42 protein-coding genes, 1 tRNA gene and 3 pseudogenes are annotated in these 41,002 nt (G+C 67.5%); 24 read left to right on the top strand and 22 right to left on the bottom strand.

Annotated features, from left to right (window positions below; genetic code table 11):
- Both UK23_RS52965 and UK23_RS26895 read left to right on the top strand, forming a co-directional pair.
- Positions 1-221: hypothetical protein (locus UK23_RS52965; protein WP_045314436.1), on the top strand; the 221-nt coding region annotated here is incomplete at its 5' end.
- 64 nt (positions 222-285) lie between these two features.
- The gene (locus tag UK23_RS26895; protein WP_052685084.1) at positions 286-2,511 is read left to right on the top strand and encodes an ATP-binding protein; all 2,226 of its coding nucleotides are present in this window, start codon (positions 286-288) and stop codon (positions 2,509-2,511) included.
- Between the two features lie 27 nt (positions 2,512-2,538).
- Here the strand turns inward: UK23_RS26895 and UK23_RS26900 are convergent, their stop codons facing one another.
- The 5 genes from UK23_RS26900 to UK23_RS26920 all read right to left on the bottom strand — a co-directional run bounded on the left by UK23_RS26900 (position 2,539) and on the right by UK23_RS26920 (position 8,293).
- Complete coding sequence (locus UK23_RS26900; protein WP_045314437.1) at positions 2,539-3,153, bottom strand: LysE family translocator; 615 nt, start codon at positions 3,151-3,153, stop codon at positions 2,539-2,541.
- A gap of 158 nt (positions 3,154-3,311) precedes the next feature.
- Positions 3,312-3,920: a LysE family translocator gene (locus UK23_RS26905; protein WP_045314438.1), complete on the bottom strand. Its 609-nt coding sequence runs from the start codon at positions 3,918-3,920 to the stop codon at positions 3,312-3,314.
- A gap of 147 nt (positions 3,921-4,067) precedes the next feature.
- A complete protein-coding gene (locus UK23_RS26910; RefSeq protein WP_196777909.1) occupies positions 4,068-4,604 on the bottom strand; it encodes a DUF4232 domain-containing protein in 537 nt (178 codons plus the stop codon).
- A 90-nt stretch (positions 4,605-4,694) separates the two neighbouring features.
- Positions 4,695-5,840, bottom strand: a complete 1,146-nt coding sequence (locus UK23_RS26915; RefSeq protein WP_045314440.1) for an acyl-CoA dehydrogenase family protein — start codon at positions 5,838-5,840, stop codon at positions 4,695-4,697.
- Between the two features lie 98 nt (positions 5,841-5,938).
- Entirely contained in the window at positions 5,939-8,293 is a 2,355-nt protein-coding gene (locus tag UK23_RS26920; RefSeq protein ID WP_045314441.1) for a chitinase C-terminal domain-containing protein, read from the bottom strand.
- 130 nt (positions 8,294-8,423) lie between these two features.
- Here UK23_RS26920 and UK23_RS26925 point away from each other — a divergent pair, with 130 nt between their 5' ends.
- Together UK23_RS26925 and UK23_RS26930 are read left to right on the top strand one after the other, a co-directional pair.
- Positions 8,424-9,014, top strand: coding sequence for a PadR family transcriptional regulator (locus tag UK23_RS26925; protein ID WP_231114688.1), 591 nt, complete (start codon positions 8,424-8,426; stop codon positions 9,012-9,014).
- Entirely contained in the window at positions 9,011-10,129 is a 1,119-nt protein-coding gene (locus UK23_RS26930) for an FAD-dependent oxidoreductase (RefSeq protein WP_052685086.1), read from the top strand. The genes UK23_RS26925 and UK23_RS26930 overlap by 4 nt, the downstream gene beginning before the upstream one ends.
- Here UK23_RS26930 and UK23_RS26935 read toward each other — a convergent pair.
- Complete coding sequence (locus UK23_RS26935; protein ID WP_045314470.1) at positions 10,122-10,574, bottom strand: Lrp/AsnC family transcriptional regulator; 453 nt, start codon at positions 10,572-10,574, stop codon at positions 10,122-10,124. The genes UK23_RS26930 and UK23_RS26935 overlap by 8 nt on opposite strands.
- Positions 10,575-10,693: 119 nt before the next feature.
- On the opposite strand from UK23_RS26935, the gene UK23_RS26940 reads away from it, so the two are divergent.
- Positions 10,694-11,452, top strand: coding sequence for a hypothetical protein (locus tag UK23_RS26940; RefSeq protein WP_156213402.1), 759 nt, complete (start codon positions 10,694-10,696; stop codon positions 11,450-11,452).
- Here the strand turns inward: UK23_RS26940 and UK23_RS26945 are convergent.
- Entirely contained in the window at positions 11,437-12,105 is a 669-nt protein-coding gene (locus UK23_RS26945; protein WP_045314443.1) for a response regulator, read from the bottom strand. The genes UK23_RS26940 and UK23_RS26945 overlap by 16 nt on opposite strands.
- The gene (locus tag UK23_RS26950) at positions 12,102-13,670 is read right to left on the bottom strand and encodes an ATP-binding protein (protein WP_045314444.1); all 1,569 of its coding nucleotides are present in this window, start codon (positions 13,668-13,670) and stop codon (positions 12,102-12,104) included. Before UK23_RS26950 ends, UK23_RS26945 begins: the two co-directional genes overlap by 4 nt.
- Before the next feature lie 133 nt (positions 13,671-13,803).
- Here UK23_RS26950 and UK23_RS26955 point away from each other — a divergent pair, with 133 nt between their 5' ends.
- Genes UK23_RS26955 through UK23_RS26970 form a run of 4 tightly spaced genes read left to right on the top strand, consistent with a single transcriptional unit; the run spans position 13,804 to position 19,777 of the window.
- Positions 13,804-14,787 (top strand): Bug family tripartite tricarboxylate transporter substrate binding protein, encoded by a 984-nt coding sequence (locus UK23_RS26955; protein ID WP_052685088.1) that lies wholly within the window; start codon positions 13,804-13,806, stop codon positions 14,785-14,787.
- Positions 14,784-15,275, top strand: a complete 492-nt coding sequence (locus UK23_RS26960; RefSeq protein WP_045314445.1) for a tripartite tricarboxylate transporter TctB family protein — start codon at positions 14,784-14,786, stop codon at positions 15,273-15,275. The genes UK23_RS26955 and UK23_RS26960 overlap by 4 nt, the downstream gene beginning before the upstream one ends.
- On the top strand, positions 15,268-16,764 hold the full coding sequence (locus UK23_RS26965; protein ID WP_045314446.1) for a tripartite tricarboxylate transporter permease: 1,497 nt from the start codon (positions 15,268-15,270) through the stop codon (positions 16,762-16,764). The genes UK23_RS26960 and UK23_RS26965 overlap by 8 nt, the downstream gene beginning before the upstream one ends.
- 43 nt (positions 16,765-16,807) lie before the next feature.
- Positions 16,808-19,777 carry a BTAD domain-containing putative transcriptional regulator gene (locus UK23_RS26970; RefSeq protein ID WP_045314447.1) on the top strand — a complete coding sequence of 990 codons (2,970 nt, stop codon included), beginning with the start codon at positions 16,808-16,810 and terminating at the stop codon, positions 19,775-19,777.
- Here the strand turns inward: UK23_RS26970 and UK23_RS26975 are convergent.
- Together UK23_RS26975 and UK23_RS26980 are read right to left on the bottom strand one after the other, a co-directional pair.
- Positions 19,749-20,507 carry a hypothetical protein gene (locus UK23_RS26975; protein WP_156213403.1) on the bottom strand — a complete coding sequence of 253 codons (759 nt, stop codon included), beginning with the start codon at positions 20,505-20,507 and terminating at the stop codon, positions 19,749-19,751. The genes UK23_RS26970 and UK23_RS26975 overlap by 29 nt on opposite strands.
- A 39-nt stretch (positions 20,508-20,546) precedes the next feature.
- The gene (locus UK23_RS26980; protein WP_156213404.1) at positions 20,547-21,350 is read right to left on the bottom strand and encodes a calcium-binding protein; all 804 of its coding nucleotides are present in this window, start codon (positions 21,348-21,350) and stop codon (positions 20,547-20,549) included.
- Positions 21,351-21,498: 148 nt separating this feature from the next.
- Here UK23_RS26980 and UK23_RS26985 point away from each other — a divergent pair, with 148 nt between their 5' ends.
- A complete protein-coding gene (locus tag UK23_RS26985) occupies positions 21,499-21,852 on the top strand; it encodes a helix-turn-helix domain-containing protein (protein ID WP_045314450.1) in 354 nt (117 codons plus the stop codon).
- Here the strand turns inward: UK23_RS26985 and UK23_RS26990 are convergent.
- From UK23_RS26990 to UK23_RS27020, 7 genes are all read right to left on the bottom strand, one after another.
- On the bottom strand, positions 21,849-22,436 hold the full coding sequence (locus UK23_RS26990) for a ClpP family protease (protein WP_045314451.1): 588 nt from the start codon (positions 22,434-22,436) through the stop codon (positions 21,849-21,851). The two genes, UK23_RS26985 and UK23_RS26990, sit on opposite strands and share 4 nt — an antisense overlap.
- On the bottom strand, positions 22,433-23,047 hold the full coding sequence (locus UK23_RS26995; protein ID WP_045314452.1) for a ClpP family protease: 615 nt from the start codon (positions 23,045-23,047) through the stop codon (positions 22,433-22,435). Before UK23_RS26995 ends, UK23_RS26990 begins: the two co-directional genes overlap by 4 nt.
- A gap of 57 nt (positions 23,048-23,104) precedes the next feature.
- Positions 23,105-23,929 carry an SMP-30/gluconolactonase/LRE family protein gene (locus tag UK23_RS27000; RefSeq protein WP_045314453.1) on the bottom strand — a complete coding sequence of 275 codons (825 nt, stop codon included), beginning with the start codon at positions 23,927-23,929 and terminating at the stop codon, positions 23,105-23,107.
- Positions 23,926-24,828, bottom strand: coding sequence for a sugar kinase (locus tag UK23_RS27005; RefSeq protein WP_045314454.1), 903 nt, complete (start codon positions 24,826-24,828; stop codon positions 23,926-23,928). The genes UK23_RS27000 and UK23_RS27005 overlap by 4 nt, the downstream gene beginning before the upstream one ends.
- Positions 24,825-25,589 carry a hypothetical protein gene (locus UK23_RS27010; RefSeq protein ID WP_196777910.1) on the bottom strand — a complete coding sequence of 255 codons (765 nt, stop codon included), beginning with the start codon at positions 25,587-25,589 and terminating at the stop codon, positions 24,825-24,827. The genes UK23_RS27005 and UK23_RS27010 overlap by 4 nt, the downstream gene beginning before the upstream one ends.
- A gap of 77 nt (positions 25,590-25,666) precedes the next feature.
- Complete coding sequence (locus UK23_RS27015) at positions 25,667-26,500, bottom strand: cellulose-binding domain-containing protein (protein WP_045314455.1); 834 nt, start codon at positions 26,498-26,500, stop codon at positions 25,667-25,669.
- Positions 26,501-26,936: 436 nt separating this feature from the next.
- The gene (locus UK23_RS27020) at positions 26,937-28,196 is read right to left on the bottom strand and encodes a tetratricopeptide repeat protein (protein WP_052685087.1); all 1,260 of its coding nucleotides are present in this window, start codon (positions 28,194-28,196) and stop codon (positions 26,937-26,939) included.
- Between the two features lie 266 nt (positions 28,197-28,462).
- Here UK23_RS27020 and UK23_RS53980 point away from each other — a divergent pair.
- The 9 genes and pseudogenes from UK23_RS53980 to UK23_RS27050 form a co-directional block, all read left to right on the top strand.
- Positions 28,463-28,726 (top strand): annotated as a pseudogene (locus tag UK23_RS53980) (hypothetical protein); the annotation flags it as partial.
- Positions 28,624-28,914: pseudogene (locus UK23_RS55075) on the top strand (Scr1 family TA system antitoxin-like transcriptional regulator); the annotation flags it as partial. The pseudogenes UK23_RS53980 and UK23_RS55075, both read left to right, overlap by 103 nt.
- A 19-nt stretch (positions 28,915-28,933) precedes the next feature.
- Positions 28,934-29,146, top strand: a complete 213-nt coding sequence (locus UK23_RS54655; protein ID WP_269112314.1) for a Scr1 family TA system antitoxin-like transcriptional regulator — start codon at positions 28,934-28,936, stop codon at positions 29,144-29,146.
- Positions 29,147-29,375: 229 nt separating this feature from the next.
- The gene (locus UK23_RS27030; protein WP_045314456.1) at positions 29,376-29,738 is read left to right on the top strand and encodes a hypothetical protein; all 363 of its coding nucleotides are present in this window, start codon (positions 29,376-29,378) and stop codon (positions 29,736-29,738) included.
- On the top strand, positions 29,735-30,367 hold the full coding sequence (locus tag UK23_RS27035; RefSeq protein ID WP_156213406.1) for a hypothetical protein: 633 nt from the start codon (positions 29,735-29,737) through the stop codon (positions 30,365-30,367). The genes UK23_RS27030 and UK23_RS27035 overlap by 4 nt, the downstream gene beginning before the upstream one ends.
- 154 nt (positions 30,368-30,521) lie before the next feature.
- Positions 30,522-30,833: a hypothetical protein gene (locus UK23_RS27040; protein ID WP_156213407.1), complete on the top strand. Its 312-nt coding sequence runs from the start codon at positions 30,522-30,524 to the stop codon at positions 30,831-30,833.
- Positions 30,834-30,966: 133 nt separating this feature from the next.
- Positions 30,967-31,116, top strand: a pseudogene (locus UK23_RS55080) (DUF6346 domain-containing protein); the annotation flags it as partial.
- A 69-nt stretch (positions 31,117-31,185) separates the two neighbouring features.
- A complete protein-coding gene (locus UK23_RS27045) occupies positions 31,186-31,746 on the top strand; it encodes a hypothetical protein (protein WP_156213408.1) in 561 nt (186 codons plus the stop codon).
- A 319-nt stretch (positions 31,747-32,065) separates the two neighbouring features.
- Positions 32,066-32,266, top strand: a complete 201-nt coding sequence (locus tag UK23_RS27050; protein ID WP_045314460.1) for a hypothetical protein — start codon at positions 32,066-32,068, stop codon at positions 32,264-32,266.
- A 92-nt stretch (positions 32,267-32,358) separates the two neighbouring features.
- On the opposite strand, the gene UK23_RS27055 is transcribed toward UK23_RS27050, so the two are convergent.
- Together UK23_RS27055 and UK23_RS27060 are read right to left on the bottom strand one after the other, a co-directional pair.
- A tRNA-Leu gene (locus UK23_RS27055) sits at positions 32,359-32,432 on the bottom strand.
- Between the two features lie 51 nt (positions 32,433-32,483).
- Complete coding sequence (locus UK23_RS27060; protein WP_045314461.1) at positions 32,484-32,765, bottom strand: metal-sensitive transcriptional regulator; 282 nt, start codon at positions 32,763-32,765, stop codon at positions 32,484-32,486.
- A gap of 324 nt (positions 32,766-33,089) precedes the next feature.
- Between UK23_RS27060 and UK23_RS27065 the strand changes: the two genes are divergently transcribed.
- Positions 33,090-33,431 (top strand): histone-like nucleoid-structuring protein Lsr2, encoded by a 342-nt coding sequence (locus UK23_RS27065; protein ID WP_030476951.1) that lies wholly within the window; start codon positions 33,090-33,092, stop codon positions 33,429-33,431.
- A gap of 110 nt (positions 33,432-33,541) precedes the next feature.
- Here UK23_RS27065 and pabB read toward each other — a convergent pair whose 3' ends face one another.
- The 3 genes from pabB to UK23_RS27080 form a co-directional block, all read right to left on the bottom strand.
- A complete protein-coding gene (gene pabB / locus UK23_RS27070; protein ID WP_045314462.1) occupies positions 33,542-35,527 on the bottom strand; it encodes an aminodeoxychorismate synthase component I in 1,986 nt (661 codons plus the stop codon).
- 92 nt (positions 35,528-35,619) lie between these two features.
- Entirely contained in the window at positions 35,620-36,483 is an 864-nt protein-coding gene (locus tag UK23_RS27075; protein ID WP_045314463.1) for a hypothetical protein, read from the bottom strand.
- A complete protein-coding gene (locus UK23_RS27080) occupies positions 36,480-36,977 on the bottom strand; it encodes a SigE family RNA polymerase sigma factor (protein WP_045314464.1) in 498 nt (165 codons plus the stop codon). Before UK23_RS27080 ends, UK23_RS27075 begins: the two co-directional genes overlap by 4 nt.
- Positions 36,978-37,167: 190 nt before the next feature.
- Between UK23_RS27080 and UK23_RS27085 the strand changes: the two genes are divergently transcribed.
- From UK23_RS27085 to UK23_RS27100, 4 genes are all read left to right on the top strand, one after another.
- Positions 37,168-38,352 carry a metallophosphoesterase gene (locus UK23_RS27085; protein WP_330770306.1) on the top strand — a complete coding sequence of 395 codons (1,185 nt, stop codon included), beginning with the start codon at positions 37,168-37,170 and terminating at the stop codon, positions 38,350-38,352.
- Positions 38,353-38,460: 108 nt separating this feature from the next.
- Positions 38,461-39,627, top strand: coding sequence for a type III PLP-dependent enzyme (locus UK23_RS27090; RefSeq protein WP_045314465.1), 1,167 nt, complete (start codon positions 38,461-38,463; stop codon positions 39,625-39,627).
- A 34-nt stretch (positions 39,628-39,661) separates the two neighbouring features.
- Entirely contained in the window at positions 39,662-40,057 is a 396-nt protein-coding gene (gene speD / locus UK23_RS27095; protein WP_045314466.1) for an adenosylmethionine decarboxylase, read from the top strand.
- Positions 40,058-40,086: 29 nt separating this feature from the next.
- Positions 40,087-40,902, top strand: a complete 816-nt coding sequence (locus UK23_RS27100) for a spermidine synthase (RefSeq protein WP_045314475.1) — start codon at positions 40,087-40,089, stop codon at positions 40,900-40,902.
- Positions 40,903-41,002: the final 100 nt, after the last annotated feature.

A 41,002-nucleotide genomic window follows, 5' to 3' on the forward strand; every position in this document is an offset into this window, starting at 1 on the left:
TGTACGGGTTCCGCTCGCTGTTCGCGTTCAAGGCGAAGTTCCAGCCCTCCTACCGCCCGATGTTCATGGCGTACCCGGACTCGGCCGCACTGCCTCGCATCGCGAACGCGGTGAGCCGCGCCTACCTGCCGCACCTCAACGCGCGTCAGGGAATCCGGCTCGCCAGCAAGATGATCGTCCGCACTCGTGAGCGCGTGACCACGCATGGTCGAACCCTCTAGGCCGAAAGGGTGGTGAGGTGATCCTCGTGGTCACCTCCGACCGTCGCTGAGCGAAGATGCGCCGATGACCGTGCGGGGCGATCTGCCTGCCCAGACCACGACGTTCATCGGCCGCCGGGCGGTGCTCGCCGAAACCGGGGCGCTCCTCGGCAAAGCCAGGCTGGTCACGTTGGTGGGGGCCGGCGGTGTCGGCAAGACGCGCATCGCCGTGGAGACCGGGCGGGCCGTGGCGCGGGCGGGGGCGTTCCAGCACGGGGTGTGGGTGGTGCCGCTCGCGGATCTCAAGGATCCGGCGTTGCTGGCGCGGACGGTCGCGGCGGAGTTGCGGATCGTCGACAACTCGCCGGATGCTGGGCTCGGGCGGCTCGTGGAGTCGTTGTACGACAAGCATTTGATGCTCGTGCTGGACAACTGCGAGCATCTGCTGGAGCCGGTGCGGCGCCTGGTGCACCACCTGTTGCGGGACTGCGAGGGGCTGACGATCCTCACGACGTCGCGGGAGCAGCTCGGCGTCTACGGCGAGCACCTGCTGTGGGTGCCGCCGTTGGGCGAGGACGCGGTGCAGCTGTTCGTGGAGCGTGCGGAGGCGGCCGGGGCGGCGTTGAGCGAGGTCGATCTGTCTGAGGTCGGTGCGTTGTGCCGGGCGTTGGGCGGGGTGCCGCTCGCGATCGAACTGGCGGCGGCGCGGCTGGCCGAGATGTCGTTGAAGGATGTGCTGGAGCAGCTCGGCCTGCCGGCCGGGGACGCGCACGGGGCAGCGCGCCACGTCACGCTGGAGCGGGCGTTCGAGTGGTCGGCGCGGCACTGCACGGACGAGGAGCGGCTGCTGTGGGCGGCGCTGTCGGTGTTCCCGGCGGACTTCGACCGCGCCGCGGCCGAGGCGGTGGCGGGCGGGGACGTGCTGGCGTCGTTGTCGGCGCTGGTGCGGAAGTCGATCGTGGTGGCGTCGACGAGTCAGGTCACGCAGCGGACGCGCTACCGGCTGTTGGACACCGTGTCGCAGTTCGGTGCGCGTCTGCTCGCGGACGAGTACGAACCGTTGCGGCGACACGTGTTGCACTACAGCGAGTTCGCGGACGAGGTGGCGCGCTCGTGGTTCTCGCCTGACGAGGCGCTGTGGATGGCGCGGCTGTGGGAGGAGTGGCCGAACATCCGCGCCGCGGTCGGGTACGCGCTCGGCACTTCCGACCTCGCCGAGGCCGGCGCGGTGATGGCGATGAACGTGCAGCGGAGCCGTTTCACGTCGTTCGCGGGCATGCTCGGGCAGGCGCGCGACCTGCTCGCGGTGGCGCGCAAGGTGATCACCGAGCCGCCGTTGCGGACGTCGTTGCTGGCGCATTGCGCACATCTGGCGCAGACGCAGGGCGACATGTCGGCGGCGGTTCCGTTGATGAACGAGGCGCGCGAGTTGCCGCGCATGCCGATGACCGACGTGGATCTGGTGTTCGTCGAGGCCACGAACCTCTTCTACGTGGATGGCTCACCGGACTGTGTGCCGCTGTACGCGCACGTCGTCGAACTTTCCCGTGAGTACGCGTCGCCGGGTGACACGTACATCGCCGAGCTGATGCACGCGATGGCGGCGTGTTTCCTGCTGGACGCGGAAGCCGCGGACAAGGCCACGACCGGGTTGATCAGGCTGGCGGAAAGCAACGGCGTCGGCTGGTCGCACGCGTGGGGGCTGTGGCATCAGGCGCTTTACGAGCTGTTGCACGGCGATCCGGCGCTGGTGCACCCGCTGGCGGTCGAGGCGTTGCGTATCCAGCTGGTGCTCGGCGACACCTGGGGTCCCGCGTACAGCCTGTGGTTGCTCGCCTGCACGTGCGCCGAGCTGGGCGCGCACGACCGCGCGGCACGGTTGCTGGGCGCGTTGCGGTCGCAGGAACGGGTTTCGCGGATCTCGTTCGGGAACATGAAGCCGTTCCAGAGGATGCTGGAACGAGCGGACCGCACGGTGCGCCGCGCGTTGGGCGACGACTACCAGGTGATCATGACGCTGGGCGCGGACCTGCGGCAGGAGCAGGCGATGGAGTTCGCGCTCGAGCCGGTGCCGGACTCCGAGCGCAAGCCGGTCAAGCCCACGTTGCCCGGCGGGCTGACCAAGCAGGAGTTCACCATCGCCGGACTGGTCGCGGAGGGGTTCACGTCGGCGCAGATAGGAGCGCGGCTCTTCATCTCGCCGCGGACGGCGGACCGGCACGTGGTCGACATCCGCGCGAAGCTGGGGCTGCCGAACCGGGTCGCGCTGGCCGCCTGGCACAGGTCGGCCACTGACACGGACACCCGGTGAGCTCGACGCCGCTCGACTCGGCCAGCTTCACCCGGCCGAGCTGTCGAATGCCAGCTTCAGTCCCAGCGCCACGAACACGGACGCGGTCAGGCGGTCGAGCAGAACCCGTTGACGCACCAGGAAGGCACGGGCTCGGCCGGCCACCGCGATCAGGATCGGCAGCCACACCAGGCCGAGGCCGAGGTGGATGGCGACGAGCACCGCGCCCCACGCGGGTTGTCCGGCGGGCATGAACTGGGGCAGCAGCGACAGGTAGAAGACGCCGACCTTCGGGTTGAGCAGGTTGGTCAACAGGCCGACGCGCAACGACGCCCCGGCGGTCGGGACCGGGCGGGAGTCCTGCGCCTCGACGGCCCTGCGGGACTGCCACAACGCCTTGGCGCCGAGGTAGATCAGGTAGGCGGCACCGAGCCAGCGGACGACGTCGTAGGCGAGTTCGGACGCCTGGAGCAGCGCGGTCAGGCCGGCGAGCCCGGCGACGGCCCAGACCAGGCAGCCGAGCGTGATGCCGAGGACCACTCCCAGCGCCGCGCGTTTGCCGGTGAACAGCGCCGTGCGCAGGACCAGCACCGTGTCAAGGCCCGGGGTGACGACGGTCAGCAGCGCGATCAGCGAGAAACTGAGGAGTGCGGCGGTCGACATGGGCTCATCCCATCACATCATCCCGGCCAGCCCGAGCATGCTCATCACCCGTGCGGAGAATCTCGTTCTCCTTCTCCAGCTCCGCCAGCCGCTGGCGCATCACCTTGAGGTGTCCGGCATTCGGGGACAACTCCACGGGTGGGTCTGACAGTTTTCGGCTAGCGGGCGTCCACTGCCGTTTTGAGGCCGAACGCGATCAGGGTGCTGGCCGAGAGGCGGTCGAGCAGGGTTCGCTGGCGGACCAGGAAGGCTCGAGCACGGCCGGCCGCGGTGATGAGGATCGGGAACCACAGCAGGCCGATGCCCAGGTGGATCGCCACCAGGACGGCACCCCAGGCCGGTTGGCCCACCGGGAGGAACTGCGGGAGCAGCGAGATGTAGAAGATGCCCGGCTTCGGGTTCAGCAGGTTGGTGAAGAGTCCTACCCGGATCGCCGCGCGTGCGGACGGGACGGGCGCGGGCTCGTCGACCGGAGCAGGGTGGCGGGAGGTCCACAACGCCTTGGCGCCCAAGTAGATCAGGTAGGCGGCGCCGAGCCAGCGGACGATGTTGTAGGCCAGTTCGGAGGCCTGCAGCAGGGCGGTGAGGCCGACCAGGCCCGCGGTTGCCCAGACCAGGCAGCCCAGGGTGCTGCCGACGACCACGGCCATCGCGGCCCGGCGGCCCACCAGGACGGCCGTTCGCAGCACCAGCAGGGTTTCCAGGCCCGGCGTGATGACGGTGAGCAGCGCGACGAGCGTGAAGCTCAGGAGTGCGGCGGTCGACATGTCGTCATCAGAACACGGAAACGCTGGGCCGCCGGAAGAATTAACACGGCCGACACAGCTTGGTGCAGCGGTGGTCGGCGGAGACGGGGACCTGCTCGACCTCGTCTCCGCTGACCATCACGAACCGTGCGCGCCGCTGCTCGACCGCTACCGGTACCAGGCGCGAACCCCCAAGCGGCCGGTGCTGCCGAGGTCGATGTAGAGGTCCCTGCCGTCCGAGGTCAGCAGCGGCTGGAACGTGCCACCTGGCGCGGCCGCGAGGTCGGCGTGCCTGGCGAGCTGCGGCGGCTCGATGGAGGTGTTGGTGTTCTTCCACATGAACTCGCTCTTCGCGCTCTCACCCGGCTGCACCACGATCGGTTGCGGCGGGTCGTCGAAACCGTCGACCCTGGAGATGCCGCCGGAGCCGTCGAGGATCTGCACGTCCAGCTGCTGCCGGTCCCCGTCGAACAGCTTCACCTGCGGGTATCCGTTGAGCTCCAGCGGTTCCGTGCCGCAGTTGAGCACCTCGATGCCACGGATGCGCAGACCCATCGCCGAGTCGCCGGTGGTCATCCGGAACTGCAGCCCGGTGTCGCACGACGGTTCGCCCGTCGTCGGCGTGCTCAGCGCGATCGGCTGCGGCACGGGTACCGCCTCAGGATGTGCTCCACAGCCCACCAGGCCCGCAAGCGCAGCAACCACAACGAAAATCCTGCCCCCAATTCTCATGCGACTGATCATGGCATGGCGACAACGAGGTGCGGGAAAACCTTCACAACTGGCCGAAAACCTTCACAAGAGGGGCGTGATGTTCGGTTCCACGCCCAGCAACGCGCGGCCGCACGCCTCCAGGTTCCACGACGGGTTGATCATCGCGTGCTTCAGGCCCGTCTGCATGTCGCGCAGCAGAACGCTGAGAGGACTGGACTCCGCCACGGCCGCCGCGCCGTGTGCGGCGACCAGCATCTCCAGCGCCTCACCGCACTGCCGCACCGCATGGGTGACGTGCAGACGGTGCCGCGCACGCGTCGCGTAGTCCGGGAAGGTGTCGGCCAACGCGTGGTCGTCGATCACCGAGGCGCACGAGTGAGCGAGCAACCGGGCGACGTCGATCTTGGCGGACGCCTCGGCGATCGCGATCTGGAACGCCGGCGAGTCGCTCTGCCGCTGGTAGGTCGTGAACGAGACGGGACGCTTGTCCGCCTTGGACATCACGTGCCCGAGCGCGGCCTCGGCCATCCCGAGGTACGGGCCGATCATGTACGTGAGCACGGTCGGAAGCAGTGCGGACCGGAACCGGGCACCCGAACCCAAAGGCCCGGCGATCGCGTCGCGCAACCTCAGGACGCGATGGTCCGGCACGAAAACGTCCCGTCCCACAACGAGATTGCTGCCGGTGGCACGCATGCCGACCGTGTGCCAGGTGTCCTTGATCCGCAGCTCGCTGAACGGAATCGCGGCAACCCCGGCATCCCCTTCCTCGATGGGGAACCCGAACACACCCCACGACGAGTGCAGGCAACCGGAAGCAGGGAACCACTCACCGGACATCCGCCAACCGCCGTCGACGCGCTCGGCTGTCGCATGTGGAGTGAGGACGACGCAGACGTGCGTGTCCGGACCGTCTGCGTAGATCTCCTGCTGAGCCTCGAAAGCCATCTGGGCGACCACGAGATCGGCCGCGCCCAGGATCATCACGACCCAGCTGGCCGACGGATCGCCGTACGCCAGCTCCGCCAGTGCGTCCACGGAGGTCCGCAGCCCCAGCTCCGAGCCGCCCAGCGATTCGGGCACGAACATGCGGAACATCCCGGCGTCCCGCATCGCCGCCATCGCCTCGCCGGTCAGCCGCCGATCGCGGTCACCCGCCGCCTGCTCCCGTGCCAGCACCGGCTTCAACGCGGCCGCTGCCTCGACGAACTCCGTTGATTCGCGCATGAGACGCCCCCTCACCCGCCGAAGCTAGCAAGGGGGCGCTCCCAGCGCCGGGCTACCTGATGCAGCGGGCCCGGAGAACGGAACAAGTGCTCAGCCGGTCAGACTCGTTCCCACAGCGCCGGGACGTTCGGCGGTTCCCAGCCTGTCAGCGACGTGTGCGCCTGACGACAGCGATAAGTCGCACCGCCATACGTCACCTGGGCTCCGGTGGCGTAGTAGGTGTTGGGAGCCCACGCGCTGCCGCCTGGGTTCGTCGTCGTAGTAGTTGTGGTTGTCGTAGTTGTGGTTGTCGTGGTTGTAGTTGTCGACGTGGTGGTGGAGGTCGGCGGGGTGCCACTGCCACGCGGCTGGTCACCCGAGATGACGTAGCTGTTGCCACCGAAGGTGAACGTGAAGTTCGACGGCGACGCGATCGGCATGTAGTAGTTCAGCCGGACGTCCACCGCGGCACCAGGCGCGATCGTCTGCCACGACGGCAGCGTCACGACGACGTGCTGGAAGTCGCCGCGCAACCCGCCCACGTTCGGCCCGCTGTGGCCACGCGCGGAAACCGCCAGCCCGAACCCGGACTGGTCGGTCATGCTGCCCGGCGCACTCGTGCCGTAGTCGAACTCGATCCGCGTGCCACCGGGGATCGTCACCGTCGAACTGTTCGTGATCCGCATCGTCGGATTGATCGGATAGTTGTTGTCGCCCAACGCGAACCCGCTCAAGCTGACACTCGCGTTCAACACGGACGACGGCATCGCGCGACCGGCCTTCGACGCACCATAAGGCGCCGCACCGCGCAGACCGTCATTGATCTTCGAGACCAGCGTGTCACCGATGTAGTACTGCGACTTGGTGCTGTCGTAGGCGTAGTCGCCCGCCAGCTCCCAGATCATGACGCCGCCGATGCCCTTGCCGGCCACGTAACTGGCCTTGGCGGCGATCGACACGTCGTCCTCGGTGGACAGATATACGCCCTTGGTGCTGTTCCACAACCAGGGTGAGACGAGAGTGCTGTTGTAGTTGCGGGCGTAGGTGCCGGTGAGCCGGTCGTCGGGGTCGTTGACCGGGTCGAGTCCGTACTTGGTGAGGTAGTCCGGCGTGATGCCGTTCTGCAGGTTCATCGCGTGCCACATGGGGTTCACGCCCGACGGCACCTCCATGCCGTTGAGCTCGTCGTGCCACAGGTTGTCGATACCGACCGCGCCGTTGCCGCAGGGGACGGTCGACCCGACGGTTCCGCCGGTACCGGGCGGGCACTGCGCCTGGTTGGGCAAGGCCGCGGTACCCCACAACCCGTTCGTGCCACCGGTCACGCCTCTCCAGCCACGCGTGTAGAAGCCGACGCCGATGTTGATCCGCCCGGCCTGCATCGCGCCGCGGAAGTAGTGGTAGGCCCAATCCGTGTTGAGATAGCCCTGCCCGTCGTACTGCGGCGTCGTGTACACCTGCCAGTGCGCGAGCTCGGCGTCCTGACCGTTGTCGTACAACGCGGCGTTCGGGCCCACGAAGTGGTTCCACGCGCCGTGCAGGTCGTAGCTCATGATGTTGACGTAGTCGAGGTAACGGGTGACGCCGTAGACCTCCTGGCCGCGCAACAACCAGCCGGACGCCGGAACCGCCGCCGTCAGCAGATAGTGCTTGCCGTCCGCCGCACCCGCGCGGTCGAGCTTGTCGCGCAACGTCTTCATCAGGTTCTCGTAGCCGGTCCACAACGTGCCGCGGTTCGCGTTGGAGATCCAGAAGTCGTCCGGGTTTCCGGCGTAGTTGTTCGACGTCGCGTACTCGTAGTCGATGTCCGCGCCGTTGAACCCGTACTGCCGCAGGAAAGCCACGACCGAGTCGGCGAACGTGTTGATCGACGCCTGCGACTGCGCGAGCTTGTAGAAGCCACCCGTGGCGTTGCGGGTGCCGTCCGGGTTCAGGATCCCGCCCGTCTCCGCCCAGCCGCCGATCGAGATCAGCGTCTTCACGTTCGGGTACTGCTTCTTGTACTTGGTCAGCAGGTTGAAGTGACCCTTGTAGGACAACGAAGGATCCATCTCGGCACCTGGCACGCCCGGCCACTCCATGCCGGTCGACGCGTTGTTCGCACCCGCCGGCCCGACCGAGATCCTGTTGTCCGTGCCGATGCCCGCGAACGCGTAGTTGAGGTGGGTGACCTTGGTCCACGGGATGTTGCTCGCCAGGTACGCGGGCGCGCCGTTCTTCCCCGTCCGCCAGCTGGTGAAGTACCCGATCACGCGACGGGACTTGTCGCCCATCTTCTCGCGGCCGGCGGTGTCGTAGACCGTGCAGTACGGAGTGTCGACGCCGGGTGTGCGGTAGAGGCCGTCCGGGCGGCAGTCCTCGTGACCCGCGGCGGCCGACGGCGACGGGTTCACGAGCGCGACCACGGCGAGACCGGCGGTGGTCACGAGGGCCGCGAGGAGGGGAAGGATCTTTCTGGAGAGGTGTCTGCGCATGCCGAACCTCCTGTGCAGGGAGGCGGCCTGTTCATCAAGTCTGGAACCGGGAAAGTTCACGGTCAATAGCCAATAGTTGACATCGACTAGTCAGTATCGGATAGTTGAGACTGACCAAGGAGGTCGGAACGTGCGTCGCAAGGTGTCGAACCCGCTGGCCCTGGCCGTGCTGGCGTTTCTCGTGATGGGTCCCATGCACCCCTACGAGCTGGGCAAACAGCTCAAGGACACGGGCAAGGACCGCAACATCAAGTTCAACCGCGGCTCGCTCTACATGGTCGTCGAGCAGCTCAAGAAGGCCGGGTTCGTCGCCGAGCAGGAGACCGTCAAGGACACCCAACGGCCCGAGCGCACGGTCTACGCGCTCACCGACGAGGGCCGTGAGGAGCTCTACGACTGGATGCGCGAGCTCGTCCGCGACCCGGTGCACGAGTACCCGCAGTTCGGCGTGGCGCTGTCGTTGATCTCCGTGCTCGACCCGGCGGAGGCGGTGGAGCTGCTCCGATCCCGCGCCGCCGCACTGAGGAAGGACATCGACGAGACGCACGCGATGGTCGCCGAGGCAACGGGCGAGGGCGTCGAGTGGATCTTCCTCGTTGAGGAGGACTACCGGGTCGCGGTGCTGGAAGCCGAACTGCGGCTGGTCGACAAGCTCACGGGGGAACTGGCGAAAGCCGACTACCAGCACCGGTGGCGGCAATTCTTCGGGAGGGAACAGTGAAGGCGTTAGTCATCGGGGGCGGCATCGCGGGACCGGTCACCGCGCTCGCCCTGCGGAAGGCCGGCATCGAGTCGGTCGTCTTCGAGGCGTACGACACGACCGCGGACGGCGTCGGCGGCATGCTCACCGTGGCACCCAACGGGCTCGCCGCTCTGCAGCTCGCCGGGCTCGAACCGGACTTCGGCGAACCCTTGCGCCACATGGTGATGGCCGACGCCAAGGGCCGCACGCTGGGCAGGATCAGCGGAGACCCGAGTCGGGTCGTCACGCGCGCCGAGCTGTACCAACGACTGCGCGAGCTGACCGTGGCGCAGCAGATCAAGGTCGAGTACGGCAAGCGCCTGGCAGACGTCACGAACGACGAAAACGGTGTCACCGCAACGTTCTCCGACGGAAGCAAAGAGACCGGCGACGTGTTGATCGGCGCCGACGGCATCCGTTCGAGAGTACGCGCGATCATCGATCCCCAAGCGCCACAACCGGAGTACGTGGGCCTGCTCGGTTTCGGTTCGTACGCGGAGAACAGCGGCGTGCACGGCGACCCGGAGACGATGTACTTCGTGTTCGGCAGCTCGTTCCTCGGCTACTGGGAACAACCCGACGGGACCGTGGCCTGGTTCAACAACCTCGCGGTCGAGCATCCGGACCAGGAGTCCGGGAACTGGCTGGAACGACTCCGCGAGGCGTACGGCGACGACCTGCCCGCGAAGCAACTTCTGGCGCACAGCAGTGAAGTCGTCGCAGCCGGCCCGTTGGAGATCATGCCGAGCGTCCCGCACTGGTACCGCGACCGCATGGTCCTCGTCGGTGACTCCGCCCACGCCCCGAGCGCCAGCTCCGGCCAAGGTGCCTCGCTGGCCGCCGAGTCCGCGATCCAGCTCGCCCGCTGCCTGCGCGACATCCCGGACCTGCCAACGGCTTTCGCGACCTATGAACAGCTGCGCAGGCCACGCGTCGAACGGATCGCGGCACGCGCGGCCAAGACCAACAGCGACAAGCGCGGCATGGGCCCGCTCACCCGCCTGCTGATGCCACTCGTCATGAAGACCTTCGGCGCCAAGGCTTTCACGAAGGACCAGAACTACCGCATCGACTGGGACGCGAAGGTCAGCTGAGGTCGAGCAGGTCGCTGGTGTTGATGGCGATGTCCCGCAACACCAGCCGGCTGCGGATCTCCCGCACCCCGTGGTCCTGCCGCAACTGGTTGACCACCGTCTCGAACTCCGCGGGATCCACGCAGGCCATCCGGATCTGGTAGTCGTACTCCCCCGTCATCCTGGCGCCGGACACCACCTGTGGCAGACGCTGGAGCGCCCGCTCGAACCGGCCGCGGTCCGCGTCCTCGCGCAGGCGGATGTCGCTGACCATGTTCAGGCCCCTGCCCAGCGCGGCCGGGTCGATCTCGGCCCGAAAGCCGCTGATCACGCCGGAGGTCCGCAGGCGGCGCACCCGGTCCGCCACGGTGTTGGCGGACAGCCGCACCTCCTTGCTCAGCTCGTTGTAGGACGCACGGGCGTCCCGTTCCAGCAGTCGCACCAGCTCGCGGTCGATGGCGTCCACCACTCCATCGTGAAGAACTCGGTCAAGCGAAGCAAGTGCTGAGGAAAACTCGGCAGATCCCAGCAGATGAGCAGGATTTCCGAGCCATGTTCGCCGGGATCCGTGGAAATGTGCTGACCATGGAGGTTCTGCTGTTTCCGCTGGTCCTGCCCGTGTTCACCATCCCGATGCTGACAGTGGTCCAACGACGGTTCGGTCACCGCCTGGGCGGGCGACTGGCCGGTCTCCCGACGACCACTCTCCCGTTGCTGCTGGCACTGCTCATGCTCGACGGCACAGAAGCCGCAGCACACGCGGCACGAGGAATCGTCGCCGGACAGCTCGTGTTCGTCGCGTTCTGCCTCGGCTACGGGCGGCTCGGCCGGTGGGTGCGCACCCCGACGGCCGCCGTCGTGGTCGCGCTGGTCGTCGCCGCGGCGGCGTTCTCGTTCGCGGCTGACAGTTCCCCGTGGACGGCGGCAGTGGTGGCACTGGCCGCGGTGATCGCCGGACTCGTGACCTGGACAGCGCCAGGACCCGTCGAGCCCTCGCCCGCACCACGCTGGGACGCACCGGTACGCGTGCTGGTCACCGTGTCCGTGCTGGCAGGACTTGCTGTGGTGGCGCGGTTTCTCGGGCCGCAACTGGCCGGCCTGCTGTCGTGCGTCCCGGTGGTGCTGACGATCCTCGCCTCGTCGACCCACCACCGCTCGGGCTTCCCCGCCGCGGAAACCCTGGTGCGCGGCGCCTTGCGGTCCGCGCCGGCGACGTTGACGTTCGCCGTGATCACCGCCTTCGGGCTGCCCCACTTCGGGCCGATCGCACTCGGAGCGGCCCTCGCCGGACTGATCGTCACCGACCAGCTGGTGGGCCGGCTCCTCGCTCAGGTCAGCCGGTAACCGTGCGCGGGCCGGTTCGCCATGCCGTACCGCGGCTGCACCTCCGCCATCCCGATGGTCACCAGGTGCTCCAGGTACCGCCGCGCACTGACCCGCGACAACCCGGCCCTGTCCCCGACCTCCTGCGCCGACAGGTCGGCCTCGCTGTCCTTCAACGCATCCGTCACCAGTCGCAAAGTAACCGCCGACAGTCCCTTGGGCAGCACCACCCGCGGACGGTGGTGCATCAACTGGTCGACGTCCGCCTGGTCCAGCACCTGACCGAGCCGTTGCACCTCGGTCCGCTGGGCCAGGTACTCGCGCATCCGATCCAGGAAAGCCGTGCGCGTGAACGGTTTCACCAGGTAGTTGTCGACACCGCGGGACATCGCCTGGCGCACGGTTTCCCGTTCCCGCGCGGCCGTCACCGCGATGACGTCCACGGGAGGTCCGCTGCGAGCACGCAACCGCGCCAGCACCTCCAGCCCCGACATGTCCGGCAGGTGGATGTCGAGCAGCACGAGGTCCGGCCGCAACGCCTCGACAGCACGCAACGCCTCACCGCCGCGGTGCGCCTCGCCGACCACCTCGAACCCCGGCATCGCCTCCAGGAACCCGCGGTGAATGGCGGCCACGGCGAAGTCGTCGTCCACGACCAGGGTCCGCACGCTCATCGGTTCCCCGTCTCCGGCAGCCACACGTCGAAGGACGCGCCGCCCATCTCCGAGTCGGTGATCGCCACGTGGCCGCTGCGACGGGTGACCACCCTCGACACCAACGCGAGTCCAATCCCCCGGTCGGCGCCCTTGGAACTGACGCCCAGGTCGAAGATCCGGCCGCGTTGCGACTCGGCCACCCCGGATCCGTCGTCGTCCACGACCATCCGCACTCCTTGTGCCGACGAACGAACCAGCACGCGCACCGTGCCACCTGTCTCCGCGGCGTCCACGGCGTTGTCCACGAGGTTGCCCAGCACGGTCAGCGCGTCGTCGCCCGCGCGGATGTCCACCGCGCTGTCCGGGTCCAGCCTCAGCTCCACGCCGCGTTCGTGCGCGGTGGAGGACTTGGCCAGCAGCAACGCCGCCAGCGCGGGATCGGCGTTGGCACCGTCGATGATGTCCGCGGTGATCGAACCCGCGCCCCCGACCCGTTCGATGTAGGCGACCGCGTCGGTGCGGCGGTCCAGCTCCAGCAGACCGCCGATGACGTGCAGGTGGTTGGAGAACTCGTGGGCCTGCGCGCGCAACACCTCGGTAACGGTGCGCTGGCCGTCCAGTTCGCGCAATGCGTCGTGCAACTCGGTTCGGTCACGCAAGGTCAGGACGACACCGACTGCCCGATCGTGCGTCTTGGCCGTCATCCGGTTCGCGACCAGCACCCGTTCCCCGGCCAGCACCAGCCGGTCCGCGAGGTCGTCCTCCGCCCGTGCCAGCTCGAGCAGACCTTCGTCGAGCACGTCCGCGGCAGGCAGCCCGGTCGGGTTCTCCGACAAACCCAGCAGCCGCAACGCCTCGTCGTTGACGAGTGCCAGCCGTTGCCGATCATCAACGGCCACCACGCCTTCGCGGATGCCGTGCAGCATCGCGTCACGCGTTTCCAGCAGCTGTGCGATCTCGGCTGGTTCGAGCCGGAACGTCCGGCGCCGCACCAGTTGCGTGACCAGCGCGGCACCGAGCACACCGACCAGTGCGGCGGCCGCGAGCCACCCGATCAGCTCCGGCAGGTCCTCGGCGAGGTCGTCCGCCAGCTGGCTCTCCAGGATGCCGACCGACGCCATGCCGATGATGTGTCCATCGGCCGCGCGCACCGGAACCTTGGCGCGCAACGACGTGCCGAGCGTGCCGGTCTCAGTCCCGACGAACACCTCGCCGGACAAAGCCGCCGTGGGATCCGTGGACACCCGCTCGCCGATGCGCCGGGGATCGGGATGCGCGTACCGGACGCCGTTGCGATCGGTCACCACCACGTACGTGACCTGCGAAGCCTTGCGGATCAGCTCCGCCAGCGGCTGGATGGTCGCGGCCGGGTCGGGTGAGTCGAACGCCTGCACCACCGTCGGCAACCTGGCCACGCTCTCCGCCACCGACAGCATCCGGTCCTTGTACGCCTCGCGGATCCGATCGCTCTGCAGCTTGGCCGCGAGCAGCCCGGCGGCACAGGTCGTCATCAGCACGATGACCACCTGCAACACCAGCAGCGAGACGCCCAGCGAGACCGACCGGCGGAACATGAGGGGCATTCTTACGCACCACATGTGAACTGGGTCACGAACTTAACGACCAATACGTCCCTTACGACCTATGCACCGGTTTGAGACCCGCAGGTACCTAGCGTTCCCGCCCAACGTTCGCGACGAGGCGGAGGAGTGCTCGATGGGTACGAGCTGGAGACGTGCGGCGGCGGTCGCGGCCGTCGGACTGGTGCTCGCGGGATGCGGTCAGGCGGCGAAGAGCTCCGGCGGCGGCAACGACGGCATCGGCAAGCTGGAGATCATGGCACCGGCCGACCCCGGAGGCGGCTGGGACCAGACTGCGCGGGCCATGCAGACTGCCGTGTCCGGGGCGAAACTCGCCGGATCCGTGCAGGTCAGCAACGTCGGCGGCGCCGGTGGCACGGTCGGCCTGCAGAAGCTCGCCAACGAGCGGTCCGAGTCGTTCCTGATGATCACCGGCCTGGTGATGGTCGGCGCGGTCGAGACGAACAACTCGGCGGCGCGCATGGAGGAGGTCACGCCGATCGCCCGGCTGACCGCCGAGGACGAGGTGCTCGTCGTGCCCGCGGACTCGCCGTACCAGGACGTCGAGGAGCTGCTGGCCGCGATCGCGGAGAAGGGCAAGGGCGTGTCGATCACCGGCGGTTCGGCCGGCGGCACCGACCACATCCTCGCCGGGATGCTGCTCAAGGCGAAGGACATCTCCCCGGACAAGCTCAACTACGTCCCGTACTCGGGCGGTGGCGAGTCGCTGGCCGCGTTGCTCGGCAAGAAGGTCGACGCCGGGATCTCGGGCATCGGCGAGTACCGCGAGCAGATCAAGGCCGGCAAGCTGCGCGCGCTCGGCACGTCCGGCCCCAACCAGGACCCGACGCTGAAGGTGCCGACGTTCAAGGACCTCAACCTGGGCGTCGAGCTGACGAACTGGCGCGGTGTCGTGGCGCCGGGCGGGATCAAGCCGGAGGCCAAGGAGCGGCTCACGAAGCTGGTCACCGACATGCACTCCAGCCCTCAGTGGCAGGAAGAGCTGAAGAAGAAGGGCTGGACCGACACGTTCCTGAGCGGCAGCGAGTTCTCCACGTTCCTGAACAAGGAGATCGGCCGCATCCGCCCCGCGCTGCAGAACATCGGGCTCGTGAAGTGATTGCGGCAAAAGTCGAGGAGTACGCGTTCGGCGGTCTGGTCGCGGCGATCGGGGTCTTCACCCTGGTCGACGCGACCACGATCGTCGCGCGTGACGACAACGCGGTCGGCCCGCGTGCTTTTCCTTACGCCGTAGGGGCTTTGCTCGTCGTCACGGGCATCGCGGCGATCATCGCCACCGCCCGGGGCAAGCTCGGCCAGGCTGAAGAGGGCGAGGACGTCGACGCCGACGTCCGCACCGACTGGGTCACGGTCGCCAAGCTGGCGGCGGTGCTCATCGCGCATCTGGTGCTGATCGGACTGGTCGGCTGGCCGGTCGCGGCGGCGGTGCTGTTCTTCGGCGCGGCCTGGACGCTCGGCGCGGTGTGGTGGCGCGCGTTGCCGATCGCGGTGGTGCTGGCGTTGGTCGTGCAGGTGGTGTTCTCGTACGGGCTGGGCCTGTCGCTGCCCGCCGGGATCTTCGAAGGGGTGCCGTTCCTCGATGGGTGACCTCAACGCTCTCCTGGAGGGGTTCGCGACCGCCGCGCAACCCATGTACCTGCTGTACGCGTTGCTGGGCGTCACGCTCGGCACCGCTGTCGGCGTGCTGCCGGGCATCGGACCGGCGATGACGGTGGCGTTGCTGCTGCCGTTGACCTACACGCTCGACCCGACCGCGGCGCTGATCATCTTCGCGGGCATCTACTACGGCGGCATGTACGGCGGGTCCACGACGTCGATCCTGCTGAACACACCGGGTGAGTCGGCCTCGATCGTGACCGCCTTGGAAGGCAACAGGATGGCCCGCGCCGGACGTGGCGCGGCAGCGTTGGCCACCGCCGCGATCGGGTCGTTCGTGGCGGGCACCATCGCGACCGTGCTGCTGACGTTGCTCGCACCGTCCATTGCGGACATCGCCGTGACTCTCGGGCCTGCTGACTACGTGGCTTTGATGGTGGTGGCGTTCACGACCGTGGCGGCGCTGCTCGGCTCGTCGCCGGTGCGCGGGCTGGCGTCGCTGGGGCTCGGGCTGTTCATCGGCCTGGTCGGCACGGACACGCTGACCGGGCAGCAGCGGTTCACGCTGGGTGTGGCGACGCTGGCCGACGGCATCGACGTGGTCGTGGTGGCGGTCGGGGTGTTCGCGGTGGGCGAGGCGCTGTACGTGGCGTCGCGGTTGCGGCACGGGCCGATCGAGGTCGTGCCGGTGGGCGGCAAGTGGATGACCCGCGAGTTCTGGGCGCGGTCGTGGAAACCGTGGCTGCGCGGTACCGCCATCGGCTTCCCGATCGGAACCGTTCCCGCCGGTGGTGCGGACGTGTCGACGTTCCTGTCGTACGCGGCAGAGAAGAAGCTCTCGAAGCGGCCGGAGGAGTTCGGGCACGGGGCGATCGAGGGCGTGGCGGGTCCGGAGGCGGCCAACAACGCCGCTGCGGCGGGTGTTCTGGTGCCGTTGCTGACGCTCGGGTTGCCGACGACCGCGACCGCCGCGGTGATCGTGGCGGCGTTCCAGAGCTACGGGATCCAGCCGGGGCCGTTGCTGTTCACGAACAACTCGGCGATGGTGTGGGCGTTGATCGCGTCGCTGTACATCGGCAACGTGATGCTGCTCGTGCTGAACCTGCCGCTGGTCAAGATCTGGGTGAAGGTGCTGCAGATCCCGCGGCCGTACCTGTACGCGGGAATCCTGTTGTTCGCCGCTTTGGGCACCTATGCGGTCAACTTCGTGGTGGACGACCTGATCGTGCTGCTGGTGATCGGGGTGGCCGGGTTCTTCATGCGGCGGCACGGTTATCCGGTCGCGCCTCTGGTCGTGGGCATGATCCTCGGGCCGATGGCGGAGGAACAGCTGCGCCGCACGTTGCAGATCAGCGAAGGCTCTCTCATCGCGCTGGTCGCGAGCCCGTTCGCCGCTGTCGCCTACAGCATCCTGGCCGTGATTCTGGTGGTGGCGACTGTGATGCGGTTGCGACGCAAGAAGACAGAGGTGACCGTGTAACGCTTTCGGGTCAGCGACGATCTTGGGGCGTGGGAGGACAAAGGTGATCCGGCGGCCCCGGCTCGAGGGGCTGCTCTGCACGACGAGGCTCACTACTCTCGTCGCACCAGCCGGTTACGGCAAGACGACGCTGCTCACTCAGGCGCACACCGACCGTCCGGTGGTGTGGCACACCTGCCAAGAAGGCCATCGGCTGTTGCAGCCGATGGCTTTGGCGTTGGCGGCCAACCGGACCAGCGTGCCGGCGGTGTCCGGTGAGGACGAGGCAGGCCGGGCGCACGCCATCGCCGGGCTGCTGATCGACGCCTGGCCGCCGGACGTTCTCGTCGTGCTGGACGACATCCAGGTGCTGAGACAAGGGGATTCGGCCGTTGCGCTGCTGGAGGCGCTGTGCCTGCAGCTGCCCGCGAGCGCGCGGCTGGTCCTGTCCGGACGTGTGCTGCCGCCGTTCTCGTTGCGGCGCTTGAAGGTTGACGGGGAGCTGACCGAGATCACCGCGTCTCAACTGGCGTTCAGCGCGGAGGAGACCACTGTGGTCGCCGGCCACGACGTGCACGAGGTGACCGGCGGGTGGCCGATCGCGGTGCGGCTCGTCGCGGAGACGGGCACGGTCGAGGAGCTCGCCGACCTGGTCGACGAAGTCGTCGGCAGAGAACCGGAACAAACCCGGTCTTTGTTGAGGACCGCCGCCGCGTTCGATCGATTCACCACGGATCTTCTTGTGGAGCTGGGACATTCCGGTGCTCCGACGATCTTGCCCGACCTTGCGCGACGCGGGTTGTTCGTCGAGCACGTCCGCGCCGAACCCGGCTGGTTCACGCTGGTGCCGTTGGCGCGCGAGTACGTGGAACCGGCGGTCGGCGTGCACCGGACGGCGGCTCGTTGGTTCACCTCACGTGGTGAGTACGTGCGGGCGGTCGATTCCCTTGCCGCGCTGGAGGATTGGCCTGGTGTCACGGCATTGCTCGGCGATGTGCTGCGGACGGGTGGCGCGGACGCGGTGCTCGCGGCGACCGGACTGGTGCCCGAAGACCAGCGCACGGCCGAGGTGTGGCAGCTCGAAGGCGTCGCGCACCAGTTGCGCGGAGAGTGGCGGCAGGCGGCGGACCGGTTCACGAAAGCCACCGAGGACGGGCTGACCGCGGAGCTGGCCTGGCGGATGGCGTGGATCCAGCACCTGCGCGGCGGGCCAGAGGACGCGTTGAAGATCTGCGACGACTGCGCGGACAGCTCGGACCCGATGCTGCTCAGCACCGCGGCGAGCGCGCACTGGGCGCTGGGCGACCTGGAAGCGGCGCAGGCCAAGGCGAACCAGGCGCTGGAGACGGCCACCACCGACTGCGCGATCGGCACCGCGCACACCGTGCTCGCGATGGTCGCTGCGGCACAAGGGAAGCGCGACGAGCTGACCGAGCACTACGACATCGCGCTGGACCACGCGCAGAAGGCCGGTGACGTGCTCGGCGTCATCCGCATCCGGTCCAACCGGGCGTCGCACCACGTCGAGGCCGGTGAGCACCGGGCGGCGTTGCGGGAGATCGAGGAGATGCTGCCGCTGGCGGACGTCACGGGGTTCGCGACGTACCGGGCGATCGGGCTGCACAACCGCGGCGAGGCGTTGCTCGGGCTCGGCCGGCTGGACGAGGCGGCGGCGGATTTCCTCGCGGCGCAGAAGGTGTTCGACCAGGCGGGGAGCTGGCTCGCGGCGGCACCGCTGGTGTATCTGGGCGAGGTGCACCGCAAGCGGGGCGACCGGGCGTTGGCGGGATACGCGCTGCACGAGGCGTTGCGGCTCGCGTCGGCCAAGAACACCGTGCCGCACATGATTCTGGCGCACGTCGGACTGGCCGAGCTCTTCTCCGACGACGACCCCGAACTGGCACGCGAGCACGCCCGCAAAGCGTTGGAACTGGGCGAAAGCGTGGCGGCACTGCTCGTGCTGGGCTGGCTCGACCACGACAAGGCCCGGTGCCAGGAGGCGGCGGAGATCGCGACCCGGCGTGGCGACCGGGCCGGGTTCGCGCGGGCGTTGCGGCTGCGCGGGGTGCTGGAACGCGACCCGGTGCTGCTGGACCAGGCACTGACGTTGTGGCGCGAGATCGGCAACCCGCTCGGCGAGGTCAGGGTGCGCACGGCGCAGGCGATGCTGATCGGTGGTGCCGCCGGCGAGCAACTCGCCTCCGAAGCGAGGCGGGAAGCTGCGGATCTCGGTGCTCGGGTGCTCGCGGAAGCGGCGGCGAGCGTTGCCGAGAGGTGCCGGAAGGAGAGCAGGCCGGAGCTGTTCATCCAGACGCTGGGCGGGTTCCGGGTGCTGCGCGACGGCGAACCGCTGCCACCCGCCGCGTGGCAGTCGCGCAAGGCCAGGGACCTGGTGAAGATCCTCATCGCGCGGCGCGGACGGCCGATCACCCGTGAGGCGCTCGGAAACCTGCTGTGGCCGGACGAGGAACCGGAGAAGGTCGCGAACCGGCTCGCCGTCGCGTTGTCCACGGCTCGCAGTGTTTTGCGCGCTGGTACGGGAATCGTGGCCGAAGGTGACGCGATCCGGCTCGACCCGGACGTGCTGCCCGTCGACGTGGTGTCGTTCCTGGCTGACGCACGCGCTGGACTCGCTGCGGCACAACGCAATTCATCCGAAGCGCAGCCGCTGCTGGCGGCCGCCGAGTCCGCGTATCACGGTGACTTCCTGGAAGAGGACCCTTACGAGGACTGGGCCGGGCGGCTGCGCGAGGAAGCCCGGTTGATCTACCTGCAGGTCGTGGCGGTGCTCGCCGCACGGGCCGAGTCCGGTGGGGAGTACGCGCTGGCCAGCAGGTATTGCCTGCGCGTACTGGAACGCGACCCGTACGACGAGCCTGCGCACCTGATGCTGGTGCGCGTCCTCGCCGCCGGAGGGAGTCACGGGGAGGCGAGGAGGTGTTACCAGACCTACGTCACGCGAATGCGTGAGATCGAGGTCGACCCTCGGCCATTTCCAGGAATATTCATTGGGAGCACACCGCGTAGGGCGTGATCGACCACCGGATGGCCTGGCCCTGCGCGTCCGCCGCCTCACCCGTGACGGTCGCGACGGGCCCGGCCGGTTCGACGTCCGAGATGATCGCGCCGCCGACCGATCCGCCGGCGCTGATCACCTGCTCGTCGCCCTGACAGGCGATGTTCCTCGTCCCGGTCTTGCTCATCACGACCGACGTGGTGCCGCCGCGCAGGACCAGGCCGGGCCTGGTGCCGCAGATCGCGTACGCCGTCACGTCCGCGTTGCCGGAGGTCTCGATCAGGGCGCCCTTGAGGTTGCTCTTGGGCGCCATCTTCGTGAAATGCACGCCCTCGCCCGCGATCTCCCCGCCGACACCGAGCGTCTTCTGCTGGCTCGGGCACGACGCTTCGGCGTTCTTCGTGCCGCTCTTGGCCACCAGGTTGACCTCACCCGCCGCGCACTTCGCCCGCGCCTTCACCGTCCACGACTGCACGGTCCCCGCACCGTGCTCGACCGCCGTGACTTCAACGCTGCTGAGGTCGTCGCTCGGCCGCACCCGCGTGATCGTCGTGCGCTCGCCGGTCACCGAACCGCCGACGCCGACGACCTTCGTGCCGCTCGGGCAGGTGACCGACACGGTCTTGTCCGCCGACGAGGCCGCACTGGTGTTCTGCACCTGTACGACCTCGTCGGCGGCCGCGTACGCCACGGCCGGGCTCGTCAAGCTCAGCACGACCAGAGCCGTGCTCATCACCTTCGCGTTCATGCCCGAAGGATGCCGAGCCCGCTTAAAGCCGTCTTAAGGTCAGGGGCAGCTGACGAGGACGTCGCCGTCCTCGGCGTCGAGGCAGGTGTCCACGCCGAGGCCACCGTTGAGCGTGTCGTTGCCGGCGAGGCCCCAGATGAGGTCGTTGCCGTTCAGCGCGAGGATGTTGTTGGCGACCGAGCTGCCGACCAGGTGGTCGACGAAGTTGGTGCCGGTCAGGTTCTCCACGTCGCTCGCCACGTAGTCCTTGAGCGCCAACGTGTCGTAGCCGTCGTCGGTGCCGGAGCCGATGGTCACCGAGACACCCGAGTTCGGGTGCAGCGCACTGCCGCTGTTGTAGTCGACGCGGTCCACGCCCGCACCGCCGTAGACACTCACGCCGCCACGCTTCGGACGCAGCGTGTCGACACCGTCGCCGCCGCTGATCGTGCCCTTGGCGCGGGTCTCGATGACGTCGTTGCCCGCTTCGCCGTACACGTAGGCCGGCATCGCGTCGGCGTTCGTGTTGTCGTAGTTGATCGCGATGCGGTCGTTCATGTCGCCCGCGTTGACCCGGACCGACGTGATCAGCTTCGTGGCACCGGACTCGTAGGCGCAGCGCACGATGTCGTTGGTCAGCGTGCACCCGGCGCCGACGGCCAGCAGGTCACCGGAGTCGGTGACGGTGAGGTTGTGGTTCGCGGTGTCCAACGCGACCACGATGTTGTTGGTCTTGCCGGGCTCGCCCTCGACGACCAGCTGGTGGTTGTTCACGTACACCGTGGTGTGCGGCGTGGCGTGCGCGACGGCGGGCAGCGCGATCGCGGCGAGGGTGGCGGCGCCCAGACCGATGAGCATTCTCATGCTGGTTTCTCCCCTTGGTGGTGTCTTGTTGTGCCGGGAAGAGCCTGCTCAGAGGTCTTTCAGCCACCTTTGGGTGGTTTTAGAGCGGTCTTTCTGCTGACAGCAGAACGCCCCTTTGCCGTGGTCGGAGTGCTGTCACCATGAGGAAATGGCGGAGATCCTGGACTTCAAGCGCGCACCCGAGCCGTTGTGGCGTGAGGCCTTGGGCCGCAAGCTGCGTGAGACCAGGGAGGCGCGGGGCGACCGGTTGGTGGATGTGGCGGAACGCGCGGGCATCTCGGTGCAGTACCTGTCCGAGATCGAGCGCGGCCGCAAGGAGCCGTCGAGCGAGATGATCGCCGCCGTCACCGGCGCCCTGGGCATTGACCTGGCCGACCTGCTGATCGGTGTCGCCGGCCAGGTCCGGTCCCAGTACGTGGTGCGCACTCAGCAGTTCCAGACTTCCCGGCCGATCGGACGTCCTTCCGGTCCGGTGGCCATGGTTTCGCTGGTGGCTGCCTAACGCTGCTCGATCACCCTGTCCGCGAGCCCGTACTCGATCGCGCTCGGCGCGTCGAACACGCGGTCCCGGTCGGTGTCGTGGCGCAGTTCGGCCACGGTCCGGCCGGTGTGCCGGGACAGGATGTCCTCCAGCTGCGTGCGCACCCGGACCACCTCGTCCGCCGCGAGGATCAGGTCCGGGATCGCACCACGTCCCTGCGCCGCGGGCTGGTGCAGCACGACCCTGGAATGCGGGAGGACGACCCGGCGGCCTTCCGCACCTGCGGCGAGCAGCACCGCTCCCGCCGCGACCGCCTGCCCGACACACGTGGTCGCCACCGGCGCGTTGATGTAGCGCATGGTGTCGTAGAGCGCGAGCATCGCGGACGGGTCGCCGCCCTCGCAGTTGATGTAGAGGTTGATCTCCAGGTCCGGGTTGTCCGCCTCCAGGTGCAGCAACTGGGCGATCAACGCGTTGGCGACGCCGGAGTCGATCCCGGTGCCGAGGTAGACGATCCGTTCGGAGAGGAGGTGCGAGTAGACGTCCATGACGCGCTCGCCGCGCGAGTCCCGCGTGATGACGTTGGGAATGGTGTAGGTGCTCATGCGACAGCTCCCGCGTGCAGTCCCAGCTGGTGCGTGCGGACGGGGACGACCTGTCCGAGATCGCTGACGACGTGGTCGATGAACCCGTACTCGCTTGCCTGCGCGGTGGTGAACCACCTGTCGTGCAGCGAGTCGGTGAAGATCCGGTCGAACGGCTGCCCGGTGTCCTCCGCGATCAGGCCGAGCACGGTGTCCCTGGTGTGGCGCAGGTCGTCCGCCTGCACCTCGACCTCGACGGCCGAACCGCCGATGCCCGCGCTGCCCTGGTGCATCAGGATCCGCGCGTGCGGCAGGGCGAACCGCTTTCCCTTGGTACCGGCGGAGAGCAGGAACTGCCCCGCACTGCACGCGAGCCCCAGCGCCAGCGTCGCGACGTCGCACGGCACCAGCCGCATGACGTCGCGGATCGCCAGCATCGCGGGCACCGAACCACCCGGCGAGTGGATCCACAGCGCGATGTCCTGCCGTGGATCCTCGCTCGCCAGCGACAACATCTGGGTCGCCAGCACCGTGCCGTTGTCGTCGTCGAGCGCGCCGTCGAGAATCAGCACCCGCTGAGCGAAGAACCGTTCCCGCAGCCCAGAGCTGAAGAGCCTCTCGTTGTTCGTCATGGCACTGACGATGCCGGGTTGTCGTTGCCGAGTGCCGCTTTCTCTGCTGTGGGCAGATCAGCCCACAGCAGGCACGTACGCGTTCGCCGGGCGGCCTGGGATGTCGACGTCGACGGCGAACAGCGCGCCGTCGTGCAGGGTCGGGCGGCGCAGGCCGTGCTTGGCGGTGGTGATGAAGAGCCGGCCCAGGTCCTTGCCGCCGAGACAGACGCTCGTGGGTTGCTTCGCGGGGAGCCGGATCTCGTGGTCGAGTCTGCCGTCCGGGCGGTAGCGGCGCACGACACTCGCGCCCCAGAACGCGATCCACACGTTGCCCGCGACGTCGGTGGTCATGCCGTCCGGGGTGTGGTGCGGGGTGTGCAGGAAGACGCGGCGGCCGCTCAGCCCGCCCTCGGTGTCGACGTCGAACCGGTGCACGATGCCGCGTGCGCTGTCGGCCAGGTACATCAGCGTGCCGTCGTGGGAGAACGCCGGGCCGTTCGGAATCGTCAGTCCTTTGAGGACAGGAGACGGCGTGCCGAGGCGGTGCAGCGAGCCGGTGCCGGGTTCGGTGTCGTAGGCCATCGTGGTGACCCAGAACCTGCCGGACGGGTCGGCGACGGCGTCGTTGACGCGCATGCCCTCACTCGCGAAGGACTCCAGGGTGGGCCCGTCGAGGAGACCGGCACCGGTTCCCTTGGCCGCCATGAGCCCGTTCTCGGTGGGAGCGACGGCGCCGACCGGGACGTCGAGCTTCGCGATCTCCTGGAACGGCGCGGGAACGTCGCCGCGGGTCTCCAGCACGCGGCCGGCCAGGAGATCGACGACGACGAGTTTCCCGTTGATCCAGCGGGCACCTTCGCCGAGTTCCAGTTGCTCGAAGTTCCACTGCGTCAACGTCATCGGACGGTGCTCCCTGATTGCAGGTCCAGCAGGGCGAGGTCGGTGCGGGTGGGCAGGCCCTGCCAGTCGCCGGGCGTGGCGACGGCGAACGCGGCGACGGCGGTGCCGCGGTGCAGGCGGCCGGCCGGGCTCAGGCCGTCGAGGAGGCCGGAGAGGTATCCGGCCACGAACGCGTCCCCCGCGCCCGTGGTGTCGACGGCCGTGACCCGGTGGGCCGGTGCTGTCCACTCACCTTCTGAGGTAAGTGCGGTGGCGCCGTCCGCGCCGTGCTTGACGACGACTTCGGGGATGCCGTGGTCATCACCTGCGATCGCCAGCTCGTCGTCGGAGGCGATCAGCAGGTCGACGCGTGTCAGAAGTGGACGGATCGCCCTGGCTGCCTCGTCCGCCGACCACAGCTTCGACCGGAAGTTCACGTCGAGGCTCACCCTGCTGCCCGCTTCCCGGCCGAGGTTGACCGCCTCGGTGACCGCTGCCCGTGCGGACTCGCTCAACGCGCAGGTGATGCCGGTGACGTGCACGATCTTGGGCACGCTGACGTCGAACGCTCTCTTGACGTCCTCTGTGGATAGTTGCGACCCGGCGGATTCGCTGCGGTAGTAGAGAACCCGCGTGATGTCGGCGGTGCGCGGTTCGAAGAGGATCAAGCCGGTCCCGGCCTGCGCGGTGCGGCCGCCGACTTCGACCTGCTCGGCGAACAGCGTGCGCCGGACGAGCTCGCCGATCTCGTCCTCGCCCGTCACGCCGACCCACCGCACGGCGTGACCGAGCCGGGCGACGCCGATGGCCACGTTGGACTCCGCGCCCGCGATCGTCAGTTCCGCGGTCCCACCGAGACGGAACGGCCCGCCGGCGCGGAACGCACCCATGGTCTCGCCGAGGGTCAGCACGTCGGTCATGCGGTTCCTTCCTCGTACGCGGTGAGGGTCAGGCGCCACCTGACCGCTCCCGACTCCGGCACGACCGCCACGGGCCTCGTCCCGTCCTCGCGGTCGAAGGTGCGGCCGAGCATCGGTTCCACGCCGACGCTGCGGTAAGGATTCATGTCCGGCCAGCCCTTGAGATTTCGCCACAACGCGATCGACACGGGCTGATCCGCACACTCGACGCGCATGTCGAGTTGATGATCTCCATCCACCACACGGATCCGGTCGCTCTCCAGCACCGCTCCGACCGCCGTGCCGTCGTCCGGGCCGAGGGTGTCCAGTCCGGCCGGCCACTGCTTCAGAACCGGCGTCGGGTCGGTGATCAGGACAGGGTTTTCCGGCGCGACGAGCCGAGCTTCAGGACTGACGTCGAGCAACGCGTGTGCGGCCCACACGAACCGGTAGCCGGGCTCAGCCACGAGCTCGTAGTCGGCGATGATCACGCCGTCCTCGGCGCCGATGCGGCGGCGGAGCCGGAAGTCCGGGCACTGGACGCCGCTCTCGTCCCACGGCCGGCTCCACGCGTCCCCGTGATCAGGAAGCCCGCGAACGGTCGGTACGCACTCCTCGAGCCCACCCGCGTCCACGAACGGAGCACCGGGCGTGACGGTCTCCCGGGCCGGATCAGGCCGGTGCCAGAGCCACTCCCGGCGGGCAGTGCGCAGCGATGTCCAGCGCCCGCCGAGGCCGTTGTCGACCTCGGCGTACAGCGCCACAGCCCTGGTGACCTGCACGATTAGTCCCTGACATGATCGAATACGTGGTTAATTAATAATTTATCTTGCCACGTTCGATCGCCGAGACCAACACCTCAGCTCGTCGCGCAGGCCGTCCCGTTGAGCGTGAACGACCGCGGAGCCGTGTTCCTGTCCCGCATCGACCCGAGGAACCCGAGCGACACCTCACCGCCGGGCGCGATCGTCGCCACGTAGAACGCGCCGGTCGCGCTGACGGCCGCACCCCGCTGCGACGACGACGCGTTCCACATCTGCTGGACGGTCTGCCCGTCGCCGAACGACCATCCGAGCGTCCACCCGTTGATCGCCGCGCGGCCGGTGTTCTTGATCGTCACGCCACCCTTGAACCCGCCCGGCCACTGCCCTTCGATCCAGTAGGACACCTTGCACGGCGGCGCGGGAGGCGGTGGCGGCGGCGTCGTCACAACCGGAGGAGGAGGCGGCGGCGTTGTCGTGGCCGGTTGCGGCTGAACACGCTTGGGAGGCGTCGAGGTCGAGGGCACCGCGGCCGTCGTCGGCGCGGCATCCATTCCGTTGCAGGGCAATCCCCACAGGCCGCGATTCTCATGCGCCGCCCGCTGTTCCGCCTCTGCGATCGCGCCGGCGGCACCCTGCGCCCGCAACACCCCTTCCCGGACAGCGAGAAGCGCGTAGTCGGTGCCGTCCTCGAGCTCCAGGTTCACCTCGCCGGGTTCCACCGTCGTGACCCGGACAGGCCGCACCAGCAACGTCTTGGTGGCGAACGCGATCGCCGCGGCCGCCCAGCACACAGCGGGCTCCGCGAGCAATGAGATCCGGACGCGCTGCCCGTCGTCCAGCTCGACAGTGCGCCCGTCCACCACCTCGCGCACGAACCGCGGCACGTTCTGCCGCGCCTCCGTGATCAGCGTCGGCTGCCGCGACGGCACACGCGTGACCGGAGGTGGCTCCGGACTCGCCGCACACGCGCACGTGAGGAGAACCATGAGAAATGACAAGAACTTCCGCACCACCAGGGGCTCCCGACGCGGTCGTTGAATCTTTGACGACCGTATCGGTCAGCAGGCGTCACGCACTCCGCCGTTCGGAGTTGATCAACTGCCCGAAAGGGAGTCCTGAGTGGTACAGACCAAAGTTCGTTGTGGTCACAGCGATGTTGAATGTCCTCAGGAGACGGAAGAGCGGGTGGCGAACACGTCGCCACCCGCTCGGTTTTCCAGCTCACCTCAGGAGACGATGCCCTGCCACACCTTCAGCTCGTCGACGTTGCCGACGAACGCCTCACCCGTGCTGCTCCCCGACAACACGCGAAATGTCAGTCAGCGCGAAGCCTTGCACGCAAAACTTCACCAGGCATGTTCTTTCTCAACGAGCCGCACCTCGAGCGAGGTAGACCTTCATGGCGGTGAAGTCGAGCGTGACGTTGTAGGGCTTGTAGAAGCTGTGGGCGAAGTCCCCCAGCACGTCGAACCCGTGCCCGTCGTGCAGGTTCCGCTCACTCGTGACGCTGTACGCGCCCTTGGCGAAGGCGTTGCCGAGCCGTACTTCCTTCGGATAGCACGGGTACACGGTGATCGGCAGACCACCCGCCGCCGACTCCTCCGGCCGCTCGTGGTCGATGCGGATGCGCAATTCCTCGGCAGTGCCCCGGAACACGCCCGCGACATTGCTGCCGATTCCTCCGACGTGCAGTCCCACCACGCGCGGCCCGGAGTCGGCGAAGCTCCCCCTGCTCAAGATCAGGTGGTCGCGGACGAGCCACAGCGGCAAAGGCTCCGCACCCGCGCGTTCGGCGGCGATGCGTGCCTGCCGGGAGTTCTCCGGGGTGCGGCGGCGCAGGATGAGCCGGCGGCCGGCGTAGTCGACGGTCGTCAGGAGGTGGTAGAAGATCGACGTGCCGAAGGTGCCGTCCGAGCCGGTACTCGGCTCACCGTCCGACCAGTGCACGGGAATGTTGCGCAGCTCGAGGTCGCCCAGGCGGAACGACTCGAGGATCCCGTAGTAGAACCACTTGTCCAGGTACTCGACCTTCTCCTTGGCCACGACCTGGATCCCCGCCTGCTCAGCGACCCGCGCGGACACGTTCAACGGCCCCACGCGCGTGTAGAAGGAGAGCCGCTTGGGCGGTCCCCCGTTGAGCGAGCCCTCGACCTGCGGAATGGGATCCATCTGCAGCCACGGCAACCGCGCGGTGTCACCGCGGATCTCGTACGGCTGCCCACGAAACGCCTCGCACCACTCGGCCTCGGCTTCCGAACCGGCCGCGCGCAGGTGCGGAGCCGCCTGGCCGAGCTTGTCCTGCCGGATGAAGCAGTCGGCCATCTTGCGGTTGATCGCCTGGTCGGCCGGCGCCAGCGCGACCGCCGCACCGAGGTACTTCTCCGCGTCCGCGAACTTGTTGCTCAGCAGCGCCACATATCCGCGCTGACTCGCGGCGTGCACGTTCCGCGGGTCGCGCCGGAAAATCTCCTCGTACACCCGCCCGGCCTGCTCGAACTTCCCTGCCTTGAACAACGCGTCGGCGTCATCGCCCTGAGCACGAGCCTTCCCGCCGAGCAGCGGCGTAGCTGCGGCCATCACCGCCACAGCGCGCAGCACCGAACGCCGATCCCAGTCTCCGGCCATGTCCCGCTCCTCCCCAATAGAGCCAAGGTCGGAGCCAGTCAAGGAGACGCGACGTTGCCACCACGTATCCGGAATCCAATACACCCGCGATATGTCCAAAGTGGATAAGCAGAGCAAAGCAACGCAAGCGGCCATCCGGCGCGCAGCGCCAAGCAGGGGTTCGGGGCGCAGCGCCCCGGCTGGGGTCTGGCGGTGATGCGCGATGAACCCGACGAGATTATTCACGGCCTAACAGATCTGCAGGCTGACGGTCTGGCCTGTCCGGTGTGCGGAGCGAACTACCTACAGGGCGTCGCGATCGTTCGTTGTGGGTGCAGTGCGCGTGCACGGCCCTGGTCGCGCTCGGCGCGGCCTACGCCTCGTACCGGCACGGGCGCGAGTTCGCGCTGCGGTTCGGTGCGGACGAGACGACTGCGACGGTGGAGCTGTGGAAGACCGGTCACGGCGGCGGGCGCTGGAAGGCTTGGCTGGCGTTCGGGTTCGGCATCGTGCTTTCGCTTTGCGCCAACGTGGCCGCAGCCCCGGAGTTGCGGCGCTGCAGGCAGCGGTCAGTGATTCGTGGTCGAGCCGACTCTGCGACAAGGATCCGCTCTACGTCCAAGCCGTGTTCCTGGAGTCCGTGCTCCGACCAGTTGTCGGCGGACCGCGGGTGATGAAGGCACAGTTGCTGCACCTGATGGAGATGAGCGAGTTGGAGTCCGTCTCCCTGAAGATCGTCCACTGCTGCACCGGCGCGTATCCGGCGATGGACGTGCCGTTCACGCTGCTCAGCTTCCCCCCACCGCCAGCACAACGACGTGGCGTACTTCGAGACGTTCCTCAAGGGCGAGTACGTCGAGGACCTGGACCTGATCAAGCAGTGTGCGCAGCAATTCGACAAGCTGTGCCAGACGGCGTTGCCCGAGGGAGAGTCGCTCGAGCTCATCGCCGAGGCGATAGCTGAACTGTGACGAGCGCTCGTGCTGGTTCTGGCCTCGCGGGGTGAGGCTGCGCCAACCGGGTGAGATCTTCGACTGAGTCGAAGTGGTAACGCTCTGTTGATGGGTGTTCGACTGGCAGTATGTGGCGCGGTCACGCACTGTGGGGAGCGGTGCGGACAGCGAGAGGTGGGTTGCAGGGTGTCCGGGGAGATCGTCTGCTCGTTCGCGGCGCTGGATCAGTTTTCAGAGCTTGTCCGGCATGCCTGACCTGGAGACGTGGCTGGCTCAGGTCAAGGTAGAACAGGCTGCCATCGGTCGGCAGCTGCGCGAAGCCAGGGAGAACGCGGACAAGGTGTCACTCCAGGTGACGGCACTACGCAGTCCCTATGGCCTCGTGTCACTGCAGATCCGTAACAGGGCGCTGGTCGGACTGACGGCGAACGCCGCGGCGATCTCTCAGGCGAACGTCGGGCAGCTGCAACAAGATTTGTGGGAGGTGTTCAGCAATGCCGGGCTCACCTCGGATCTTGGCAGGACACCGGCGAGTCCGTCGAGACGTCGCCCTCGCACAGAGGGAGCCGATCCGGAAGAGGACCTGTGGAAGGGGCTGGGGGCGCAGTGAATCGAGCCGCTGGGATCGTGGGCGTGGCAGTGCTCGCGTTGAGTGCGGCGGCATGCGCCGGTGGCGACGCGGTAGACGGCAGGCCGCAGGGCATGTCCGGCACGTCGCCGACCTCGGCGACATCGCCTGCGCCCGTTCGCGCCAAGTACACGGCGCTGCCGACCTGCCGGCAGGTGACGCAGAGGGTGACAGGTCTGCCGCCGTTCCGATCCGGCAACGAGGACCCCTCGGTGTCCGACATGCTCACCGGATGTGAGTTCCAGCGCATCCCGGACTGGCCGCGGGTGAACCTGCAGGTGTCGGCGTGGCGAGACGAGAAGAGCGACATCTCGGGGCCTGCCGGTCCAGGTAGAGGAGCGCTGAAGGCCCGTGAAGTGTACGACGTGACGTCCAAACCTGGCGCCGATCCGGCCGATGACGGTGCGGCTGAGGACGTGGAGGTGGGCGAGGAGGCGAAGTGGCTGACGCCGAAAGACAGGGGCAGCTGCGCGCTGATAATCCTCGACGTCAACGCCGTGCTGATTCTCGAGAACAAACCTGCGGACAAGCCCGCGCCGAGGTCGCAGGAGTGCCGGGGGCCACTGCGTGAACTCGCGAAGTCGTTCTACGACGCCGTCCAGACGCCGTAAACGCCGCGAAGACCCAGATGAAGGCATTCCGAGCTGGTGCCCGTGCCACTGGATCAACCTTTCCGGACCCTGCCGATGTTGCTCGTCTTGACCGCTGTCGCCACGCAGCTCCTGCTGCCCCTCCCTGCGCCGGCGGGTCACGAAACAGCTCGTGATGATCTATCGAATTGACCTGGTCGAGAAGGGCATCGACGCGGACATCCGCCGAAGCATCACCGACTTCTCCGTCACCGGCATGGCCAAGGACGCGCTGGGCGACGCTAAGAAGGTCGCGGTCGAAGGTATGAAGAGCGCGCCCGCCGACTTCCTGCCCAAGCTCGGCATCGAGGCGACGAAGGAGTCCACCAAGTTCCACGACTGGGAGGACAAGGCCAAGGACGGCGGCGGCTGGCGTACGTGGCGGGACCTGAGGGCCGAGGAAGAGGAGAAGCAGGAAGGGAAGGGCAAGGAGGCCAACGGCGGATGAAAGCCGTCCGCGTCCTGCACAGGATCTTCGCCTTCCTGGTCATTCCTGTCCTCGGCTACTTGCTCGGCGGACGATCTTCAACTACTTCTGGAACAAGGTCGAGACAGAAGACCTGAGCGAAGCCAGCCACATCATCGTCGCCACGTCGTGCGACCGGCATGGCCCAGTCACCCTGCGCGGCTTCGGTTACGTCTACGAGTGTCGCGCCACGGTCACGAACAAGATCAACGGCAACGTGGTGACCGCGACGACGCGAGGCTTCCTCAACCCGGAACTCATCGGCAAGCAGGTCGCGGGTACCGGGTTCAGGCGCGGCGACTTATATCCGGAACGCCCGTACGCGGGTTGGGGCGTGATCCTGCTCCTGCCGTTCGGTGTGCTCTGGTTCTACCTGTACATCGCGGTCGCTTGGCGGCTGCTGCCCGAGCGGCGAAAGTCTCGGCGCAAGCCTGTGCGCTATCAACGTCCTGACAACCCAACGGAACCCGATCGCACGGTTCGTGTCTTTGGTGGGCACCGGCGGGTCTGGCTGTGCTTCATCTTTCTGCTCGGGTGCGTCGGCACCTTCGTGTACAGCTCGTCGGCGTTCCAGGACGACACGCTCGCCACCGGTGCGGCGATCGCGTCCTGGGCGGTGGTCGCCCTCGTGCTCGCCAGCGTTGTCTGGCGCGCAGCGCGGGGACCGATGATCGCGATCTCCCCCGAAGGCCTGGAGTGGCGCGGCGCGAAGCTCGGCTGGGCTGAGATTCAGGACGTTCGACTGACGCGTCGCCGCGTGCTGATCGTCCAACCTCGGAACGGCGATGCCGTGCGGATCGGCGGGTTCGGCACCGAGCAGGCGACTCGCATCCACGTGGCCATGGGGCACTTCAGCCTGGCAACGTACGCCCGCGAAAGCACAGGCGGCAGGTGAGACCCGCGCGCCGTCCGGCAGCTCGAAGCTGGAGAATCCTGCGCCTCAGGATCGCGATGACGCTGTGCGCAACGAGGGTCGCGCTGTGCGGTGTCCAAAGTGGATTACCGGTCACAGGGCAGGCCGAAAGTGCCCGCTCTGGCCCAGGCCAGTATCGGCTTCAGCCGTTCCTGACGACGGGTTGACCTGATAAGCCTTCGCACAGGTCCACAGTCGCGCAACCGGAAGCCGCGCGAACTCAGGGCTGCGGACGAGCCATGTGGCCAAGGAAGCAGGGGAATAGCCGGCAGCGGCGCGTAGCCGAGAAGTCTCCCGCGCTGTGGCCCTCGCCCGCCTGATTTCGGTCACATACCACGAGCGCGACCTCGGCGGCTCGATGCAACACAATGTCGTCGAGCAGGAGCAGCCGTCACTCCCACTGCTCTCGGTCCGTCGCCAAAGTCTCGACGTCATCCCAGCCGACGTGGCCGGTGAACCGCCCAGCACTGATCAAGCGTTCGATCAGTTCCTGGAGCTCTGACTCTTGAAGCGGGGCCGGGACGCGGCGCCCAGAAATACAACGGGCGAGGTGCGATCTGCAGCTTCCGCAGATCGCACCTCGCCCGAAGGTCGTGCCCCCGGTGCGACTCGAACGCACACTGGACGGATTTTGAGTCCGCTGCCTCTGCCGATTGGGCTACGGGGGCGTAGCTGAGTGAACTCTAGCGGATCACGCCAGCAACTTTCGCTCGGGGCCTCTACGACTTAACGAGCCGTCCGATGGCCGCTGACGCCTCTGCCAGCTTCGCCTCGGCGACCGGGCCGCCTTCCGCGGCCGCCTGCGCCACACAATGCTTCAGGTGCTCGTCGAGCAACCCCAGCGAGACTGCCTGCAGTGCCTTCGTGGCGGCGGAGATCTGAGTCAGCACGTCGATGCAGTATTCGTCGTTCTCGACCATGCGCTGGAGGCCGCGGATCTGTCCCTCGATGCGGCGCAGTCGCTTGAGGTATGCGTCCTTGTCCGCGGTGTACCCGTGCATCGGCCCCTGACCTTCCCTACCCCTGGCGGGTATGTCGAGGATACCTGCACCGGAAGGGGGTGCGTTATGTGCAACGCTGCTCCGTCAGCGGGAATGGTGAAGGGGCCAGCAAGCCCAGCAACGGGTCGAAGTGAGACGACTAGCTGCACATTTTGGACCCATAACACCCCTGCGGTTTCCCGGGGTAAATGACCCGACTGGGCGGTTGGGTCACATTTTAGCGGCGAAAGGTTCGCCGTTTTTCCTCATCTGGACTATGGTGTTGTCGAAGCACGTGGTTACGTCGAGGATCCGCGTGCTATGTGAGTACCCAACGGAGGAACAGTGGCACAGCAGACCGTCGTCCAACTCATCGACGACCTCGACGGCGGAGAAGCCGACGAGACCGTGACCTTCGCACTTGACGGTGTCGAGTACGCCATCGACCTGTCGAAGGGAAATGCGGAGCGGCTTCGCGAGTCGCTGGCGGACTTCGTCGGCAAGGCTCGTCGTGCGGGTGGCCGCAAGCAGCGCAAGGGCACCGGCAAGTCCACGGTGAAGGCCACCGACAAGGCTGAGGCGCAGCGCATTCGTGACTGGGCCCGGGCACAGGGGCACCAGATCTCGGACCGTGGCCGCATTCCGCAGAACCTGGTTGTGCAGTTCCAGGAAGCCCACGCCTCCTGACCTGCGCGAACCCGCGAGGTTTCCACACGTCGGCCGGGTCTCCGGCCGACGTGTTAACCATCAGTGAAGTACCCATCCCGGTTCGTTCACACTATCCCCGGAACGTGGGATCAACGACCAGGAAAGTGCGCTCCGAACAGGCGTGACACGGCAGTGGCCTTGACCGCTGTCTCCTCGAATTCCTCGTCCGGGTCCGACAGCGAGATGACAGCCCCGCCGACGCCGAAACTGACCTGGTCGCCGTTCGTCACGAGCGTTCGGATGACGATGCTGAAGTCGGCGGCGCCGTTGAGCGAGAAGTAACCGAGGGCTCCCGAGTACACCCCGCGTGGACCGGCTTCCAACCCATCAAGGATCTGCATGGTCCGGATCTTCGGGGCACCGGTCATCGAACCACCTGGAAACGCGGCTCGAACACATCGGACGGCAGAACTGTCCGGTCGAAGTCTCGCCCGCACGGTGCTCACCAATTGGTGTACGGTCGCGTAGGTCTCGACGTCGAACAACCGCGTCACCTCGACCGAACCGACTTCCGCGCACGTGCCGAGATCGTTGCGGACCAGGTCCACGATCATCAGGTTCTCCGCACGGTCCTTGACCGAACGGGCCAACGTTGTGCGCAACATCTCGTCGTCCGCCGCATCAACACCTCGCGGCCGTGTCCCCTTGATCGGCGATGACTCGACGACACCATGCCGGTCGACCTTGATAAATCGTTCGGGTGACGTGCTGAGCACGGACAGTTCACCGAAACGCAGCAACGCACCGAACGGAACGGGATTAGCGGCGCGAAGCAGCCGATAAGTGTCCCAAGTGTCCAGCGACGCCCGCCACGACATCATGTTCGTCAGGCACGCCTCGTACGTCTCCCCCGCCGTGATCGCTTCCTGGCACGCGCTGATCAGCTTCAGGTAGTGCGCGCGCGGATGCCGCAACGTCACTGCTGACACGGCCGGCCGGGAAGGCTCCTCCAACGGCCGCAGATCCGCCAGAACAGCCGAAACGTCGCCGCACCACGTGTCATCCGTCAGCGACATCAAATAGACGCACTCATCAACGTGATCGATGACCACGGCACGGTCCGCGAACACGAACGACGCGTCAGGCTGTTCCGCGCGGTGGGCGTAGTCGCCGCCGCACTCCGCCTTCAGCTCGTAGCCGAGGTATCCGACCCACCCGAGTGCGAAGTCGAACGGCACATCGGGCTGTTCGACACCGCATGCCGCGATGTCGTCGTCCATCCACGAGAAGAAGGACGGACATGGCACACGCGCGCCGTCGAGAGTGAGCACCTGGTCCGGCACGGAATACTGCGCAACGCGCGCGAGAGGCCCCGAAGCGTCCCCCATGAACGAGAACCGCCCGCCGGACCCGCTGTCCAGCCAGAACGACGTCTCAGACGCCCCGTAGAGCGCCGCGAACGCCGCCTCCGCGTCGATGGCCAGGTCCAGCCTCCGGACGTGCACAGGGCGCTTCTGAGCCTGTGGACGAACCTGCATTGGTTCGGGTACGGCAGCGGTTCGAGTGGGTGTCAGCGCGGCGAAGTTCGCGAGCATCTCACGTCCGAAGTCGGTGCAGATCGACTCCGGGTGGAACTGCACTCCCCACGCGGGCCTGTCGAGAGCGCGCACACCCATCAGCACGGAGTCGTCGCTCCACGCGATGGCCTCCAACGAAGAAGGCAGATCGGTGACCGCCAACGAGTGGTAACGCACGACGCTCAACGGCGACGGCAGGCCAGCGAACACGTCGACGCCCGTGTGTGTGACCGGCGAGACGATCCCGTGGCGCGGCACGGGTGCAGGGCCCACCACGGCGCCACGGGAAAGGCAGAGGCCCTGATGCCCCAAACACACGCCCAGCAACGGAATCTCGGCGTGGTCGATCACCGCGCGGCAGATGCCGAAGTCGGCGGGATTGCCTGGCCGGCCTGGCCCTGGCGAGATCACCACGTTGTCGAACGACCGCAGTGAGGCAAGCCGGAAGCGCGGGTCGTCGTTGTGGACGACCACGGGCTCGGCTCCGTTCACCTCGGCGATGTGCTGAAAGAGGTTGAACGTGAACGAGTCGTAGTTGTCGATGAGGAGGGTGCGCATTGCAGGACGGCACTCTACCTGCCAAAACACCCGAAAAGAGCAACGAGAGAGGGCGGCCACAAACGTGACCGCCCTCCGGACAACGCACTAACTCAGCTCCCGAGGAGGAACTTCGGATCCATCGCGAGTGCCGCCAGCTGGGGCGCCAGGAACAGCTGGCCGTCCAGCGCCGGGTAACCGCCGTGGGGGTACTCGTTCTCCTGCATGATCGTGACCGTCCAGCCGTTCGCCGCCCGGTAGGTCGCCCAGGTGGCGGTGCCCTGATCGAGGCTCGCGGGAGAGGCGACCCCGATCTGCTTTCCGCCGACCTCGTAGAGCTTGCAGCCGGCGTCCTTCGCCCTCTGGAACTTCTTGGACAGCGCGCACGGTTCCGTCGGATCCCGCGGATCCGGCATTGACACGTGTGCCGTCAGCTTGCCGACCTTGTCGCCCTTGCGCACCGGCACGTACGCCGTGTACTGCCAGATCTCGGGCACCTCACCCTTGTCGGTGGAGATCTGCGCCTGGGCGCGGAGCATGCCGCCGTACATGCTCGGGTCCTTGTACTTCAGATCGGGCGTGTCGTAGCCGGCCGGTGCGGACGCCATGAGCAGGTGCAGCAGCTGCGTGCCGCGGTCGGCCTGCGGCCCGTTGGTGGCCGTGCGGTCGGACTGCCCCACCGGCCACTGCTCACCCCACTGCGTGTCCGGCATACCCGTGCTCGAGCCACTGCTACTGCTGCTACTCGCCCCGGCACCCGTCATGTACTCGGTGGTGCCTTTCGGGTTCAGCGCGAACGCCGTCCCGAGACCGACACCGACCACGAGCACCGCCACGACCGCGCCCACCAGCGACGACCGCCGCTTCGACCTGGCCTTGCGCGCCACGTCGAGTGCCCGGCCCGGATCCATCGACGGCGGCGGGCTGCTCGCCACCACCACATCCTCGAAAGCCCTTTTGAGGTCCTGTTCGTTCATCGAACCCTCTCCTGCTGTGAGAGCAGGCCGCGCAGCGTCTGCAGCCCCCGCGCGGCCTGACTCTTGACCGTTCCTTCCGAACACTTGAGGACGACTGCCGTCTGTTCGATCGACATGTCCTCCCAGTACCGCAGGACGAGGCACGCACGTTGCTTCGGAGGCACCTTCGCCAGCGCCTCCAGCAACACCATGCGGTCCTCGGGATGGAGCCCTGGTGGAGCCGCCGAGTCCGTGAGTTCCTCGGTCGTCGACTCGAACCGGAACCACCCGCGCCGTCGCTCGGACAGGAACGTCCGCACCAGGATCTGCCTGGTGTAGGCGTCCAACGCCTCGTGCCGCTCAATACGACGCCACGCCAGATAAAGCTTCGTGAACGCCTGCTGCACGAGATCCTCCGCGCGATGCCAGTCGCCGCACAGCAGGTATGCCGTGCCGCGCATGGCGTCGGAACGGGCCGCGAAGTACTCCTGGAACGCGGCGTCCCGATCACTCATCAGATCTCCCCCTGTCTGCGGTACCGGGTTAGTCACGCCACCTGCGCGCCGCCGGGTTGCATGAACCTGGAGGACTTTTTCGGCGACTCGGCACCGGCCAGGGTGCCACCGGCTGTGACGGTGCGCGTGCCGAAGGTGAGTGCACGCCTCCGACGATCAAGCCCACAACGGCGAAACGCATACTGATGTCGTGATTTTCCTGTTGCTCCTCGGGGTCCCGGTCGCGCTGGGCCACCTGTACCTGTGGCGCCGGCTGGTCGTGGGCACGACGCGTCCCCGCACGCTCGGGCGCGGCATCGGCACTTCGGCCATCATCGGGGCGTTCGTGCTGCTGATGAGCACACTGGTCGTGACGCGCCGGGTGCCGCCGGAGTTCGGGAAGTTCTTCGCCTGGCCGGGATTCGTGTGGCTCGCGGTGCTCTTCTACCTGGCCATCGCGCTCGGCGTCGCGGAGATTCCGCGCCGGATCCTGCTGAAGCGGGCAACTCTCACGCCAGTCGCGGTCGGTGCCGGTCCGGAACCTGCCGAGCCGGTCGAGGTCGTGCCGGATGCCGGTCGCAGGCTGTTCATCTCGCGGTCGGTGGCCATCGGTTCCGGCATCGCGGCGGGCAGCGTCGTCGGCTACGGCATGACGCAGGCGCTGGGCGCACCGCAGCTGCTGCAGGTCCCCGTGACGCTGAACAAGCTCCAGAAGTCCATGTCGGGCTTCCGGATCGCGGTCGTGAGCGACATTCACCTCGGACCGCTGCTCGGCCGTTCGCACACCGAGCGGATCGTGCGGATGATCAACGAACAGGAGGCCGACCTCGTCGCGATCGTCGGCGACCTGGTCGACGGCACGGTCGCCGAACTGCGCGAGGCCGCGGCGCCGTTGCGGGATCTGGTGTCCAGGCACGGCAGCTTCTTCGTGACGGGCAACCACGAGTACTTCTCCGGCCACGAGCAGTGGATCTCCGAGGTCGAGAAGCTCGGCGTGAACCCGTTGCGCAACGAGGGTTTGACCGTTGCCGGTGGACTCGAGCTCGCCGGTGTGAACGACGTGACCGGGAAATCCTACGGAGACGCACCGGACTTCGAACGCGCTCTCGCGGGCCGCGACAAGAACAACCCGCTCGTCCTGCTGGCGCACCAGCCGGTGCAGGTCGCCGACGCGTCTTCACACGGCGTCGACCTCCAGTTGTCCGGTCATACACACGGTGGACAGATGGTGCCGTTCAACTTCGTCGTGCCGGTGCAGCAACCCAGTGTCGCGGGGCTGTCGAAGGTGGACGACACGTGGCTCTACGTCAGTCGTGGCGCGGGTTTCTGGGGTCCTCCGGTACGCGTGGGCGCTCCTCCCGACATCACGATGATCGAGCTTCGTTCTGCTGGCTAAATCACACTCGCGCGGACTGGATTGCGCGATTGCGGTGTCGAGGCCGTAGAGTGGACGGCCGTGCCCGCGTACGGACCGCGAGGCGGATGAAGGGGGAACCCTGGGGAAATGACCGAGAGCTTCGCCGTCGATCGGCGCAACGAGGCAGAGGCTCGTATTCGGCGTTTCCTGGACCAGGAGAACCCGTCGACACCGTGCTTGGTGATCGACCTCGAGACGATACGCGCGCGCTACCAGGCAATTCACGCGGCGCTGCCGTCCGTCGACATCTTCTACGCCGTCAAGTCCAACCCGGAGCCGGCCGTGGTCGGCACCCTCGTTCCCGAGGGCTCGCAGTTCGACGTGGCGTCGCCCGCGGAGATCGACTTGTGCTTGGCGCAGGGCGCTTCGCCCGCGTCGATCTCGTACAGCAACCCCATCAAGAAGGCCGCTGACATCGCGTACGCCTTCTCGCGCGGGGTGCGATTGTTCGTGTCGGACAGCGAACAGGACGTGCGCTTCGTGGCCGAGCACGCGCCCGGTTCATCCGTGCTCGTGCGAATCCTTGTACACAGCAAGGGTTCCACGTACCCGTTCGGCAACAAGTTCGGTTGCGATCCCGAGATGGCGACGGACCTTTTGCGGCTGGCGCACGAGTTGGGCCTGGTTCCTCTTGGCGTCGCGTTCCACGCCGGCTCGCAACAGCTCTCGGTCTCCGGCTGGGACTCCGGAATCGCCGACGCCGCTTTGATCGCGTCAAAGTTGCGTGCGGAAGGCATCGAGACCACCACCGTGAACTTGGGCGGCGGCCTTCCCGCGGTGTATCAAGAAGACACGCCGACGCTGGAGGCTTTCGCCGCCGCCATCGAGGCTTCACTCGCGCGACACTTCGGCGATGCGCGCCCGCGAGTGATGATCGAACCCGGCCGCGCGATCTCCGCCCAGGCCGGGATGATCCGCTCGTCCGTCGTCCTCGTCTCCCGCAAGTCCTATTCGGACGAACGCCGCTGGGTGTACATCGACATCGGCCGCTACCAGGGCCTCGCCGAGACCGAGGGCGAGGCGATCGCCTACGCACTGCGCACCTCGCGCGACGGCGGCGAAACCGGCCCGATCGTGCTGGCCGGCCCGACCTGCGACGCGGACGACGTGATCTACCAGCACACCCGCTACGACCTGCCGCTGGACCTCGCGGCCGGCGACCACGTGGACATCCTCTGCGCGGGCGCCTACACCTCCTCATATTCGTCCGTGTGCTTCAACGGTTTCCCGCCGTTGGCCACGTACTGCATCTAAGCCCGTCTGCAATTCACATAGTTTGGAGTGATTGATGTCCGAAGCGCCCTGTCAGACCGAGGAAACCGTCGGTTTGTTCGCGGGACAGCACGTACTTGCAGAGCTCTCGGGTGTGAGCGCGGATCTGCTCGACGACGAGCAGTTCCTCCGGCACGCCCTTGGTGAGGTTCTCACGCAGGCCGACGCAACGGTGCTGGAGGTGATCTCCAAGAAGTTCGATCCCCAAGGAGTCACCGTGCTGGCCCTGCTGTCGGAGTCCCATGCGTCGATCCACACCTATCCCGAAGTGGGGTCGGTGTTCGTCGACGTGTTCACCTGCGGTACGCGCGCCAAACCCGCACTGGCCGTCCAGCTCCTCGCTGACGCCCTGGGCGCCGCTCACGTGAGCACGGACCTCGTCACTCGAGGCCTCAAGGAGCACGCCGCGTGAACACGATCAACGAACCGCTCGCCGACGGCATGACCCGCCACTGGCAAGTGGACGAGGTGCTGGTCGACACCAAAACCGACTTCCAGCACCTGGTGATCGCCCGCACGGCCCAGGGCATCTCCCTGTTCTGCGACAACGACCGCCAATCCACGGAGTTCAGCCAGCTGACCTACCACGAGGCCCTCATGGTCCCGGCATTGCTGCTGGCCGACCAGGTGGAACGCGTGCTGGTCATCGGCTCCTCCGAAGGCGTCGTCTGCCAGATGGCCGTCCAGCACGGCGCGACCGTCGTCGACCACATCGACATCGACGAGCAGGCAGTCCGCCTGTGCGCCGAGCACCTCCCCTACGGCTACACCGTCGAGGAGCTGGCCGAAGCCGAGAAGGGCACCGGCCCGGTCCGCGTGCAGTTCATCGACGGCTTCGAGTACATCCGCACCACCACCGAGAAGTACGACATCGTGCTGGTGGACCTCCCCGACGAGCGCGAGGAGGAAGCCCAGCACAACCGCTTGTACGGCGCCGACTTCCTGCGCATGTGCAAGGCCCTGCTCCGCCCAGGCGGCGTCGTGGTCAACCAGTCGGGCTGCCAGACCATGTGGCGCAACACCACCCTGATCCGCTCCTGGCAGCGCTTCAACGAGGTGTTCGACACGGTCGCCTACTACGGCTCGGACGAGCACGAGTGGGCCTACCTGTTCGGCCGCGCGGACGTGGTCGAAGACCCGACCGCACTGATGGTCGAGCGCCTGAAGACCGCTGGCTACCAGCCGGAGTCGATCGACGACCTGGCCCTGCTGGGCAACAGCATCCCGCCATACCGAGTCCGCCAGTCACTGGCCTGACGGGCAAGCAAGCGAGGGGCGCTTCCCACGGGAGGCGCCCCTTTGCTTTTGGTTTTGCTTTGCTTTTCGCGTGCGCTCCGGGTGGGGTCCCGTCACGAGT

The organism is Lentzea aerocolonigenes (assembly GCF_000955955.1).
Classification (GTDB): Bacteria; Actinomycetota; Actinomycetes; order Mycobacteriales; family Pseudonocardiaceae; genus Lentzea; species Lentzea aerocolonigenes_A.

Bases quoted from the DNA above. Each gene is read 5' to 3' on its own strand.
- UK23_RS26895 (WP_052685084.1), top strand. From the start codon at position 286: ATGACCGTGCGGGGCGATCTGCCTGCCCAGACCACGACGTTCATCGGC.
- UK23_RS26900 (WP_045314437.1), bottom strand. From the start codon at position 3,153: ATGTCGACCGCCGCACTCCTCAGTTTCTCGCTGATCGCGCTGCTGACC.
- UK23_RS26905 (WP_045314438.1), bottom strand. From the start codon at position 3,920: ATGTCGACCGCCGCACTCCTGAGCTTCACGCTCGTCGCGCTGCTCACC.
- UK23_RS26915 (WP_045314440.1), bottom strand. From the start codon at position 5,840: ATGCGCGAATCAACGGAGTTCGTCGAGGCAGCGGCCGCGTTGAAGCCG.
- UK23_RS26920 (WP_045314441.1), bottom strand. From the start codon at position 8,293: ATGCGCAGACACCTCTCCAGAAAGATCCTTCCCCTCCTCGCGGCCCTC.
- UK23_RS26940 (WP_156213402.1), top strand. From the start codon at position 10,694: ATGGAGGTTCTGCTGTTTCCGCTGGTCCTGCCCGTGTTCACCATCCCG.
- UK23_RS26945 (WP_045314443.1), bottom strand. From the start codon at position 12,105: ATGAGCGTGCGGACCCTGGTCGTGGACGACGACTTCGCCGTGGCCGCC.
- UK23_RS26950 (WP_045314444.1), bottom strand. From the start codon at position 13,670: ATGCCCCTCATGTTCCGCCGGTCGGTCTCGCTGGGCGTCTCGCTGCTG.
- UK23_RS26955 (WP_052685088.1), top strand. From the start codon at position 13,804: ATGGGTACGAGCTGGAGACGTGCGGCGGCGGTCGCGGCCGTCGGACTG.
- UK23_RS26965 (WP_045314446.1), top strand. From the start codon at position 15,268: ATGGGTGACCTCAACGCTCTCCTGGAGGGGTTCGCGACCGCCGCGCAA.
- UK23_RS26975 (WP_156213403.1), bottom strand. From the start codon at position 20,507: ATGAACGCGAAGGTGATGAGCACGGCTCTGGTCGTGCTGAGCTTGACG.
- UK23_RS26980 (WP_156213404.1), bottom strand. From the start codon at position 21,350: ATGAGAATGCTCATCGGTCTGGGCGCCGCCACCCTCGCCGCGATCGCG.
- UK23_RS26985 (WP_045314450.1), top strand. From the start codon at position 21,499: ATGGCGGAGATCCTGGACTTCAAGCGCGCACCCGAGCCGTTGTGGCGT.
- UK23_RS26990 (WP_045314451.1), bottom strand. From the start codon at position 22,436: ATGAGCACCTACACCATTCCCAACGTCATCACGCGGGACTCGCGCGGC.
- UK23_RS26995 (WP_045314452.1), bottom strand. From the start codon at position 23,047: ATGACGAACAACGAGAGGCTCTTCAGCTCTGGGCTGCGGGAACGGTTC.
- UK23_RS27000 (WP_045314453.1), bottom strand. From the start codon at position 23,929: ATGACGTTGACGCAGTGGAACTTCGAGCAACTGGAACTCGGCGAAGGT.
- UK23_RS27005 (WP_045314454.1), bottom strand. From the start codon at position 24,828: ATGACCGACGTGCTGACCCTCGGCGAGACCATGGGTGCGTTCCGCGCC.
- UK23_RS27020 (WP_052685087.1), bottom strand. From the start codon at position 28,196: ATGGCCGGAGACTGGGATCGGCGTTCGGTGCTGCGCGCTGTGGCGGTG.
- UK23_RS27030 (WP_045314456.1), top strand. From the start codon at position 29,376: ATGCCTGACCTGGAGACGTGGCTGGCTCAGGTCAAGGTAGAACAGGCT.
- UK23_RS27040 (WP_156213407.1), top strand. From the start codon at position 30,522: ATGATCTATCGAATTGACCTGGTCGAGAAGGGCATCGACGCGGACATC.
- UK23_RS27060 (WP_045314461.1), bottom strand. From the start codon at position 32,765: ATGCACGGGTACACCGCGGACAAGGACGCATACCTCAAGCGACTGCGC.
- pabB (WP_045314462.1), bottom strand. From the start codon at position 35,527: ATGCGCACCCTCCTCATCGACAACTACGACTCGTTCACGTTCAACCTC.
- UK23_RS27075 (WP_045314463.1), bottom strand. From the start codon at position 36,483: ATGAACGAACAGGACCTCAAAAGGGCTTTCGAGGATGTGGTGGTGGCG.
- UK23_RS27080 (WP_045314464.1), bottom strand. From the start codon at position 36,977: ATGAGTGATCGGGACGCCGCGTTCCAGGAGTACTTCGCGGCCCGTTCC.
- UK23_RS27090 (WP_045314465.1), top strand. From the start codon at position 38,461: ATGACCGAGAGCTTCGCCGTCGATCGGCGCAACGAGGCAGAGGCTCGT.
- speD (WP_045314466.1), top strand. From the start codon at position 39,662: ATGTCCGAAGCGCCCTGTCAGACCGAGGAAACCGTCGGTTTGTTCGCG.
- UK23_RS27100 (WP_045314475.1), top strand. From the start codon at position 40,087: ATGACCCGCCACTGGCAAGTGGACGAGGTGCTGGTCGACACCAAAACC.